Origin of the sequence: Romboutsia faecis (assembly GCF_014323405.1) — a bacterium.
Classification (GTDB): domain Bacteria; phylum Bacillota; class Clostridia; order Peptostreptococcales; family Peptostreptococcaceae; genus Romboutsia_E; species Romboutsia_E faecis.
On the sequence record NZ_JACRWE010000001.1, the window covers coordinates 634,387 to 692,057 of the forward strand.

The 57,671-nt window shown below is 27.7% G+C and carries 55 protein-coding genes and 1 other RNA gene (2 of these 56 only partly in view); 9 read left to right on the top strand and 47 right to left on the bottom strand.

Going from position 1 to position 57,671, the window contains the following annotated elements; genetic code table 11:
- The 6 genes from H8923_RS03055 to H8923_RS03080 form a co-directional block, all read right to left on the bottom strand.
- Window positions 1-653, bottom strand: partial view of an iron ABC transporter ATP-binding protein gene (locus H8923_RS03055; protein ID WP_153925791.1) — the 5' portion only. It extends 103 nt beyond the left edge of the window; the window shows 653 of its 756 coding nt (coding positions 1-653); the start codon lies at window positions 651-653; its stop codon lies off the left edge, out of view.
- The gene (locus H8923_RS03060) at window positions 654-1,658 is read right to left on the bottom strand and encodes an iron chelate uptake ABC transporter family permease subunit (protein ID WP_330596606.1); all 1,005 of its coding nucleotides are present in this window, start codon (window positions 1,656-1,658) and stop codon (window positions 654-656) included.
- Window positions 1,648-2,601: an ABC transporter permease gene (locus H8923_RS03065; RefSeq protein WP_153925793.1), complete on the bottom strand. Its 954-nt coding sequence runs from the start codon at window positions 2,599-2,601 to the stop codon at window positions 1,648-1,650. The genes H8923_RS03060 and H8923_RS03065 overlap by 11 nt, the downstream gene beginning before the upstream one ends.
- Window positions 2,602-2,904: 303 nt before the next feature.
- Complete coding sequence (mobB, locus tag H8923_RS03070; protein WP_153925795.1) at window positions 2,905-3,435, bottom strand: molybdopterin-guanine dinucleotide biosynthesis protein B; 531 nt, start codon at window positions 3,433-3,435, stop codon at window positions 2,905-2,907.
- Between the two features lie 27 nt (window positions 3,436-3,462).
- The gene (locus H8923_RS03075) at window positions 3,463-4,647 is read right to left on the bottom strand and encodes a molybdopterin molybdotransferase MoeA (RefSeq protein ID WP_153925797.1); all 1,185 of its coding nucleotides are present in this window, start codon (window positions 4,645-4,647) and stop codon (window positions 3,463-3,465) included.
- Window positions 4,648-4,733: 86 nt separating this feature from the next.
- Window positions 4,734-5,471, bottom strand: coding sequence for a hypothetical protein (locus H8923_RS03080; protein WP_153925799.1), 738 nt, complete (start codon window positions 5,469-5,471; stop codon window positions 4,734-4,736).
- A 200-nt stretch (window positions 5,472-5,671) separates the two neighbouring features.
- Between H8923_RS03080 and H8923_RS03085 the strand changes: the two genes are divergently transcribed.
- A complete protein-coding gene (locus H8923_RS03085; protein ID WP_153925801.1) occupies window positions 5,672-6,577 on the top strand; it encodes a selenium metabolism-associated LysR family transcriptional regulator in 906 nt (301 codons plus the stop codon).
- Between the two features lie 53 nt (window positions 6,578-6,630).
- Here H8923_RS03085 and H8923_RS03090 read toward each other — a convergent pair whose 3' ends face one another.
- The 3 genes from H8923_RS03090 to pdxR are packed head-to-tail and all read right to left on the bottom strand — an operon-like array spanning window position 6,631 to window position 9,711.
- A complete protein-coding gene (locus H8923_RS03090; protein WP_153925803.1) occupies window positions 6,631-8,022 on the bottom strand; it encodes an aminopeptidase in 1,392 nt (463 codons plus the stop codon).
- A gap of 39 nt (window positions 8,023-8,061) precedes the next feature.
- Window positions 8,062-8,271 (bottom strand): DUF896 domain-containing protein, encoded by a 210-nt coding sequence (locus H8923_RS03095; RefSeq protein ID WP_147541601.1) that lies wholly within the window; start codon window positions 8,269-8,271, stop codon window positions 8,062-8,064.
- 24 nt (window positions 8,272-8,295) lie between these two features.
- Window positions 8,296-9,711 carry a MocR-like pyridoxine biosynthesis transcription factor PdxR gene (gene pdxR, locus H8923_RS03100; protein ID WP_153925805.1) on the bottom strand — a complete coding sequence of 472 codons (1,416 nt, stop codon included), beginning with the start codon at window positions 9,709-9,711 and terminating at the stop codon, window positions 8,296-8,298.
- 169 nt (window positions 9,712-9,880) lie between these two features.
- Here pdxR and H8923_RS03105 point away from each other — a divergent pair, with 169 nt between their 5' ends.
- Together H8923_RS03105 and H8923_RS03110 are read left to right on the top strand one after the other, a co-directional pair.
- Window positions 9,881-11,218, top strand: a complete 1,338-nt coding sequence (locus H8923_RS03105; protein ID WP_153925807.1) for a polysaccharide biosynthesis protein — start codon at window positions 9,881-9,883, stop codon at window positions 11,216-11,218.
- Window positions 11,215-11,874: a hypothetical protein gene (locus H8923_RS03110; protein ID WP_153925809.1), complete on the top strand. Its 660-nt coding sequence runs from the start codon at window positions 11,215-11,217 to the stop codon at window positions 11,872-11,874. Before H8923_RS03105 ends, H8923_RS03110 begins: the two co-directional genes overlap by 4 nt.
- Before the next feature lie 76 nt (window positions 11,875-11,950).
- Here the strand turns inward: H8923_RS03110 and H8923_RS03115 are convergent, their stop codons facing one another.
- Window positions 11,951-13,186 (bottom strand): exosporium morphogenetic protein CdeC, encoded by a 1,236-nt coding sequence (locus tag H8923_RS03115; RefSeq protein WP_243139905.1) that lies wholly within the window; start codon window positions 13,184-13,186, stop codon window positions 11,951-11,953.
- A gap of 183 nt (window positions 13,187-13,369) precedes the next feature.
- On the opposite strand from H8923_RS03115, the gene H8923_RS03120 reads away from it, so the two are divergent.
- Window positions 13,370-14,383, top strand: coding sequence for a hypothetical protein (locus tag H8923_RS03120; RefSeq protein WP_153925811.1), 1,014 nt, complete (start codon window positions 13,370-13,372; stop codon window positions 14,381-14,383).
- Between the two features lie 50 nt (window positions 14,384-14,433).
- Here the strand turns inward: H8923_RS03120 and ssrS are convergent.
- Together ssrS and H8923_RS03130 are read right to left on the bottom strand one after the other, a co-directional pair.
- Window positions 14,434-14,617: non-coding RNA, 6S RNA (gene ssrS, locus H8923_RS03125), on the bottom strand.
- A gap of 134 nt (window positions 14,618-14,751) precedes the next feature.
- On the bottom strand, window positions 14,752-15,612 hold the full coding sequence (locus H8923_RS03130; protein WP_153925813.1) for a hypothetical protein: 861 nt from the start codon (window positions 15,610-15,612) through the stop codon (window positions 14,752-14,754).
- A gap of 213 nt (window positions 15,613-15,825) precedes the next feature.
- Between H8923_RS03130 and H8923_RS03135 the strand changes: the two genes are divergently transcribed.
- Window positions 15,826-16,245, top strand: coding sequence for a hypothetical protein (locus H8923_RS03135; RefSeq protein WP_153925815.1), 420 nt, complete (start codon window positions 15,826-15,828; stop codon window positions 16,243-16,245).
- Window positions 16,246-16,316: 71 nt separating this feature from the next.
- Here H8923_RS03135 and H8923_RS03140 read toward each other — a convergent pair whose 3' ends face one another.
- The 12 genes from H8923_RS03140 to H8923_RS03195 form a co-directional block, all read right to left on the bottom strand.
- Window positions 16,317-16,961, bottom strand: coding sequence for a cyclodeaminase/cyclohydrolase family protein (locus H8923_RS03140; RefSeq protein WP_153925817.1), 645 nt, complete (start codon window positions 16,959-16,961; stop codon window positions 16,317-16,319).
- Between the two features lie 41 nt (window positions 16,962-17,002).
- Window positions 17,003-18,268, bottom strand: a complete 1,266-nt coding sequence (hutI, locus tag H8923_RS03145; protein ID WP_153925819.1) for an imidazolonepropionase — start codon at window positions 18,266-18,268, stop codon at window positions 17,003-17,005.
- Window positions 18,269-18,272: 4 nt separating this feature from the next.
- On the bottom strand, window positions 18,273-19,166 hold the full coding sequence (ftcD, locus tag H8923_RS03150) for a glutamate formimidoyltransferase (RefSeq protein ID WP_153925821.1): 894 nt from the start codon (window positions 19,164-19,166) through the stop codon (window positions 18,273-18,275).
- A gap of 2 nt (window positions 19,167-19,168) precedes the next feature.
- A complete protein-coding gene (locus tag H8923_RS03155) occupies window positions 19,169-21,199 on the bottom strand; it encodes a urocanate hydratase (RefSeq protein ID WP_153925908.1) in 2,031 nt (676 codons plus the stop codon).
- A 67-nt stretch (window positions 21,200-21,266) separates the two neighbouring features.
- On the bottom strand, window positions 21,267-22,817 hold the full coding sequence (gene hutH / locus H8923_RS03160) for a histidine ammonia-lyase (RefSeq protein ID WP_153925823.1): 1,551 nt from the start codon (window positions 22,815-22,817) through the stop codon (window positions 21,267-21,269).
- A 233-nt stretch (window positions 22,818-23,050) separates the two neighbouring features.
- Window positions 23,051-24,064 carry a LacI family DNA-binding transcriptional regulator gene (locus H8923_RS03165; protein WP_153925825.1) on the bottom strand — a complete coding sequence of 338 codons (1,014 nt, stop codon included), beginning with the start codon at window positions 24,062-24,064 and terminating at the stop codon, window positions 23,051-23,053.
- 224 nt (window positions 24,065-24,288) lie between these two features.
- On the bottom strand, window positions 24,289-24,480 hold the full coding sequence (locus tag H8923_RS03170) for a hypothetical protein (RefSeq protein WP_147541585.1): 192 nt from the start codon (window positions 24,478-24,480) through the stop codon (window positions 24,289-24,291).
- A 113-nt stretch (window positions 24,481-24,593) separates the two neighbouring features.
- Window positions 24,594-24,770 carry a hypothetical protein gene (locus tag H8923_RS03175; RefSeq protein ID WP_153925827.1) on the bottom strand — a complete coding sequence of 59 codons (177 nt, stop codon included), beginning with the start codon at window positions 24,768-24,770 and terminating at the stop codon, window positions 24,594-24,596.
- A gap of 239 nt (window positions 24,771-25,009) precedes the next feature.
- The gene (locus H8923_RS03180) at window positions 25,010-25,234 is read right to left on the bottom strand and encodes a hypothetical protein (RefSeq protein ID WP_147541581.1); all 225 of its coding nucleotides are present in this window, start codon (window positions 25,232-25,234) and stop codon (window positions 25,010-25,012) included.
- Window positions 25,235-25,421: 187 nt separating this feature from the next.
- Complete coding sequence (locus tag H8923_RS03185) at window positions 25,422-25,640, bottom strand: hypothetical protein (protein WP_153925829.1); 219 nt, start codon at window positions 25,638-25,640, stop codon at window positions 25,422-25,424.
- A 172-nt stretch (window positions 25,641-25,812) separates the two neighbouring features.
- Window positions 25,813-26,019 (bottom strand): hypothetical protein, encoded by a 207-nt coding sequence (locus H8923_RS03190; protein ID WP_147541578.1) that lies wholly within the window; start codon window positions 26,017-26,019, stop codon window positions 25,813-25,815.
- Window positions 26,020-26,064: 45 nt separating this feature from the next.
- Entirely contained in the window at window positions 26,065-26,496 is a 432-nt protein-coding gene (locus H8923_RS03195; protein WP_153925831.1) for a hypothetical protein, read from the bottom strand.
- A gap of 142 nt (window positions 26,497-26,638) precedes the next feature.
- On the opposite strand from H8923_RS03195, the gene acpP reads away from it, so the two are divergent.
- Complete coding sequence (acpP, locus tag H8923_RS03200) at window positions 26,639-26,866, top strand: acyl carrier protein (RefSeq protein WP_147541575.1); 228 nt, start codon at window positions 26,639-26,641, stop codon at window positions 26,864-26,866.
- Between the two features lie 156 nt (window positions 26,867-27,022).
- Here acpP and H8923_RS03205 read toward each other — a convergent pair whose 3' ends face one another.
- The 17 genes from H8923_RS03205 to H8923_RS03285 all read right to left on the bottom strand — a co-directional run bounded on the left by H8923_RS03205 (window position 27,023) and on the right by H8923_RS03285 (window position 43,698).
- Window positions 27,023-28,435, bottom strand: coding sequence for an MFS transporter (locus H8923_RS03205; protein WP_153925833.1), 1,413 nt, complete (start codon window positions 28,433-28,435; stop codon window positions 27,023-27,025).
- Window positions 28,436-28,691: 256 nt separating this feature from the next.
- Window positions 28,692-30,092, bottom strand: a complete 1,401-nt coding sequence (gene uxaC, locus H8923_RS03210; protein WP_153925835.1) for a glucuronate isomerase — start codon at window positions 30,090-30,092, stop codon at window positions 28,692-28,694.
- A gap of 92 nt (window positions 30,093-30,184) precedes the next feature.
- On the bottom strand, window positions 30,185-31,231 hold the full coding sequence (gene uxuA, locus H8923_RS03215) for a mannonate dehydratase (protein ID WP_153925837.1): 1,047 nt from the start codon (window positions 31,229-31,231) through the stop codon (window positions 30,185-30,187).
- A gap of 15 nt (window positions 31,232-31,246) precedes the next feature.
- Entirely contained in the window at window positions 31,247-32,272 is a 1,026-nt protein-coding gene (locus H8923_RS03220; protein WP_187127819.1) for a sugar kinase, read from the bottom strand.
- The gene (gene eda / locus H8923_RS03225) at window positions 32,253-32,876 is read right to left on the bottom strand and encodes a bifunctional 4-hydroxy-2-oxoglutarate aldolase/2-dehydro-3-deoxy-phosphogluconate aldolase (RefSeq protein ID WP_153925839.1); all 624 of its coding nucleotides are present in this window, start codon (window positions 32,874-32,876) and stop codon (window positions 32,253-32,255) included. The genes H8923_RS03220 and eda overlap by 20 nt, the downstream gene beginning before the upstream one ends.
- Window positions 32,877-32,896: 20 nt before the next feature.
- A complete protein-coding gene (locus H8923_RS03230) occupies window positions 32,897-33,748 on the bottom strand; it encodes an SDR family oxidoreductase (RefSeq protein ID WP_153925842.1) in 852 nt (283 codons plus the stop codon).
- A 151-nt stretch (window positions 33,749-33,899) separates the two neighbouring features.
- On the bottom strand, window positions 33,900-34,595 hold the full coding sequence (locus H8923_RS03235) for a GntR family transcriptional regulator (protein ID WP_187127820.1): 696 nt from the start codon (window positions 34,593-34,595) through the stop codon (window positions 33,900-33,902).
- Window positions 34,596-34,941: 346 nt separating this feature from the next.
- The gene (locus H8923_RS03240) at window positions 34,942-35,160 is read right to left on the bottom strand and encodes a hypothetical protein (RefSeq protein ID WP_153925844.1); all 219 of its coding nucleotides are present in this window, start codon (window positions 35,158-35,160) and stop codon (window positions 34,942-34,944) included.
- A 182-nt stretch (window positions 35,161-35,342) separates the two neighbouring features.
- The gene (locus H8923_RS03245) at window positions 35,343-36,347 is read right to left on the bottom strand and encodes a nucleoid-associated protein (RefSeq protein ID WP_153925846.1); all 1,005 of its coding nucleotides are present in this window, start codon (window positions 36,345-36,347) and stop codon (window positions 35,343-35,345) included.
- Window positions 36,348-36,365: 18 nt separating this feature from the next.
- A complete protein-coding gene (locus H8923_RS03250; RefSeq protein ID WP_153925848.1) occupies window positions 36,366-37,268 on the bottom strand; it encodes an RluA family pseudouridine synthase in 903 nt (300 codons plus the stop codon).
- 197 nt (window positions 37,269-37,465) lie between these two features.
- Entirely contained in the window at window positions 37,466-38,626 is a 1,161-nt protein-coding gene (locus tag H8923_RS03255) for an MFS transporter (protein WP_153925850.1), read from the bottom strand.
- Window positions 38,627-38,828: 202 nt separating this feature from the next.
- Window positions 38,829-39,272 (bottom strand): helix-turn-helix domain-containing protein, encoded by a 444-nt coding sequence (locus tag H8923_RS03260; RefSeq protein WP_153925852.1) that lies wholly within the window; start codon window positions 39,270-39,272, stop codon window positions 38,829-38,831.
- Window positions 39,273-39,382: 110 nt separating this feature from the next.
- Complete coding sequence (locus H8923_RS03265) at window positions 39,383-39,859, bottom strand: YbaK/EbsC family protein (RefSeq protein ID WP_153925854.1); 477 nt, start codon at window positions 39,857-39,859, stop codon at window positions 39,383-39,385.
- A gap of 136 nt (window positions 39,860-39,995) precedes the next feature.
- Window positions 39,996-41,243 carry an ABC-2 transporter permease gene (locus tag H8923_RS03270; protein WP_153925856.1) on the bottom strand — a complete coding sequence of 416 codons (1,248 nt, stop codon included), beginning with the start codon at window positions 41,241-41,243 and terminating at the stop codon, window positions 39,996-39,998.
- 1 nt (window position 41,244) lies between these two features.
- Window positions 41,245-42,447: an ABC-2 transporter permease gene (locus H8923_RS03275; protein WP_153925857.1), complete on the bottom strand. Its 1,203-nt coding sequence runs from the start codon at window positions 42,445-42,447 to the stop codon at window positions 41,245-41,247.
- A 20-nt stretch (window positions 42,448-42,467) separates the two neighbouring features.
- On the bottom strand, window positions 42,468-43,322 hold the full coding sequence (locus H8923_RS03280) for an ABC transporter ATP-binding protein (protein ID WP_153925860.1): 855 nt from the start codon (window positions 43,320-43,322) through the stop codon (window positions 42,468-42,470).
- Window positions 43,323-43,326: 4 nt separating this feature from the next.
- Window positions 43,327-43,698: a GntR family transcriptional regulator gene (locus H8923_RS03285; protein ID WP_153925862.1), complete on the bottom strand. Its 372-nt coding sequence runs from the start codon at window positions 43,696-43,698 to the stop codon at window positions 43,327-43,329.
- Between the two features lie 161 nt (window positions 43,699-43,859).
- Here H8923_RS03285 and H8923_RS03290 point away from each other — a divergent pair, with 161 nt between their 5' ends.
- Together H8923_RS03290 and yfcE are read left to right on the top strand one after the other, a co-directional pair.
- Window positions 43,860-44,660 carry an NAD(+)/NADH kinase gene (locus H8923_RS03290; RefSeq protein ID WP_153925864.1) on the top strand — a complete coding sequence of 267 codons (801 nt, stop codon included), beginning with the start codon at window positions 43,860-43,862 and terminating at the stop codon, window positions 44,658-44,660.
- A 20-nt stretch (window positions 44,661-44,680) separates the two neighbouring features.
- The gene (gene yfcE / locus H8923_RS03295) at window positions 44,681-45,244 is read left to right on the top strand and encodes a phosphodiesterase (RefSeq protein WP_153925866.1); all 564 of its coding nucleotides are present in this window, start codon (window positions 44,681-44,683) and stop codon (window positions 45,242-45,244) included.
- 65 nt (window positions 45,245-45,309) lie between these two features.
- Here the strand turns inward: yfcE and pepT are convergent, their stop codons facing one another.
- The 3 genes from pepT to H8923_RS03310 all read right to left on the bottom strand — a co-directional run bounded on the left by pepT (window position 45,310) and on the right by H8923_RS03310 (window position 48,987).
- Window positions 45,310-46,533: a peptidase T gene (gene pepT / locus H8923_RS03300; RefSeq protein ID WP_153925868.1), complete on the bottom strand. Its 1,224-nt coding sequence runs from the start codon at window positions 46,531-46,533 to the stop codon at window positions 45,310-45,312.
- A 64-nt stretch (window positions 46,534-46,597) separates the two neighbouring features.
- Complete coding sequence (ytvI, locus tag H8923_RS03305) at window positions 46,598-47,650, bottom strand: sporulation integral membrane protein YtvI (protein ID WP_187127821.1); 1,053 nt, start codon at window positions 47,648-47,650, stop codon at window positions 46,598-46,600.
- A gap of 80 nt (window positions 47,651-47,730) precedes the next feature.
- The gene (locus tag H8923_RS03310) at window positions 47,731-48,987 is read right to left on the bottom strand and encodes an HlyC/CorC family transporter (RefSeq protein WP_263457694.1); all 1,257 of its coding nucleotides are present in this window, start codon (window positions 48,985-48,987) and stop codon (window positions 47,731-47,733) included.
- A gap of 289 nt (window positions 48,988-49,276) precedes the next feature.
- Here H8923_RS03310 and H8923_RS03315 point away from each other — a divergent pair, with 289 nt between their 5' ends.
- A complete protein-coding gene (locus H8923_RS03315) occupies window positions 49,277-49,951 on the top strand; it encodes a nitrite/sulfite reductase domain-containing protein (RefSeq protein WP_153925870.1) in 675 nt (224 codons plus the stop codon).
- Between the two features lie 364 nt (window positions 49,952-50,315).
- Here the strand turns inward: H8923_RS03315 and H8923_RS03320 are convergent, their stop codons facing one another.
- The 3 genes in view from H8923_RS03320 to addA are tightly spaced (at most 25 nt apart) and all read right to left on the bottom strand, a layout consistent with a single transcriptional unit that may run on beyond the window.
- Complete coding sequence (locus H8923_RS03320) at window positions 50,316-53,846, bottom strand: AAA family ATPase (RefSeq protein WP_153925872.1); 3,531 nt, start codon at window positions 53,844-53,846, stop codon at window positions 50,316-50,318.
- On the bottom strand, window positions 53,833-55,047 hold the full coding sequence (locus H8923_RS03325) for an exonuclease SbcCD subunit D (RefSeq protein WP_153925874.1): 1,215 nt from the start codon (window positions 55,045-55,047) through the stop codon (window positions 53,833-53,835). The genes H8923_RS03320 and H8923_RS03325 overlap by 14 nt, the downstream gene beginning before the upstream one ends.
- Window positions 55,048-55,072: 25 nt before the next feature.
- Window positions 55,073-57,671 carry the 3' portion of a helicase-exonuclease AddAB subunit AddA gene (addA, locus tag H8923_RS03330; protein WP_153925876.1) on the bottom strand. Its footprint extends 1,409 nt past the window's final position, so the window shows 2,599 of its 4,008 coding nt (coding positions 1,410-4,008); the start codon falls outside the window, past its right edge; the stop codon is at window positions 55,073-55,075.

Genomic DNA, 57,671 nt, shown 5'->3' on the forward strand with positions numbered 1-57,671 from the left:
CCTACTTTCTCTATCTTACCATTTTTCAGAGCAACTATATTATCAGAATAACAAGATGCAAAGTTTATATCATGCATAACTAATACAATTGTCTTACCTAAATCATCACAAAGATTTCTAAGAACCTTCATCATCTGAACTGAATGAGACATATCTAAATTATTTAAAGGTTCGTCAAGCAATATGTATTCCGTATTTTGAGCTATAACCATAGCTATATAAGCTCTTTGTCTTTGACCTCCACTTAATTCATCTAAGTATTTATCTTGTATATCTGTTAATTTCATATATTCTATAGCTTCATTAATATATTTTTCATCTTCTGAGTTTAAATTACCTTCACTGTGTGGGAATCGTCCAAATCCAACTAATTCTCTAATTGTAAGCTTTAAGCTTATATTATTTGATTGTTTAAGTATTGCTATTTTTTTTGCTAAGTCCTTAGTATGATAATCACTTAGATTCTTACCTTCAATAACTACATCTCCACCATCTCCAGATATAAGTCTAGTAACTATTCCTAAAACTGTACTTTTACCAGCTCCATTAGGACCTATAAATGAAGTTATTTTACCTTTTTCTATATTGAAAGAAACATTGTCTACAACATTTCTGTCTTTATACTTTTTAAAAATATTCTTTATTTCTATCATCTATTTGCTCTCCTTTAATAAAAGCTGTATAAAGTAAATACCACCTATAAAGTTTATTATTACACTTAAAGTTGTATTAAAACTAAATATATGTTGTACAAAGAATTGACCACCTACAAGAGTTATCAAGCTTATTAAAGTTGCTCCTGTAATTAAATACTTATGCTTATATGTCTTAAGACCTTCCCTTGCAACGTTAGCTACTATTAATCCTAAGAATGTCATTGGTCCTATAAGTGCTGTAGATATTGATACTAATACTGAAATCACTATTATCATTTTTTTAACTAATTTATCGTAGTCAACACCTAAGTTTATTGCTTGTTCTCTACCTAGAGATAATACATCCAAATACTTTATATCATCATATATAAAAGGTATCATAGCAATAATAATTACCATAGATATCATAAGTACATCTGTGTTAATATTATTTAAACTAGCTATCATGCTACTTTGCAAAGCTAAAAACTCATTTGGATCAATTACCATTTGCATAAATGATGATCCACTTTTAAATAATGTTCCAAATATCATTCCTACTAATAGTAAGAAGAATATATCATTTTTTCCTTTTTCAAATAATACTTTGTATAAAAGTATTGATGCACCAACCATTATACCTACATTTATTATAAAGTTATAACTTGCATTAACTATAAATATACTTGTTGATCCAAATACAAATACTATAACAGTTTGTACTAAAACATATAGTGAATCTAAACCTAATACACTAGGTGTTAGTATTTGATTATTTGTTATAGTTTGGAAGACTACTGTTGTAAATGCTATACAACCTCCACCTAAAATCATAGCTAAAATTTTAGGTATTCTTTGAGATATAGCATAATCAAAATGTTTCATGTCTATTCCATAGAATAAAAACAGTGTTGTAAATATTAATACTAAAGCTCCCATTATGTATAAGTTTTTATTTAAATCCATATTAAATCTATTAATTTTATTTTTGTTTACTTTTTTATTTATACTATTAAGCTGCACTTACATTCCTCCTTAATAAAAGGTAAAGGAATATTATACTTCCCATAACACCTACTGTTAATCCTATTGTTATTTCATACGGATATATAACTAATCTTCCAAATATATCACATGCTAAAACAAAAACTGCACCAAATAATCCTGTATGCCATATATTTTCCTTTATATTATCTCCTCTATATAATGACACTATATTAGGAACTATAAGACCTATATATGGTATACTTCCTGCTGTTACAACTACACATACAGTTACTAATGCAACTATTACTAATCCTAAATTTACTACTTTTTTATAGTTAAGGCCTAAGTTTGTAGCAAAATCCTCTCCCATACCAGCAATAGTAAATCTATTAGCATAGATATAAGCTATTATTATCATTGGTATTGTTATATAAAGTATTTCATAGTTACCTTTTAATATCATTGAGAAATCTCCTTGCATCCATGCACCTACATTTTGTGTAAGATTATGTTTGTAAGCTATAAAATCTGTAATAGAACCTATTATATTTCCAAACATAATACCTACTAATGGAACAAAAATTACATTTTTAAATTGAATCTTTCCAAGTATTTTCATAAACATAAATGTTCCTATTAGCGAGAATATAAATGCCACAACTGTCTTAGAGAACATTGATGCCTTTGGCATAAACAACATACATATTACTATACCCAATTGTGCTGCATCTATTGTAGCTCCTGTTGTTGGAGATACAAATTTATTTTTACTTATCTGTTGCATTATAAGACCTGCTATACTCATTCCCATACCTGCAACTAGTATACTAATTAATCTAGGTATCCTACTTATCATAAATACCATAAGTTTATCCTGGTCTTTAGTAAATATATCTATTAATGTTATATCTTTGGCCCCTAAAAATAAGGATATATAAGATAAAGCAATCAATACTAAAATTAAATATCTTTTTTTCATTCTTTTCTCCCCAAGTAATAGTTATATTATTGAATATCACACTTATATTATATTGATAATTATTATCAATATACTTATGCAATAATATTATCAATAATAATTCTCATTGTCAATACTTTTTAAACTTTTTAACTATATTTTTATTTTTATAATATTTTTAGATTTTCATAATCAAATTTATCTCTTTTTTTATATACCAAAATTTACATCAATTAATCATACTTTTCAAATAAAAATAGTATTCAAAGTGAAATATATCTATTAACTATATATTTACCTTAAATACTATCCTACCTATTGTTTTTATTTAATAATAAAATCTAATCTATCTTCATTTATAAGTAATATATCATTATCTATACATTCTTCTATAAAGTTTGATATATTTATATATTCATCTAAATTAAATTTAACTATATCCATTTGATAATTCAAATCACTTATAATACCTATTAAGTCTTCTTTATCTGAAATTATCTCATTATATTTATCTGATCTAATTATTTCTAACTTTTTAAATTTATACTTTTTATATCCTTCGATTATAATTAGGTCCATATCATTATATAACTTAATGATATCTTTTAAATTTCTTTCTTCCCTTCTCTCTTCAATAAAACTAACTCTATTTTTAGAAACTACACAAACCTTACTTGCTCCTGCTTTTCTATGCTTATAGCTATCCTTACCTTCTTGGTCTATATCAATGTCATGGCAAGTGTGTTTTATAGTTCCAATCTTATATCCTCTGTCAGTTAGTATTTTTACTATATTTTCAATTAATGTAGTCTTACCTACACTAGAGTAAGAAGTTACAGATAATATATTGTACATTAATAATCCCCTCTAAAATTAATTTTCTTATATGATAACAACTTCGACTAATTGATCATCTTCTAAAATACTTCCTTTTTTTACTTTAATCATGCAATTACTATTTAATGTTGCCCATAGCCTTGCTTTAGCATCTTTTTTGTCTGTCATCTCTACATATAACTTTGCATCTTCTGTATATAATCTTCCATTTAAATATCTATCTATTTTTGCTTTCTTATTAAAATTTCCTTTAAATATTGCTTTTATTGTATTGTAACTATCCTTATGACTCATGTATTCAATCACTGGTACTAATATATTTTCATATACTACTCCTGATGCATGAGGACTACCAGAAAGTCCAAATAGTAGCTTTTCATCTAGTACCGAAGCACAGCAGGCTCCACCTGGCTTAGCCTTTACTTTCCAAAATAACTCTTTTCCACCTAGATTTTTAAAAGCTTTCGGTACTAAATCTTTATCTCCTACGGACACTCCTCCTGTAGTTATTAATATATCTACATTTTTTAAAATATTTTTTATTTTACTTTCTAATTCTTCTATTTCATCTTCAACCTTGTCAATTATGACAGGCTCTATATTTCTTTTTAAAAGTCTTGAATGAAGTATATATCTATTGCTATCAAAGATTTTCCCATCTTCTAATATCTCATCTAATTCCTGTATTTCTGTTCCTGTATTTAAAATTCCAATTTTTAAATTATCATATACACTTATTTCTTTAATACCCAAGCTAGCTAAAATTCCTATAGATTCATAGGATATAATATCGCCCTTTCTTATTATTAATTGATTTTTAGGTATATCTTCTCCTTTAAAAATATAATTATCATACATTTTTAAATTTTTATTGACTATTATTTTGTTTTCATTAATTACACTAACATCTTCTTTTTTTATTACACAGTTTGCTCCATTAGGAATCTTAGCACCTGTCATTATTTTTACAGATTCATTTCTATGTAAAACGCCTTTAAAGATCTCTCCTGCATAAATTTCCCCTACTACAGTTAGCTCATTTCTATTGATATTAGCATCATAGGCATAACCATCATAAGGCGATCTATCAAATGGAGGATTATCAATAGGTGAATATATATCTTGAGCACTTACCATATTTATTGAATTTATTATATCTATTGTCTTTGTGTCTTCTTTAGGCTTTAGATTAGACTTAATAACTTTAATAGCATCTTTTACTTCAATCATAATCTCACGTCCCCTACATAATCATATTTTTAATCAATACAAAAAAGATTATAGCTAATCTCTTTTATGATCGCCATAATCTTTTGTTAATTTAATAAATAGTCTTTAGCTATATCTAAAAGTACACTACTATTTATAATTTTTATATCATTAATTTTATTGTTATTGATAAATACAGTTAATACACTATTACTATTTTTTTTATTACTTTCACTATCTCTAAGCATATAAACTTCTATTGATTTAGATTTGCTGACCATATCATAAGCAGCTAAATTAGGATCAATACAGTTTAGCTTATTATATATATCATCTGTTGATTTACCTTTATATGTATCTAGCTTCATACTCTCTATATCTTGTAAATCTAACTTTGCATCATCACTATATTTGTCAATTATTAAAGCTACATTATCATCTTCTAGCTCTTCTTCATTATAACTACTGAATTCATAAGTTTGAACTTCAATTACTTTATTTTTATCCAACTCTATATACAAGGCACTACCTTCTAATTCATTATCCGCAGTATACTTAGGATATACTAATCCTACATTTACAGTGTGATTAAGTTCATCTATTGTTTTTGTATTGTTTATCTGATCTTTTTCTATCCAATAAGTTGTACTATAAGGAGTTCCCATATTTTTTAAAACATATTCATAGTCTTTACTCATTATCTCATTAACATCATTTTGAACTTTAGTCATAGTTTGTTGTTGTTTTGCTTTATCTGATACTACTTCTTTTCTATTTATGGTACTACAACCAGTAATAAATATACTTAGAGTAATAAAACTTACTAATAACTTTTTTAATTTCATATAATAGCCCTCCTTCATAACTTTTTATATAAAATTTATCCTTACTTATCAATTATATAACATTTACCTCACTTTAATAATATTTATTGTCAATCTGTAATATTTTTGTAACAAGATGCACTTTTATATTATTTTTAGTAGATTATTTGTTTTTACCTTATGTTATAATATATTCATATATAAAGTAAGGAGGTTTTCATATGGATTTTAAGCAACTTGAAGTGTTTGTGTCAGTTGTAAAACACGAAAGTTTCTCAAAAGCTGCTAGAGAATTATTTTTAACGCAGCCTACTGTCAGCTCCCATATTCAAAATTTAGAAAAAGAATTAAACACAGTTCTTTTAAATAGAAATAATAAAACTATTAAACTTACTCCTTCTGGTGAAATCCTTTATAAACATGCTATTTATATTCTTAATAACTGTAAGAAAGCAATTTTTGATATAAAAGAATATTCCGGAAAAATAGAGGGAATTATTGATATAGCTTGTAGTTCTATACCTGAAACCTATATATTACCTGAATTTTTAAAATCATTTTGTTCTAATTTTCCTGATGTAAGATTTAGTATCAATCACTATGATTCTCAATTTGCTATATCTGAAATATTAAATGAAAGAGTTAGTTTTGGATTTGTAGGTGTCAAGCCTAGTAACAATCAAATTAAACATCTACAAATAGCTAGTGACGAACTTGTATTAATTACATCTACTGATAATAATATAAAAAATGAAAATGGATATATCGATATAAATGAATTATCTAAACTTAATCTTATTATGAGAAAAGAAGGTTCTGGAACTAGAAGATTAATTTTAGATACATTAAATAAAAATAAATTTTCTATTAGTAACTTAAATATAGTTGCTCATGTTGAGTCTAATGAATCTATTAAGGAAATGGTTAGATTCGGTTTAGGTGTATCATTTATATCTTATATGTCTGCAGTTGATTATATTGATGATAATAAGGTTAAATTCTATAGAGTAAAAAATGTAGATTTTAATAGGAATTTTTACTTTATATATTCTAAGCAAAAAGTGCTTACACCTCTTGAGGATAGATTTATAATTGAGTTACGCAATTATTTTAATTTACAAAAATAAAAGCTATTAAAAGATTTATTATACTTAACTTAAATCTTTTAATAGCTTTTTTATTATAGTTTTATTTGATTAAAAAATGCTCTATAACCTTTATACATTTCATATAAATCAACTTTTGAAATTACCTCATATGGTGCATGCATGCTAAGAACTCCTACTCCACAATCTACTACCTCTGCTCCGTAGTTTGCTAACATATAAGCAATTGTTCCTCCTCCGCCTTGGTCAACCTTACCAAGTTCACCTGTTTGCCATACTACATTTTCATTATTAAATACATTTCTTACTTCTGCTAAGAATTCTGCATTAGCATCATTACATCCACTTTTACCTCTCGCACCAGTATACTTAATTAATACTACACCACTACCCATATATGCAGAGTTTCTTTTATCATATGCACTAGAAAAATTAGGATCATATCCAGCAGAAACATCTGCTGATAATACTTTAGATTTAGAAAGAGCTCTTTTTATTTTTAAATCGGAATAACTTCCTTCTAGTTCTATAAGTTCTGCAACTATATTTTCAAAGAATCTAGACTGCATACCTGTATTTCCATTTGAACCTACTTCTTCCTTATCTGCACATAAAGTAACTAATGTATAGTCTGACTCTTCTATATCAAAAATAGATGTTATTGCTGCATATGTACAAACCTTATCATCATGTCCATAAGCAAGTACCATAGATTTATCAAGACCCAAATCTCTAGGCTTTCCTGCAGGAACAACTTGGAGTTCAGCACTTAAAAAGTCTTCTTCTACCATGTTGTATTTTTCATTTAATATATTTAATACATTGTAAACTATACCATCTTTTTCTTCAGTTGGGATACTTCCTATTAATAAGTTTAAATCTTCACCTTTTATAGCCTCAGAGATTTTCTTTTGATTTTGATCTGACGCTAAGTGTGGAAGAATGTCAGTTATACAAAATACAGGATCAGTTTCATCTTCTCCTATACAAATATCTATCTTTCTGCCATCTTTTAAGATTACTACACCACTTAAAGCTAGAGGAAGTGATAACCATTGGTATTTTTTTATTCCACCATAGTAATGAGTTTTAAATAAGCCTAAATTTGCTTCTTCATATAAAGGGTTTGCTTTTAAATCAAGTCTCGGTGAATCTATATGACTACCTATTATTCTCATACCATTTTCAATAGTATTTTTACCTATTAAAAATAAACATACACCTTTATCTTTATTGTTAGCATATATTTTGTCCCCAGCTTTTATACTTCCCTTAGATATGGCTTCTTCTAAAGATATATATCCATTTTCTTTTGCTTGTTTTATGATTTCTTTTGCACAGCTTCTTTCTGTTTTTGACTTAAATAAAAAATCCATATATCCTTTTGAGTAGTTCATAACCTCTTTTACTGAGTTATTATCCATATGAATTTTCCATGCATTTTTTGCTTCATATTTTATCTCCATTTTACCCCTCCTGAGTTATTATATTTTTAATTATATAAATTAATTCTTTTTATTTTTCATGTGCTCTTCATATTCTTCTGGTGATACTACTTTTACACTTTCTAATCTTGATCTGAAGTGAGCTCTAAAGTTTGCTAAATATTCTTGTCTTAATATTTCTCTTTCTTTTTTTTCTTCTTCTGTTAATCCTTCATTTTTATTTTTTTTAGCTAATTCATTTATTCTATCTATTTTCTTTTGATCAAACATGTTTGCCTCCTAAATTACCTTGTTTTAATAAAATACTTTATTACTTCTTAACTCTATTTTGTTTTTGTACTCATAAAAAAACTCTTCTAAATTTTCACTTATTATAGATATTCCCTTTTCTAAGTCTGCTATACTTGCATTTGCTATATTTATCCTAAAAAATCTATCATCAACTAAATTATCAAAAAAATATGTTCCTGGAGTTATCGACACGCCTTTTCCTAAAATAAAGTCTGAAAAATCTTGCGATAAATATCCTCTAGGAAGCTCTAAAAAGAAATTTAAACCTCCATCAGAGTTCCTAATCTTTAATCTATCGCTCAAATTCTCACAAATCAACTCTTTAGCCAGTCTATACTTATCGCTATATATCTTATCTATTAGTTTTAAATAATCATTCCAATTAAAGTATTGCATATAATAATACATTGATTTTTGAATAAGTCCTGGTGTTGATATATCTGATGAGTATTTTGCCCAAAGTATTTGCCTTTGTAATTCATTAGGTATTTCAACTATACCAATCCTAAGGCCTGGCATAAGTATTTTTGAGAAACTTTTTATATATATAACTCTATTTTTATCATCATAACTTCTAAGAGTTCTATTATCATATGAGTCAAATTTAAAATCACTTATAAAATCATCTTCTAGTATATAAAAATCATACTTCTCAGCTAATTCTATTAACTTTTTCTTTTTATAAGTTGAATAAGATATTCCAGTTGGATTTTGAAAATTTGGCATTGTGTAAATTAGCTTTGGTTTTATTTTGTCTAACTTTAATTTTAGTATTCCAATATCTATACCATCATCTAACATTGGAATAGATATTATTTTGGCTCCTCTACTTTTAAAAACCTCTATAGCACCATTATATGTAGGTTCTTCAACAAAAACTACATCAGAATAATTTATTAGACCTTTACAGACTATATCTATTCCCTGTTGAGCACCAGATATTATTTGTATATTATCCTTACTAGTTTCTATAAACCTATCACTTAAGTATTTAACAATATTTTCTCTTAAATCTTCTGATCCTAAACCTTCATCATACTCAAATATTGATGAACCTTCATTTGATAAAGCCATATTTATAGCTTCTTTAAAATCATCTATTGGAAACATATCTGTTGATGGGTTCCCACTATCAAAGTGTATAATATTTTTTTCTTTTTTATGATTTTTCTTTACCTTTAAATTAGATGCAAATGTACCACTTCCAACTACTTTATATATATATCCTTCTTTTTCTAGAAGTTCATATACTTTAACTATAGTTGCATTATTAACGCCTATAAATTCAGATAATTTTCTTATTGGTGGTAGTTTCTCATATTCTTTTATATTCTTATTTATTATAAGCTTTTTTATATGATTGTAAATTTGCAGGTATTTGCTAGAAGTTTTATTTATATCTAAAATGTATTTTTCCATATCCTCACCACTTACTTTACTTAAATTAAAGGTGTAATTTTATTTTCAATTATGTAGTATGTATATATAATACCAAAGTTTATTAAAAAATGGTAAAAGTAAATTTTATAAAGATTAATTATTTTTTAATTCTCTCTTGAATATATTTAAATATAAGGGAGGTGATTTATTGAGAATACCTAACCTTTTGTTATCGACAATTATTTTGTTTATATCAAATTTTATAGTAAGGGTTCTTGGTTTTTTATATAAAATATTTTTGTCTAAGGTAATCGGTGATACTGGATTAGGTATATATCATATGATTTTTAACTTTTTAATGATATGCCTAGCTCTAACTACTACAGGAATACCAACAGCCCTTAGTTGTCTTGTAGCAAAACGGAAAGCTTTAAACGATAAACATAATACTAATACTATTTTTATTTCTACCTTATACCTAGCATTTTTCATATCTTTTATAATATCTTTAAGTATATCTTTTAGTAGTAATTATTTATCTTTAAAGCTTTTAAAAAATGAAAATTTAAACCTATTTGTACTCTCAATTTGTCCTGCAATTGTAATAATAACTATTTCAAATATAATTAGAAGCTATTTTTATGGTATAAAAAAAGTAACAATCCCTGCTTTAGGTCAAATTTTAGAACAGTTAAGTAAAATATTATTTGTTTTTTTATTATGTATGTATATCAAAGATAGAGCATTAACTTGTTATATTGCCTTATTAGGTATTTCTATAGGTGAAGCTACTAATGTACTATTTATGACTATTTATTTGTATAAAGATAATGATTTAATTAATAAGTATACAGTTAATATCAAAGACTTTTATATTTCTTCTGTAGAAACTATAAAAATGTCCTTACCAATAACTTGTAATCGTATGTCTAATGTCTTATTACAATCTATTAGTTCAATGATGGTTCCTTCAAGGTTGGCTTTATCCGGAGTAGCATATACCAAAGCATTAAGTATGTACGGCATTATGAGTGGTATGGTAATGCCTTTTGTATTTCTTCCATTTACAGTAGGTTCTGCCTTAGTAGTAAATTTAATACCTAGTATCTCTCAAGAAATGGCATTAAATAAATATAATAATGTATTAAAAAAAATAAATTACTCTTTACTACTCACTACTGGCGTTGGAATTTTATCCTCATTACTTTTTTATTTCTTCGGTAAAGATATTTGTGTAATAGTTTTTAAAAATGAATTAGCAGGAGATTATTTAAAAGCTATGTGCTTAGCTCCTCTGTTTTTGTCATTAAATCAGACATTGTCAGGTATCTTACATGCTATTAGGAGAGAATTTGAATCTAGTGTGAATACTATAGCAGGTATGATTATTCAATTAGTCGCTCTATACTTTTTACTTCCAATTCCTGATTTAAACATTTACGCATATATATACACAATGACTATTGTATCTATATTAACTTGTTTATTACATATTATAGTTTTAATCAAAGCTATAAAAAATCTTAAAGTTAGGAGGATAAGATGAATAAAAATAGTTCGGACATAAAACCTTTTTATATATATACAAACAAAGATAAACTCTATATCAAAAATATTAATGAACATACAGAAAAGCTAGCAAATAATATATTCGCTTACTGCGCTAATATTGATGATAATAAAAGAATTCATATTTGTTCTATAGATTCAACTGGTAAATTAATTCATTTTTTCAATAAAAATAAAGGTTATTGGAAAAAAAATGTAGTCTGTAAAGCATTTAATAGTATAAAAAATATTAAAGATATGAGATTATGTATAATTAATAATTATTTAAATATTTTTATAGTTGAAGATAGTTCTATAGATGAAAATATCTATAAAGTTACACACTTTAATTTCACACCTGGATCTCCTAAAGTGTATAAACATGATATTAGTAATATTATCAAAGACAAAGAGCATATTTATAAGTTGAATATAGATGAATTATCTAATATTATTTTTGAGTATAAGACATCTTACAACTGCAACCGCGGTGAGTCTAAGAATAATACAATTGTCTTTAATAGTAAATCTAGAATGTGGTTAATACCAAATACTTTGCTTAGAAATATTAATTATAGTAGCTCTAATGAAATTAAAAGTAATATACATGATGATATATTTGAATACTGCTACAGCATCGTCTATAAAATGTAAAAAAAGGCTACTAATATAAATTTATATTAGTAGCCTTTTTCTTACTAATTATCTATAATATTAAGCTCTTTTTTAATTATCTTTTACAAGAATTTGAAGTATTACAACTATTGCAATTATTTGAAGTATTATTTGATTGTGTAGTATCTTCGCTACATTGTGTAAAATCACAAACATTAGCAAAAGTATCAACTACTCTTGGTTGAATAGCTGTTGGAGAAGCTAACACTACTATTTGTTCGCTTCTTAATATGCTAACTACTTCTTGTAAGCAAAGAATTACATCTATTCCATTTGGTATATCTAAGTTAAAGAAGCATTCACAATCTGAATGATCCACTACACTTAATAATGCTTTACCTATGCAATCTACACTTAAATTAACATCATATTCTTGTCTTAAAGTTACAGTTCTTCCACTCGCTGGTAAGCAAAGTGATGCTGCTAAAGTATTGAATGGGAACTGAACTTCATCAATTCTCTTCAAGCATCCACCAGATGTTCTAACTGCAGGGAATGCCAATGCAACTATTTCTGTACATCCACATTTACCTCTTAGTTCTAATACTAAGTCTCTTACTGTTACCACTAATCCTTTTTGTTTATAAGCTACAGATTGACCTCTTCTTTGTTCACAACAAATTGCACTTCTATCTCCACATACTAAAAATTCAAAAGTAGTGTCACATACGCCATCATCTTTTGGATTTATTCTTACAACATTAAAGTCTTCTAACATTGGATCATCTGATTCTATTTCTATTTCATTAAAATTCATACAAACTTTTTCGATTGTTACATTTACTGGACCTGTTCTTGGAACTGGACCACACACTTCAACAACTTCAATATCAAACACTAGTGATCTACCATCTGAAGATGTTGTTTGTGGAGCTCTAGCATCTGTAAATGTCTGGAATACTACACTATCAAATACTCTATTAGTTTCTATTGCAACAGGAACACTATTGTTTGTTGAAAATCTTGGTGGAGTAATAGGAGTACAGCATGTGTCACGACAAGGATTATCTACACATACATCTGACTCTACTTCACATGGTTCACATTTATCATGGTCATGATGGTGATCACATCCACAGTCATCATGATGATGGTGATCACACTTACAATCATCATGGTGATGATTATCACACTCATTATGACAAGTATTGTTACAACAATCATTTGTATTATTGTGTTTTGGTCTATAAACTCTCTCTAATTCTTCACTCATATCTTCTGTTTTAGGACTATTTGTTACATTCATAGGTTTATTTGTCATTTTTCTTTTATTCTTTCTAAGATCTTGCATATCTCATTGTCCTCCCCTTAAATGAATTCTATGCCTCGGCTTTATTAGCCTAATTAATATTATGCATTTTAACTATCTTTTGTGACTTGCCCTGCCTTAACTTAGCGATTAAGTAGAATAAAATTTTTTTTTGTAAATATATATGTAGTGTGGATATTTTCTTATAATGTACAGGAGGTATATATGAGTTTTATTAATAAGTGCTCTACAATAATTAGACGTTCTTCTAAAGATATGCTTTATATTCATTTAGATAAAGGCATTTCTTACAACTACTATGATAAAAATAATGAACTAGTATTTTCTAAAAAATTAATAAAAGATGATTCTATTGATTTTACAAATTGTTTTTTTACCCTAAGTAATCTTGATAATATATATGGCATTTACAATGATGGCTCTTTAAAAATGCTTACTGCTTTAAGTAATTCATCAACATTCACTCAAACAGAGATACTTAAATATAATTCTAAAAAGTTTGGTATTTGCTTTCCATATATAAATGTTATTAATAATGATATACATATTCTATACTATGTTTATAATAATAATTCAGCTAATACATGTGCTCTCTTCCATCACATTAAACATAACAATATATGGACTGAAAATAAGATAGACTTTATTAATCATATTGTTCTAGATAATTTTACAGTTATTTGGAGTCAAGATTCTCCTATTGTATTTTATTTTAATTTAGTAGATGGTATTGAAGAAATATTTTTATCTAAATTTAATATAAGCACTTTGACATGGTCAAATCCTGTTCAGATTACCAACTCTGGAAAAAATAAGATTTATTTGAATATATTAAAAGATAGTATGAATTTTTATCATATAACTTTCTGTGAGAGTTTAGAAACTGGTTATGCCGTTAAATACTTGAATGGTTATTTAAATGATACTACCTTTGAAGTTGATATATCTACTTATATAACCGGACCTTCGACTTGCATGTATCCTACTTTTTTAAAAAAAGACTCAACTTTATATCTAATGTGGGTAAATTACGGAAAGCTATATACTACTTATTCTACTAATTTAGGTAGAAACTGGAGTACACATGAAATTGATGATTTTAGTGTTGAAGATAAATTTATAAGAGCTTATTTTTATTCAAATTTTAAAAATGATATTCCTTATAATGTAAATACAGTATTTACAAGCTTAGATGATATTGGAATCTTAGGTTTCTAAATTAAAAATTTATAAAGTAAAAAAGTGTTGCCATAATGGCAACACTTTTTTAATACCCCAAAACACCGGTGGCCCCATAAATTCAGACCCGAGATACTCCCAGGTGGGTGACCTGCTAGTTGCCTCTAATTTCCCTAAAATTTTTAGGGCATATTATCAGTACCTAGACTCAGTCTCCCGTTTAACATTTGTCGGTTGAATTTAAGAAAGCCTTATCGTATGTCTCAGGATTTATATACTTATTATATAATAAAAATTAATATTTTAAAAGTGGTTTTGTATAGTAATTTTTATAAAATTGTGAATTAGTTACAATTTTTACCTTTCATCCTTTGATTATGTAGTCCTATACTTATATTTTATGTCATTTATCTACTATCATCATATTCATCAACATCTATATACTCATATTCTTCTGTCTCAATATATTCATATTCATCATTGTTACTTTCATACTCTTCAAATTCTTCATAATTATCATACTCACCGTCATCATAATCATCATCTTCATAATCATCATCTTCATATGATAAATCTGAATCATCACCTCTTAACAAGCTTCCTAATAATTTTAAATTATTTATGCTACCTAAGTTATTTATATCTGCTAAAGAACTTAAACTAAATCCGCCCTCTCCAAAATCATCCGGTAAAAACAATTCTGCAAACAAGTCAATTTTTTTCTTTATATCAATTGCCTTTTCAACTGATTCTTTTCTCTTTTCAGGAAATACATCAATTATTTCTTTTATCATCATATTTTTCTTATCTTCTTCATCCATACTTCTAAAAAAGTTACTTTCTTCCATATCTTCAGAAATATCCATAGTACTTAATTTTTTTATACCTTTTACTAAATCTAATAAACTCTCTATTTTTATTAAAACTTTTTTTTCATCTCTGGACATATACTTTTTGGTTCTTGTAATAATCTCCATTCCTCTATCTAAATCTTCATCACTTAATTCCATTAACTTTAACCCCTTACTTATATCATTCATATTAAATTTAAATAAATCGTCATTATTGCTGGTGGAATTACTTCCATTTGATTTTCTTCTTCTTTTAACTTTAGTATCTGAATTTTTACTAGTTCTCTTTTTAACCTTAGGAGCCCTATTCCCCGATGTATTTTCCGTTGATTTTTTTGATTTATTTTTACTATCAAATAATGATACGTTACCATTACTTAATGCTAATATTCCAAGTATTAATAGTAGATTATTCAATACAAGTCACCCCTTAAACTATACTACTCCCTCATATATAAACTATGTTTTATTTGATCTTATTGTTACTTTTTTTTATCTAGCTTGCATATATATTATCTATAAGAGATTTTATTTATTATAGATCAAAATATTACTCACCACTTAATGATTATTTCTATATATAAATAATATGAGTACTAGACAATATATATTATTGAAAGGAGCATTTTTATGAAAAAAGTAGATCCTAAAGCATTAGAACAAATGGCTAAAGAAAAAAATATAGATAAAGATAAAATTGAAAAAATAGCTAATAACTATAAAGGTAAATCTGAAAATGAACTTATGGATGAACTTATTAAAATTGGAAAAACATTAGAAGGAAAAGAAGAAGTTGTATCTAAATTTAAAACTTTTTTAGATGAAAATCAACGTAAGAAGTTAGATTCTATTATGAATAAAATCTCAGAAGCAGAACTTCAAGACAAAATTGAAAGCAAGAAAACAAAGTCTAAAAAAACTAATGGAGCTAAACCTGCACCATCTAAATCATCTCCAAAAGAATCATCAAATAAAGGAAATCAAAAAAGTAAAGCTACAAAAAAAGTAAAAAAAGTGGTTAAGAAAACAAAAAAATCACCTTCTAAGTAATTTATATCAAAAAACTGGCGTACTCTAAAACATATTTTAAAGCACGCCAGTTTTTTATAATTCTTTTATCTTTAATTATCTAGTGTAGAATGTATGTCTTTGATTATTTTATTTTTTATTTCTTTAGCCTCTATTAATATCTTTTTCACTTCTTTTGTATAAATTAATTTCAATTCTTCATTATTTAATCCCTTTAAATTTACCTTTACATTTAATATTGCACCCTCTAATCCTGCATACATCATTAATATTCCTACAGCCATATCTGTTATAGCATTTTTATTTCCATATGTAGAAATATAATCTATAGATTCTAAAGCTTCAAGAGATAGTTTTGCTGTTTTTAAAGGTACATCTATTGAGAATAGTTTCGCATCTTCAATAGCCATTTTTCTATCTTTTATTTGCTCTTCAGTTTCTTTAGGCATTTTTATAGCTTTCATATATTCTGTAAATGATTCTGTATCTCTATCTATCATTTCATTTATTTCTTGCTTTAAATCCCCTAATTTATTAAATTTATCTATAAACTCTCTTCTTATGCTTTCATCTAAATCTTCATAAGAATTTTTCCCAAAACTTAGATAAGCCATCATTCTAGTAAGAGCAATACCTATACTAGAAGCTAAAGCTGAAACAGAACCACCTCCTGGTGCTGAAGAATTCGAATCTATTTCATCTATAAACTCGGATACAGTCATATCTATAAGTTTCATTTTTATCCCCCTTAATTATTAATAGTAGATTCTAAATTATTTTAATGCTGTATAGACTTATTCTTAACTACTAATTTACCATTTTTATAAACTCTATCTATATGATTTATTCCAAAGTGATACATTATATACTCAATATTTGGTGCATCAAATATTGCAAAATCTGCTTTTTTACCTACTTCTATAGACCCTATATCATTTTGTCTATCTATTGCACATGCTGCATTTATAGTTACAGCTGTTAAAACCTCATTAGGAGTCATATTTAAATGCAAACACCCTAACTGCATTATAAATTGTAAATTTTCGCTAGGGCAGCTTCCAGGATTGTAATCACTAGATAAGCTTACAGGTACATTTAAATCTATTATTTTTCTGGCATCTGCATATCCTTTATTTAAATTAAAAGATGTTCCAGGAAGTAAATTTGCAACTATCTTATTTTCTGCAAGTTTTTTTAATCCTACTTCGCTAGCTTTCATAAGGTGGTCTGCAGATATGCATCCCATCTTACAAGCCAATTCTGTTCCTCCTAAATGTACTATCTCATCTGCATGTATCTTAAGCTTAAATCCCATTTTTTTAGCAGCTTTCAATATATGTTCACTTTCCTCTATATTGAATACTCCCTCCTCACAAAATACATCACAAAATTCAGCTAAGCCCATAGACTTAACTCTTGGCATTATATCATTTACCATCTTTTCTATATAATTTATTTTATTATTTTTATATTCTTTTGGTATTGCATGAGCACCTAAAAATGTATGTACTAGGTCTATAGGATGGTTATTGTTTAATTCCCTACCTACTTCTAATTGCTTTAGTTCTGTATTCAAATCCAAACCATATCCACTCTTTGACTCTACAGTTGTAACACCAAACTCTAACATTCTATCTAAACTTTTCTTTCCTTTTTCATATAACTCTTCAAAACTTGATCTTCTAGTTGACTCAACAGTACTTAATATTCCCCCTCCGTTATTTAAAATTTCTATATAAGGAACTCCAGATAACTTTTTATAAAATTCATTTTCCCTTGATCCTCCATGAACTAGGTGTGTATGAGAATCTATTAGACCTGGAGTCATCAAAAGACCCAATGCATCGTCTATCCTTGTAGAGTCATCAACTATATCTCTGTACTTATTACCAAGTCCGATTTCATAAATTTTGCCATCTTTTACTGCTATATATGCATTTTCAATTATATCTATGTCATTCATTTGTTCTTTTATTCTAGGATAATTATTTCCTTTCATAGTAATAAGCTTACCAATATTTTTTATAATTAAATCTACACCCATATCTCTACTCCATTAAGTTTGTTTCTAATATCTTTTTTAAAGAAAAGCCTTCTAAACCTAAATAGTAACTTGCTACATCTATTAAAGCTTCCATTGGACAAAGTCCCACAATTTCACTTCCAATTATATTTACTCCAAATCTTTTTGCCTCAAATTTAACAGCTTCAAAAGCTCTATACATACTTGTGTGAGTATAATCAGTTAAGTTCATTGTTACTTGAGTTATTTTTTTCTCTGGTATTTCTACTGAACCTGCTTTTATATATCTATAACCTCCACTTGAGTATCTTATTGCTTTAGCTATCTTCGACGTAATTTCTATATTATCTGTATCTAGATTTATATTGTAAGCAATAAGAGCTTTTCTAGCTCCTATAACTATAGCACCTGCTGTAGGATGTTTTTTATTTTCTCCAAAATCTGGTTTCCATTCATAATTCTTTAACTTCTCATCAAGACCTTCATATTCACCCTGTCTTATTGTTGCTAAATTTCTTCTTTCTTCCTTTGTTGCAGATTCTTCATATAAAAATACAGGTATTTTATACTTGTCATTAACTTCTCGTCCTAATTCTTTCGTTAATTCTACTACGTCTTCCATAGATATATCTCTAATTGGTATAAACGGACAAACATCTATCGCTCCTACTCTAGGATGTTGCCCTTTATGTTCATTCATATTTATTATATCTTTTGCAACTCCAATACTCTCAAATACTGCATTTTTTACTTCTTGAGGTTTTCCAATAATAGTTACAACAAGCCTATTATAATTTTCATCTGCTTCATAATTTAATAACTTTACATCTTTTTTATTTCTAAATGCATTAACTATTTTTTCTATTTTCTCTAAATCTCTGCCTTCACTGAAATTAGGAACACACTCTACTATAGACATATTCATTTCTCCTCATTGCTTGTTTTTATTACTTCTTCTATAAGATCATCATCAACTAAATAAGGTAATGTTATATGATCCCTTCCCTCACAAATTTTGTTATATTCTATTGCAGTAACTATAGAATTCTCATTTCTAGCCCAAGCACGTCTAGCAACTCCATTCATAACATCCCAAGGCATTGCACTTCTTAATATATCATCTACTCTTTGTGAACCATCTAAAACCATTCCGAATCCTCCATTTATAGATCTCCCAATTCCTACTCCACCTCCATTATGTAAAGTTACTAAGCTCATTCCTCTTGCACAATTTCCTGCAAAGCACTGAGTAGCCATGTCAGCCATAATATTACTACCATCTTTTATATTTGATGTTTCTCTAAATGGAGAATCTGTTCCCGATACATCATGATGATCTCTTCCAAGCATAACAGGACCAATTTCACCCTTTCTAACCATATCATTAAATTTAAGAGCAATCTTAGTTCTTCCTAAAGCATCTTGATAAAGAATTCTAGCTTTTGTACCCACTACAAGATTATTCTTCTTTGCATCTCTTATCCAAGCCCAGTTATCTCTATCTTGATATCTTCTATCAGGATCTATACAATCCATAGCTGCCTTATCAGTTTTTACTAAATCCTCTTCTTTTTCGCTTAAACACACCCATCTAAATGGACCATATCCATAGTCAAATAACTGAGGTCCTAATATATCTTCAACATAAGATGGAAATATAAATCCATCTTTTTTATCAATTTTATTTTTAGAAATATCTATACACCCTGAATCAAATACTGATGCCATAAAACTATTTCCATAATCAAAGAAATACACACCTCTGTTATGAAGTTCTTTTATAAGCTCAAAGTGTGTCTTAAGACTTTTATTTACTAAGCTTATAAATTTATCTTTATCTTCTTCTAATAATTTAGTTCTTTCTTCAAAAGTAACTCCCTCTGGACAATAACCTCCATCGTATACAGCGTGACAAGAAGTCTGATCCGAAAGTAAATCTATATGTATATTTTCATCTAGTGCATATTTAAGTAAGTCTACAATATTACCATAATAAGCTATGGCACAAGGCTGCTCTTTTGCTATATACTCTTTAGCAATAGAAAAAGATTCTTCACAAGTTCTTGCTATTTTACTTACCCATCCTTGATTATACCTAGTTTCAATCCTAGAATAATCTACTTCCGCTATTATTCCGACTCCACCTGCAATTTCAATAGCCTTTCCTTGAGCTCCACTCATTCCTCCAAGACCTGAGCTTACAAATAATTTGCCTGATAGATTCTTATCTTTTCCTAAACCTAATATTAATCTTCCTGCATTTAATAATGTTGAATAAGTACCATGAACTATTCCCTGTGGACCTATATACATCCAACCTCCGGCTGTCATTTGACCATAGTTAGATACTCCTAATGCTGCTGATCTTTTCCATTCCTCTTGATTATCAAATATACCAACCATTAATCCATTGGTAATTATTACTCTAGGAGAATCTGGTTTTGACTTAAATAGTCCTAGGGGGTGTCCAGAATGTATGACTAATGTTTGGTCTTCTGTCAATTCTTCTAAATATCTTTTAACTAATCTATACTGCATCCAATTTTGAAATACTTGACCTGTTTCTCCATAGGTTACTAGTTCATATGGATAAAGGGCTACATCAAAATCTAGATTATTATCTATCATAACTTGAAAAGCTTTACCTTCAATACACTTACCTTTATATTCATCTATCGGTCTTCCAACTATTTTGTCTTCTGGTCTAAATCTATATCCATAAATTCTACCTCGGGTTTCTAACTCTTCTAAAAACTCTGGAGCTAATTTTTCATGATATTTTTCTGGAATATATCTTAGTGCATTTTTTAATGCTAGTTTTATATCTGAATTTGATAATTTGCTATCTCTTCTTGGTGCCCTTCTAATATTAGCTTCAAACTTAGGAATTTTCTCTGGTATAAATTCTAATTTTATTTTCATGGAATTTTCAATTTCATCATTTGATATCATCAAAACTTCATCTAAGGTACTCACTAAAACTTCCCCTTCCTTAAATTAATATATTAGACCTATATATTTAAATATCTTCGTTTACTAATAATTTTTCATCTAAAGCTTTTTCTACTGATAAAACCAATTTATTTTCTTTCACTAACTCCTCACATATATTTATTTCCTTATACATAATTCTATCGTTATCTATAAAATCAATATAATTTCTTACTAATTTATAGGCAGCATTAGTCCCTATCCCAAGACTTCTTTTACCTTTTAGATCTATAGCTTGAACTGCTGCTAATATTTCCATTGATAATATTTTCCTTGTATTTTCCATTATTTCTTTTGCTTTTCTAGCTGCGATTGTTCCCATTGATACATGGTCTTCTTGATTTGCTGATGATGGTATCGAATCTACACTTGCTGGATGTGATAATATTTTATTTTCTGATACTAATGATGCCGCACTATACTGAACTATCATAAATCCTGAATTTAATCCTCCTCTATTTATTAAAAAGGCAGGTAAACCATGATTTAATGCTGGATTAACCATTTTTTCTAATCTTCTTTCTGATATATTACCTAGCTCTGATAAAGCTATCCCTAAAAAATCAAAACTTAAAGCCATAGGCTCTCCATGAAAGTTACCACCTGATATAACTTCCTCTTCATTAGGAAATATAATTGGGTTGTCTGTTACTGAATTTATTTCTATAATTACTTTTTCTCTTACATATTCAATTGCATCTTTTATCGCTCCATGAACCTGCGGAGTACATCTTAAAGAGTATGCATCTTGGACCCTTTTTTCGCCCTGCCTACTTGTCATTTCGCTTCCACTTAATATTTTCATAACATTTTTAGCTGTATTAACTTGACCTTTATGAGGTCTTAGTTTATGTATTCTTTCATCCATAGCGCAGGTTATTCCTTCTAATCCTTCCATAGTCAAAGAAAATGCTATATCTGCAGTTTTTATTAAGTTTATGGAATCCTGTAATGTTAATAATCCTACAGCGGTCATAACCTGTGTTCCATTTATTAAAGCTAATCCTTCTTTAGCTGATAAATGCTCTATTACTCTTATATTTGCTTTATTCATAGCTTCCTTCGATGACATTTTTTTACCTTGATATATAGATTCACCTTCTCCTAACATAGTTAATACCATATGTGATAAAGGAGCTAAGTCCCCTGATGCACCTAAGGATCCTTTTTGTGGAATTACAGGATGCACCCCTTTATTCAACATTTCTATCAAAGTTTCTAATACATATAACCTTAATCCAGAATTACCTTTTGCTAAAGCATTTATTCTAAGTAGCATAATCGCCCTTATTACATCTATCTCAAAAGGCTCTCCAACTCCGCAAGAGTGGCTAATTATTAAGTTTTTTTGTAGCTTTTCAGAATCCTCTTTAGATATTACAACATCTGAGAATTTACCAAACCCAGTAGTTATTCCATAAGAAACTCTCTCTTTTTCAATAAACTTATCAACTAAGTCTCTTGCTCTATTTATTCTTCTAACTGCATCTTGGCTTAACTCAACCTTATAATTATTCCGAGCTACATTAACTACATCCTCTATAGTTAAATTACACCCACTAACAACTATATTATTCATAAAAAACTCCTCCTTATCCTGACACAATGTAAATCAATAATAAGTGAATATACTTAATAATTCTACGCACTTATATACATCCCTTTACAAATTTATTTCAGATAAGTTTTATCACATATATTTCTCATTATTCCATTTCAAAAATAAAAAAGGCATGTCTCAAGTAAATATAACCTAAGGGGCCTTTTGTACTTAGCCCCCATCCCATGTATATTTACAAAGACAGCCTTTAATTATCTTCTTTCTATAACACTTTCTCTTTCTTCTATTCTATATGGTAATTCTATTTTCTTATCTTCTAAAATTTCTTTATTTATCATTTTTATTACCATTCTTATAGCAACTGCTCCCATATCATATAACGGTTGGTGAACAGTTGTTAACTTAGGTCTATACATCTTAGCTATTTTAACATCATTAAAACCTGCTACTGATATATCTTCTGGAACTCTGTATCCAGAGTCACAAATAGCATTTATTGCTCCTATAGCAGCCTCATCACCTGTTACAAAAGCTGCATGAGGTACAACACCTTGATCTAGCATTTCTTTCATACTATTGTATCCACCTTCATAAGTAGTTGTTCCATGCTTAATTAAGTTTTCATCTAAACTAATATTTCTTTCAGTAAGTGCTTTTTCATACCCTGCTAATCTTTCTCTTTCAAGTATAGTATCATCTTGGCTTGTCATTACAAATGCAATTTTTTCATGACCTTTATCTAAAAGATATTTAGTCATATCATAAGTAGCATCAACATTACTTGTACTTACAGTGTATATATCATAATCTCTAGCTGTTTTACTTATGTAAGATGCAGGTATTCCACATTTTTGCATGTATTCTACATGCTCTTCTTCTACTATCCAGGATATCATAACTATACCTTCAACTTGTTTAGCTCTTAATAAGTTTATACTCTTTAATTCTTGCTCTTTATCTGAATACGTATTAGCTAAAAGAATTTCGTAATCATACATTTTAGCGATTTCTTCCACACCATTTAATATTTCATTTACAAAAGAGTCTGAAACTTCTGGAACTATAACTCCTATTAATTGACTTTTTTTAGTTACTAAACTCCTTGCTAATGGATTTGGTATATATCCAGTTTCTTTTATTACATCTAAAACTTTTTGTTTAACTTCATCTGTGACTGGCTTTGAATCATTTATAACTCTTGATACCGTTGATATTGACACGCCAGCTTTTTTCGCTACATCTTTAATTGTTATATTACTTTTCATATAAAGCCTCCTGCCTTAAATTTATTTAAATTTAGATATACAAATTCAAAATTAAAAATTCACTAGTTAACTACTAATTGTACCATAAATTTTTTTTTTTATAAATATGTTTATATCTATATTTTTACATATAATAAATTTAATTATGTAATATTTATTATAATAGATTGCAAAATAAAAGTGTTGGTATAATATACCAACACCCCTGTATTAATTAATTCTTACTAACAGCATCCTCCATCGTCAAAGAATCCGCCGCATGAACAAGTTATTAATAATAATATTAAGAATGGAATCCAAGCAATTATGTCTATATCTTCCCAGCAGTCACCAAAAGCTAAGAATAAGAAGAATAATACTATTATCCACCAAGCTCCTGAAAAACATCCGCCTTCCCCAAAGAATCTATCTAGCATAATAAAGTCCTCCTAAATGAAAATTTTTAAAACTATAAGTTTTATTTGCTGGCTAGTAGTATATTTACTTAACCATCTATATTACATAATATGAAGTTACTTTAATTTTGTTACTATAATATACCACCACAACTACAAAGTATTAATAGAACTATTAAGAAAGGTATCCAAGCCATTATATCAAAGTCTACCCAACTATCACCAAAAGCTAAGAATAAGAAGAATAATATTATTATCCACCAAGCTCCTGCTCCAAAGAATCCATCTTCTCCAAAAAATCTATCTAACATTGTTAAGTTACCTCCTGTTGATATTATTGAGCTTTCGCTCTTAACATATAATATGCAGGTTGTATTATTTGTGATAGTATTTCATATTATTTTCTTAAATACTTATTCATAAAATTTTTGGAACATTTTTTAATATAAAAAAGGATATCTAAAATATTGCTAATAATAAGATAAATCGGGGCCATTGGCCCCTAATTATCTATAATTAAAGCTTAATCTTAGATATCCCCCTAATGTCATTAACAGTTGCAATCAAAATTGCTATTATCAAAGCATCCACAATCATCATCAAAGCCCATTGAACATGAACAAACAATTAATAGTAAAATTAAAAATGGAATCCAATCAGTTATACAAATATCAACCCAACAATCTTGGAATGCTAAGAATAGGAAGAATAATATTATTATCCACCATCCTCCACCTCCAAATGTTTCAAATACTCTACTTAATTTATTTGTCATACAACCTCCCCCTTACTTATAAATTATTACTCTGTAAGTCCCCAGTTGTCGTTATAATACTTCTCCTTTTATATACTATGCTTTAATTAAAAAAGTGTTATTATTTTCTCATAATATCTTCTAACATTAACTTATGTATTTAATACACACGAAAAAGAGGCCCTATTTAAAGACCCCCTTATTAACACTAACAGCAACCTCCATCAAAATCTAGATTTGTTAATACTAAAATTATTAATATTATCCAAATCAATGCATTATCTTCACAGAATATGAACTCTAGTAAATCATCTCCTAATAGAAGTATTACCCCTAATATTATTAATATCATTAAACCTCCATTACCAAAGAAACTATTACCACAGCAACCTCCAAAAAAACGAGATAAACTTTGTTCATTAGACATCTTCATACCCCCTATGATTTTTTAATAGGATATTTATTACCTATTTAATGAATAATATGTTATCAGGTATAAAATTGTTCCATTTTGTCTAAAAATATTTTTTATTTTTATTTAATTTTTTAGATACAGATTTTTTGCAAAAAAAAAGAAATCAATTTAGATTCCTTTAAAATTAACAACAACTATCATCAAAATTAAATAATAGTAATATTATTAAAATTATCCATATCCATACACTATCATCATCAAAAAAATCATCTAGTAGGTCTGTTCCTATTAATAAAAATACTATGACTATTATTAATAATACCCCTCCACTACTAAAAAGGCCATTATTGCCTCCAAAAAATCTAGATAAAGTATCTTCAAGTTTTGCCATGACCTTTCCCTCCTTAAAATAAGTAAAAGGTAAAAAATCTCCTAACTAAATATATGTTTTAGCAGATAAATAGGTTACTTCCATAAAATCCTTATTTATTAATTTATTTAGTTCTTCTTCACTCAGTTTGTTATATTTTTCTACCTCACTTAAATATATTTCTTTATCATTTGGGTAAGAAATCATATATATCAAATTGTCTATTGATTTTACTTTATAATCCTTATAATCTTTTACTAAAAAGGAAGTCTTAGAATTTTTTATTCCTTTCTTTAAACTAATTAACCTTGATATGTATTCATCTTTTTTTTCATTCACTAATTCTTCTTTTTCAATAGTATCAGATAATATTCTATTACATTCAACTATGTAGTTCTTCATCCTTTGCATATCTAATGTTATAGAGTTATAGTATAAATTTGCTAATACGATTATAAAAATACATACAGATGATAATACTAGTCCTATATACTTCATAACAATTCCTCCTATGTTCTATTTATATAATTTATATTCAGCTTTTAAAACTTTATTACTTTTTATTGATTGTGTATTGAAATATTTTTAATATTATATTAAACTACAATTAAAATTAAGAAACCGTTTAGGAGGTCTAATCATGTTTGAAAAAATAAAAACAATAATTGCTGATCAATTGGGTATAGATAATGCAGACGAATTAACTCTAGAAACTTCTTTAAAAGAAGATTTAGATGCAGACTCTTTAGATGCTGTAGAGGTTATAATGGCTCTTGAAGACGAGTTTGGTATAGAAATACCTGATGAAGATGCAGAAAACATGAAAACTATAGGTGATATATGCCACTATATAGAGGAAAACAAGTAATGTACATAAAAGAATCTCTTTTAATTAATATTAATTAAAAGAGATTCTTTTTATTTTAATTAAATTATATAATTACATTATAATTTACGTAGTAAAAAAGTTAGATTTCTTACAGAAAACGTATGCCTAATAGGCATACGTTTTTATTTAATTTATTTAATTAGATCTTCTTGAGTTTAATTCGTCATTTACTTCTTCTAATCTTGATTTAGTTAAGTTATATATAAATATCATAGCTAAAAGTCCTATTATAACACCAAAGAAAGGAACTGCAGTTATTACATTTTTTACTCCATTAGCAACCTCTGCTGTTTGTTGAGTTACACCTGATTGATATCCTATTATACCTAAAGCAAATCCACTTATACCACCAACTACAGCTTGGCTAAGCTTTCTAACTAATGAATAAGCAGCATAAACTATACCTTCTTCTCTTTTTCCTGTTATATATTCTTGATAATCTATTGCGTCTCCAACTAAAGCCCATACTAATAAGTTTATTAAGCCTGTTCCTATACCTGCAAGGCAGTTTATTGCTATGAATATATATGGGTTAGTTATTGGTAAGAAGAATAATAATCCATATCCTATAGTCGCTATTACAAATCCAGCTGCAGTAACTTCTTTTTTACCGTACTTAGCAACTAGCTTTCCACCAAAAGGTATAACTAAGAATGATGGAATCATAGTTATTAATGATGCTGTACCTACTAAATTTGCATTTCCAAAATAGTCTTTATATAAATAAGGATTTAATGATTGAGGTAAGAACATTGCTATTAATAACCCAAATGATGCAACCATTATACCTATTAAAGCTCTATTTTTAAATAGCATAGAAACTGATTTACCTAAGCTTATCTTTTCTTTAGATTCATCGTTTACATTATGTTGTATTCTTTCTGTAGTCATCTTAAATGCAAAGAAATAACATATATTAGATATAACTGCAAATATTACTGCTGCTTTTAAGAATCCTTGAGCACTTGCTGATCCATCTGCTGCGAATACTAACATTGGTGCAACTGTCATTAAAATTAAGTTTGCAAGTATAGCACCTACTGATCTAAATGTTGATAGAGATGTTCTTTCTACTGGATCTGAAGTCATTACTGAAGCTAGTGATCCATAAGGTATATTTATTGCAGTATATGCCATACCAAATCCTATATAAGTTATATATGCATATGGCAATTTAAAACTTTCTGACATACCTGGTATTGCTGTAAAACATAATATTGCCATTAAACCAACTGGTATTCCTGCGCATAGTAAGTATGGTCTAAATTTACCATTTTTGTTTGGCTTGCTTTTATCAACTAATACACCCATCATTGGGTCATTTATAGCATCCCAAATTCTTGCTACAACCATTAATGTTCCTACAGCTGCTGCACCTATACCTAACACATCTGTGTAGAAAACTAATAAATAACTTCCTATTAAGTTAAATAATAAGCTATTACCTAAGTCTCCTAACATATAACCATAACGGTCACTATTTCCGAAAGGTTTTACGTTTTCCCCTCCTGCATTATTAATCCCTAAATCAAATTTTTTAGCGTCCATATGAACCTCCCTAATATGATATTTGTTTAAAATTTGACATATTAATATATAATTACCCTTCTTATACATTTTTTGTAAAAATATTCTAAAATACTTGTATACATGTTTATTGTAAAAAAAATACAATATATGCACTAAAAAGGATAATCTTCCCTTATCTATACATATATTGTATCATATTAGATATTACTCTTCAATATAATAATCTATTTTTTAACATTTTTTTATATTATTATATCTTTTCTAATTATTATGTTTATACATTAAAGTATTTAACTGCATTATTGTAGCAAATATTTTCTATAATTTCCCCTAAGAATTCCATATCATCTGGATATTCCCCATTCTCAACTAATCCACCTATATAGTTACATAATATTCTTCTGAAATATTCATGTCTAGTATACGATAAGAAACTACGAGAATCTGTAAGCATTCCTACAAATTGACTGATAAGACCTAATTGAGATAAAGCCATCATTTGTCTTTCCATTCCGTCTTTTTGATCGTTGAACCACCAACCAGAACCGAATTGTATTTTGCCAGCAATACCTCCACCTTGGAAATTACCTATCATTGTTCCTAAAACTTCATTATCTTTTGGATTTAAACAGTATAATATTGTCTTTGGTAACATATCTTCAGTAGCTAAAGAATCTAATAATCTAGATAATGGCATAGCAACTTCTGCATCATCTATACTATCAAACCCTACATCAGCTCCTAACTTTTTAAACATTCTAGTATTATTATTTCTAAGAGCTCCTATGTGTAATTGCATAACTATATCATGCTTATGATACATTTTACCTAAGTTAACCATAGTTAAAGTTGAGTACTTTTCTATTTCTTCTTGAGTTAAAACTTCTCCATTTAATGCTTTTTTAAGTATTACATCTACCTCTTCTTCTGTTGCAGCTCTAAAGTAGATTCTATCTAATCCATGGTCTGTTATTTTACATCCATTTTCTACGAAGAATGCAACTCTCTTTTCTAATACATCTATAAGCTCTTTATAGCTAGTTATTTCTGTATTTTCAGTTGTACCTAATACTTTTATGTACTCAGCAAATCCTTCATTTCCTATCTTAACTGCTTTATCAGGTCTAAAACTTGGACCAACTTGGCAATCAAAGTTCTCATCTTTAGATATTGCAATATGCCATTTTAAATCATCTGCTGGGTCATCTGTAGTTCCGATATATTTAACATTTGATTTTTCTATCATAGTTCTAGCAGAAAAATCAGGACTTTGTATTATTTCATTACATCTATTCCATATTTCTTCAGCATTTTTTTCACTTAAAGTTTCTTCTATTCCAAAGTATTCTTTTAACTCTAAATGAGACCAATGATATATTGGGTTACCTATTAAATAAGGCATAGCTTTTGCAAATGCTTTAAACTTTTCAAAATCACTAGCATTTCCAGTTATATATTCTTCATCTATTCCAAAACTTCTCATGGCTCTCCACTTGTAGTGGTCTCCACCTAACCATATTTCAGTTATATTATTATATCTTTTATTTTCTGCTATTTCCTGAGGATTTAAGTGACAGTGATAATCACATATAGGCATTTTAGATGCATGATTGTGATATAAGTATTTTGCAGTTTCTGTTTGTAATAAGAAATCTTTATCCATGAATTTTTTCATAATACCCTCCATTTACATTTAGCCATTGCTATAAGAAAACTTTCTTATAGCAATGGCTTTTATTTTAACAATATTTATAATTTAATATTAAATTATCTACTTTTTAATATAGCTTCTTTAAGTCCATTTAAATAAGTAGCACCTAAAGCTCTATCATATAATCCGTATCCTGGTCTTCCAGTTTCTCCCCATATCATTCTACCGTGGTCTGGTCTGTATGGTCCATCAAAGTCATAATCACAGTAAGCCTTCATTATTTCATAGAAATCTAGTGATCCTGCTTCTGATAAGTGAGCAACTTCATTGAAGCTACTTTCTCCAGTTATTAATACATTTCTTAAGTGAGCAAAGTGTATTCTGTTCTTCTCTCCACCGAAGTATTTAACCATTTTAACTACATCGTTAGTTGTTGTACATCCTAAAGATCCAGTACATAAAGTTACTCCATTGTAGTGGCTATCATATAAGTTTAAGAATCTTTCTAAATTTTCGAAGTTAGTTATTATTCTTGGAAGTCCAAATATTCCCCATGGTGGATCATCTGGATGTATAGCCATTTTAACTTCTTCTTCTTCAGCAACTGGCATTATACCTTTTATAAAGTATTCTAAGTTTGCCCATAATTTTTCTTCATCTATATCTTTATATTTATCAAGTAATGCTCCAAGTCCACCTTCACCATATGAAGTATCCCAACCTGGTAATTCTAATTCTCCTAATTTCGGATCCATCTTAGCAACTTGTGCTTCATCATATATTAAACAAGTCGAACCATCTTCTAATTCAAATTCTAAATCAGAACGAGTCCAGTCAAATACTGGCATAAAGTTATAACATATAGTTTTTATTCCAGCTTTGCTTAAGTTTCTTATTGTTTGCTTATAGTTTTCTATATATTGATCTCTAGTTGGTAAACCTAATTTTATATCTTCGTGAACTGGTACACTTTCTATAACGCTAAGCTCTAAACCAGCATCTTCTACTGTTTTCTTTAATTCTAATATTCTATCTAAAGGCCAAACCTCTCCTACCGGTATATCATATATTGCGGTTACTATACCTTTCATTCCTGGTATTTGACGTATGTATTCTATTTTAACAGGATCATCTTGTCCATACCATCTAAATGTCATTTGCATAACAATTTCCTCCATTTATCTTTTTATATTTTGTAAACCGTTCTTCATTAATGAAACAACAGTGTCTTCGTCTACTATATTTATATCCCCTAATATCGAGTGCTTAAGTGAACTTGCACAAATTCCAAATTCAATAATTTCTTCATGCTTCATATCTTTGAATATTCCATGTAGTACTCCCGCAGTAAAGGCATCTCCTCCACCTACTCTGTCTAAAATATCAAAAGTATATTCATTTGAAATTATAAGTTCTTCTCCATCATATAAATAACCCCTTAAGCTATTATTATTGATTGAATTTACTGTCCTTTTAGTACATGCTGCATATTTTAAGTTTGGATATTTCTCAAATAATCTACCATAAAGATCTTTAAGATTTTCGTTAAACTCTAAGCCTTTATCTTCAAACTGTAATATATTTATCATGTCTAAATGTCCTAGAAAAGCTATATCAATAAGAGGCATTACCTCTGTTAATACTTCTCTTGCTTCTTCTAAAGACCATAATTTTGCTCTAAAGTTAGAATCGTACGATACTAGTATACCTCTTTCTTTACAAGCTTTTATAAAATCTATAGTGAATTCACGTAAACTTTTACTTAATGCTGGTGTTATCCCTGACATATGAACGAATCCAACACCATCAAGAATTTTATCTATATCAAATTCACTTTTATCTGCCATAGATATAGCAGAATATTTTCTATCATATATAACTTCTGTACTTCTTAATCCATGACCAATTTCTGAGAAGTATATCCCTAATCTACCTTTCCCAGTAACTACATCACTTATATCTACATTATAACCCCTAAATTTACTTAATACTTTTTGACCTAAATGATTATCTGGAAGCTTTGTAACAAATTTAGTATCATGGCCAAACATAGCAAGGCTTGCTATTACATTAGCTTCTCCTCCTGAATATACCGCTTCAAAAGAATTAGATTGTAATATCTTTTGATTATTAGGAGGAGTAAGCCTTAACATTATTTCGCCAAATCCTAATATTTTTTTATTATTAAGCTCTAACTTGTTCACAGTCTCTTATTTTAGCTATCTTTGCTACAAATTCTGCAGCTAGCTTTTCTATATCTTCTAAGCTACCTTTTATTAGCGAGCTTCCTACTCCTACGCAAGAAACCCCCATTTTAAACCACTCTTCAACGTTATCTATGTTTACTCCGCCAGTTGGCATTATTTCAACATGTGGTATAGGTGCTTTAACAGCTTTTACGTATTTAGGTCCAAATACATCTCCAGGGAATACTTTTACCATTTTATTTCCTTTTTCTAACGCATTCATTATTTCAGTAACAGTCATACATCCAGGGAAATAAGTAACTCCCATTTCATGACATACTGTATTTACTTCTTCATTATATCCTGGACTTACTACATATTTAGCTCCAGCAAGTATTGAATCCTTTGCCATTTGTCCATTTAATACACTACCAACACCTATTATGGCATCTTCATGATCTTTATACTCTGCTATTAATTCATTTACATTAGGTATTGAGTAAGTAAGTTCTAAAGCTTTAACTCCACCTTTTAAACAAGCATTTATATATCCTCTTGCTTCTTCGTGACTTTTAGCTCTAAGTACTGCTACAATACCTTCTTTTTTTATAGTTTCTAACATTTTTGTTTTCCCCCTATTTATTATACTCCTGAATAAGCTGAGAATGCTCCATCTACTGGTATAACAACTCCATTTACAAATCCTGATGCTTCTTCACTTACTAAGTATAGTAATGTACCTAATAATTCATCTGCTTCACCAAATCTATCCATTGGAGTACTATTTAATATTTTCGCAGTTCTTGCAGTTGGTGTTCCATCTTCGTTAAATAATAACTTTTCATTTTGAGCAGTTACGAAGAATCCTGGAGCTATTGCATTAACTCTTATTCCAACTTTAGACATATGAACAGCTAACCATTGAGTAAAGTTACTTACAGCAGCTTTTGCTCCTGAGTAAGCAGGTATCTTAGTTAATGGTGTGAAAGCGTTCATTGAAGATATATTTATTATTGAACAACCTTTTCTATTTATCATATCCTTAGCAAATTCTTGAGATGGTAATAATGTTCCTAAGTAGTTTAAGTTAAATACAAATTCTACACCTTTTTGATCTAGGTCAAAGAATGTTGTTAACTCATCATTATTTAAATCTTCTTCGAATAAGTATTCATTTGTAGTTGTTCCTTTTGGATGGTTTCCACCAGCTCCATTTATTAATATGTCACATGGACCAAATTCTTTTAATACTATTTCATGAGCTCTTTTTAAGCTTTCTTTATCTAAAACATTAGCATCTATTCCTATTGCTTGTCCCCCATTAGCAATTACTTCTTGAGCTTTTCTATCACAAGATTCTTGCCCTAATGAAAGTATAGCTACTTTTGCTCCACAAGCTGCTAAAGCATCTACCATAGCACCGCAAAGCACTCCTGCTCCACCTGTTACTACACAAACTTTATCTTTTAAGTCAATACTAAATGGTAATTTCATTTTTTACTCCTCCTGAGAACTTTTTTATTATACTTGTATACTAGCACACCAAAAAAAAATTTTCAATACTTTTTAGGAAATCTTTTTCATTTTTTATAAAAAAATCTCTTTATCTTAAAGATATAAAATTCTAAGATAAAGAGACTTTAATTTACTTCTTATTTTTTATATATGACTTAAGATCTTCTCTTTCTTCAATCATTATATGCCATTCTTTTAAGGGCGATTTTATATGCCTCTCTATAACTTTCTCTATCCCATCTTTTGATTTGTTTTTTATCATATCTAAATATATCTTATGTTGTTCAACTATTTGTTCTTTATTAGATTTCATCTCTGATAATAATCTCATTCTATTATAATGAGTACTTAGACTTGTTATACTATCCCAAATATGAACTTTATTTGTACCTAAAAATAATAATTTATGAAATTCTTTATCTAATCTATGGAACTCTATATCATTATCTTCTTTATTTACAATTAAACTTTGAGCAAATATATTCTTTTCTAATTCCATTAATAAATTCTCGGGAAATCCATCACAAGCTTCCTTTAATACTTCTTTTTCTAAAGTATATCTCATAAACACAGCTTCTTCTATTAAATTCCAATCTATTAAGGATATATATGTACCTGATTGAGGTTTAACTTCTATAAGATGTTCTGATTTTAATTTCATTAAAACCTCTCTTATTGGAGTTCTTGATATATTTAATTTTTGAGATAAGTCTGATTCACTTAATAAATCCCCTGGTTTTAATTGAATAGACATTATGTTATCTTTTAACACCCTATATGCGTAATCTTTTCCCGTTTCCTTATACTTCTTTTCGTACAGTCTCACAATAATCTCTCCATACCTTTAAATTTAGGATTTTCTCCCATTAATATTATCTAATTTGTTTTTTGACAATAGTTTAATTATATCATAAATCTTAATATTATACTTTACTTACTTTATATATTGAAATAACTCATATTGATTTATTATTTTATCCCCATTATGATAATTATTTATTTAACATAGTAGTATCCTATCATATAATAGCGTTTTTTTCAATATTTTTACAAAATACATATTGCAAAATTATTTTGTAAAAAAAAAGATTTATACAGCATTAGGATAAAAGTATTAAATACTTTTTAACCTAAATATTATATAAATCAATTATTCTAAAATATATTCATTTTTAACAGCATCCACAGTCATCATCGCAATTATTATTTAATAAAAATAAAATAAATATAATTAATACAATCCAAATTAAGGAATTATTTTGTTCAAAAAAACCACAGCCACTATTTCCGCTAAGCGCTAAGAAAATTACAAAACCAAATATTAAAAAAAGAATCATTGGATTATCGTCAATAAAATCAAATCCTCTAACAAAATCACTTAATTGGCTCATATATTCCCCCCTAAAGTATGTATTAGTTCTCTAATATTAATATATGATTATGTTTTACTTAAGTGCTTGTCTTATATAATTACTAACTCTTTAAATCTAAGATCTTTAAGTTTTATATTTTTCATTGTTTATATAAATATTATAATGATGACGTTAAACTGAAATTAAGTTTTTAGACAGTTTTATTTTTCTTCATAGAAATTTACATTTTTTATTACAATATCTATTGATCCATTTTCATTTTGTCTTACGCTATATTTCATTGGGTCTTCAAAATCTGATAAGTTACCTTTTATATCAAATCCGTTATCCGTTCTTATGCTTCTTTTCTTAAGCTTTTTCTCAACCCACTTTTTATCTATATTAAAGCTTTCTTCTAAGCCTTTATCTTCCATATGCTCTTTGAAACTTTCTTTTAGCTCTTCATCTTTTATGTTATTTTCTACAAAGTCTTTTACATTAATTTCTTGCTTTTCTTTTAGTGTATAGTTTAATATACTTCTTACATCTTCTGCTTTCTTTATATCACTACTTAATGCATTAGTAATCCAATTTTCAGCTGTATTTTTAAATACTTTTGTTTTATATTTATCATCATCTATCTTTTCCGCATGTAAAAATTCAGATACAAATTTAGATTCACTACCTTCTTTTTCTGCATCTTTATCTAATACCTTTAAATGATATTCATCATTTATACCATTTGCTCCTACTATTGCTGCTTGCTTCTGTCTTCCTGTTTCAGGTATTCCTATTTCATTACTTACCATTTGTATATTGAACTTTTCATCTAAGAGCTCAATTGAATGAGTATACAATCTTTTGTAATCTAACTTAACTATACCAACATATTTTTCATCCTTTACAGTATATAAGCAAATTGCTAAATCACAAGATTCTATTTCTGCATTTATTTTCATTACTTCAAATAGATATGCTGCAATTTCTTTAGAGTTTTGTAAAAATGTATCTTCATCATATATTATTTGTTCACAACAATTTTTAATTAAATTGTCATTATAATTTTTAAAAGCAGCTTTTCTTAAATCATCATCTTTTGCTACTCTGTTCATTACTTTTTGGAAAAACTTATCTACTTCTGGACTAACTCTTCCTTCATAATCATTTAATATTGGAGTTTCATTTTCTTTATCTAGAACGTGTATTATAAACTTATGTATTACCATACTCTCACCTCTATTTTATTATCTTAATTTTTCTATTAACTTTCTCATATCTTCTGGAATATCAGCCTTAAATTCTAAATTTTCCTTAGTTCTTGGCTGCATGAATTCTAAACTATACGCATGTAATGCTTGTCTATCTATTAGATTTTCGTCTACATATCCATAAAGCTCATCTCCAATTATACCATGACCTATAAAGTTCATATGTACTCTTATTTGATGAGTTCTTCCAGTTTCTAACTTTACTTCTAAAACTGTTGCGTCATTTAACCTCTCTAAAACTTTATAATGAGTTACGGATGGTTGTCCTTTTTCATCAACTATCCTTTTTACACTATCCTCTGTAGGCCTATAGATAGGTTGATTGATAGTTCCTTCATCATCCTTTACTATACCCTTTACTATAGTTATGTATTTTTTAACAAATTTATCATCACTCATATCCTTGGATAATACATGATGTGCATAAGCATTTTTAGCTACTATTACAAGTCCAGATGTATTCATATCTAGTCTATTTACAAATCTTACTTTCACCTTTTCATCTTTTTTAATTATATAGTCAGTTACCCCATTTGCAATTGTTTTATCATAGTGACTTTTAGTTGGGTGCACTACCATAAAAGGAGGTTTATTTACCATAATTATATCAAAATCATCATATATTATATCTAAATTTAAATTTTGTGGCTCAAAATTAGCCATATCTTCATCTATTTTAACCTCTATCAAATCGCCCTTTACTACCTTTACACTAGGCTTTTTAAATTCTCCATTTACCAATACAGTTTTTTCTCTTTTCATTTTTGATAAAGATCTAACTGAAAAATTCAACTTATCTAATAAAACTTCCTTTAAAGTTAAATCTTCTTCATTTGTATATGATATAAGATTATACTTTTGTACTTCTTTTTTAAACAAATCTGCACCTACTCTCAAATTTTATAACATTATATATTTTACACTATTTTATTATTTTAGATAATACATTTTCAAATTTATTTATTCAATAACCTGTATTAAGCTTCACTATATTAAATAACAATTAAAAATGTATATAAGTATATATGTACCTCCTAGGAAATAAATAAAAGATAGATTAAAAAACAATCTATCTTTTATTTATTACTTAATTTTATTTTTGAAGCTATCCAAAAAGCTATTAATGAACTAATACCACCAATAATAAATGGTAACTTATTTCCATAGTCAAATATAAACCCTGAAATTAATGACCCACTTACCATGCCTAAAGCTTTAAACGAACCTTGAATTCCCATAACCTCGCCATAATTGTCCCTAGCTAACTTTGAAACTATACTTTGTTGTATCGGAGTAACTATAGCACTTGAAGCTATAAATATAGCTAAAAATAATAATGCTATATAACTATTATCAATTAAGCTAAATAAAATTATAGAAACACCAGTAAAACCTAAAGCTACTACCATTGTTTTTCTTTCTTCAAAATGTTTACTCAAATATGGATTGATTACTACATTCATAAATAATGCTATAACTCCAGCTACTGCCATAACAATTCCATTTACACTAGTTGGTACGCTTGCAACATCCTCTAAGAAATAGTTTATCGTTGAACTATAAGAAGTTGTAGCAATAGTAATTAAAACCATTACAATCATCATTATCCCTATAGAAGATTTTAAATCTATTAAGCTTTTATTTAGCTTCAAATGTCCTAAGTAAACTTTATATTTATCATTTTTTTCTGTTATAGTTTCTTTAATAAACACTGCTACTATCAATGCAATCAACATTGATGCTAAAAATTGAGTTAAAAATGCATATTTATATCCACTCATCCCTACAAATCCTCCGACTAAAGCTCCAAATGAAGCTCCTATAGAGTTTGCAGCCGTATTATAAGAAAGGTATTTTATTCTATCTTCTTTAGTAGATACATCACTTATGTATGCTGTTGATACTGTAATATACCCTACAGATAAACCACCTGCTAAAATTCTAAATAAAAGAATTATAACCTCATTGGATGAAAATCCAAATCCTAACTGACTTATACCATACCCTATCATGCCAACTATAAGTATTTTCTTTCTACCTTGAGCATCAGATATAGATCCCCAAATTGGAGACATAATAAACTGAGCTATAGCCATAGATGAATAAAATACTCCAAATGTATATGTAGGCAAACCTAGTGAATTTATAAGTGTTGGTGTAACTGGATGGGATATATTAAAAGTAGCCATAGTCAAAAAATTCAAAAATAATATTTTTATGATTCTCTTGTTGTCCATACTTTCTCCTTTTATTGTTATTTAATTTATTTTTAATATACCCTAAATTCCTATTATATACTTTAGATAAATATAAAAATTCGCTTCTCTAATGTCGACAACGACTTCATCTGTTGCTTAAGTTTAATAGTCGATATTATAAAATAGTGTAGTTATCTAAATTACATATAATTTGATAAACTACACTACTATACTATAAATATTATTTTTTAACACTACTTTTTAAATACTTACCTATAGGCTCTATTATAAATCCAAACCCTAAACCTATAAAGCCTGCCATTGACCACATATAGTTACCAGTTATAGTACCCAGTATCATTCCTATTATCGTACAACCAATCATTAAATCAACCGACAAGTCATCTTTTTCCGCATTGTTTCCTTTACAGTAATTTATTTCATCAGTATTTGAATAATTTACTTCTATTTTATTATCATCTACTTTATCCTCTCTCAATACTAGATCGTCTATGGTCGTATTAAATATATTTCTAAGTAATATAAGATTATCTATATCTGGATACGCTTTACCCGACTCCCATTTAGATATAGCTTGACGAGATATATTTAGTTTATCAGCTAGTTGTTCTTGAGATAAATTATTTTCTTTTCTAAGTTTTTTTAAGTTTTCTCCTAAATTCAATATACGCACCTCTTTTCAATAAAAATTATATATTGTCATGAAAATTTAATATATAATGTAATAGTTGCTTTTTGTAAACTTATAGTTGCATATACTGATATTACTTTGTTTTATAATGTATTATATCCTTTACAAACATCTACCCACTTCTCACAATTTGAATATCTATTTAATTCATCGCAAGTAAGTTCGATAGATGAATTACTGCTTCCTGCTGCAGGAAATACTGTTTCAAATCTTTTCATAGATTTATCTAAGTATACTTTAACATCTGTTTTTAATGCAAATGGGCAAACACCACCTACAGCATGGCCAGTAAATTCCAAAGCTTCTTCTGGAGTTAGTATTTTTGCCTTACATCCAAATTCTTTTTTAAACTTTTGATTATCTATTTTCGCATCTCCTGATGTAACTATTAAAATAGCTCCATCATTTATTTTAAAAGAAAGAGTTTTTGCTATTCTAGCAGGAATAACCCCAACTGCTTGTGCTGCTAATTCAACAGTTGCACTAGACTTCTCATGTTCCACTATATCACTATCTCTATTAAATTGTTTGAAATACTCTCTTACTTCTTCTATTGCCAAGTTTAAACATCCCCTTTAAAACTAATTTAGTACTTTTAATTATTCTTAATTTTATCAACACTTATACAATAGCTATATTAATAAATCCCAAAATACTTTCTATAACCATTTTTTTAATCTCCTTATTATTGATATTTTATTCATAATTATTTGTATTTAAATTACCAAAATTATAACTTCCACCACCACTACTTACTGATGTAAACTTGTTTATTATAGGTAAATCAACTACAAATTTATAAGAATACTCTATATTAACATTATTTAAATCAAAAGATTCTTTTCCTAATTTAAGTCCTTTTGGCATTAAAAATGTTATACATTTTTCTCCAAAAGGTTCTATACCATCTTGCATTAATTTATTATTATTTAGATCAGATTTATAGTAATCTAAACTAACAAATGAAGCAAATGTATAGCTATTATCCTCAAGCATTATTTCTTTTCCAAAGTCTAAATTTACCTTTTCTAATATAAATCGGTATTTACTTCTATTTATAATTTTAAATCTTACAAGGGTACCTTCTTCAACTTCTTGGTATCCATCTAAATTAATATCAGCATTTATTTCATTATTATCATCATAATCTTGCATATATACTATATTTCCATACATTTTTTTATTTACTAAAATATGTATATTAAATATAATTACAATAATTATAGCTACTATAAAGAATTTCTTAAAATTTATAATATTTTTATCCTTAATGATTCTAATAGATAAAATCATTGATAATATAAATATCAAACTAGATGCAAAGGCTATGCTATATAAATTTACGTATTTAGTGTTCATATCATATATTATATACTCAAATATCTTACTTAAAGGACCTCCAAATGAATAAAACACATCTATCGAATTAAAATCATTGTAAATTTTATCTGTTATTAAAGATAAAATTCCAAATCCAACAAATCCTAAAATTATTGAAACTCCATTTATATAAACTTTAGACTTTCTATATCCAAATTTAAATATTATTGGTAGTATTATAGAAATTATAGTTAAGAAAATAATATTTGAAATTAAAACATCGTTTAGCACTGAACCTCTATAGAAAACCCCACCTAATATCCAAGTAATTATTGAATTCATTACAGTGGTTATAATTATTAAACTAAATCCAAATATATACTTAGAGTAGACCAAATTTTCTTTATTTACTGGCATACTTAATATAAAGTTTTCTGAATTATTTTCATAATCTTGTTTAAAACTGCTAATTAAGATTAAATAACTTATGATAATATTTACAGTGAAGTAAGATATCGGATTCAAAAACGTATAAAAAAATAACAATATAAATAAATACTGTAGATTAGATTTTTTATTTGATATAATTGTTGTTATTATATCCTTTTTTATTAATTCGAACATCTTACTCTCCCCTTAGCCTTTCAATTATTTTTTCTCCTAAATCCTTAATGAGAATCTCTTTTTCCTCCCAAGTAATAGTTGTATATGCACCATCACCAATTGGTAGATCTTTCGAAAAAGTTCCATTATACTTTAAACTAGTGGAATCTAAATCAAAGAATTTATCATTAATTTTAATACCTTTAGGATATAAAAACTCTATGTATCCTTCTTTTTTAGGTTCTATACCTGTCCAAGTAATATCATTTTCTTCTCCAAATTTTATTGGGAGAATATTTAATTTAAAAGCTTCTCTAGAGTCTATGATTTTATTATCATCACTTCTTTTACATGAAAAAAATGTAATACTTGCATTTTCTAGTCTATAGGTATATCCACTGTTATTTTTTATTTTCATCTTAATTAGCACACCATTATCAGTTTCTTCATATCTATCAACACTAATATCAGTATTTATATCATCTATCTTCTTATAATCTTCTACACTAATTCTCTCATTAAATATATGCTTATTAACTCCTATAAAAAATAAAATCACAATTATTGTATAAGCACTTACTTTAGCAAATTTATTCATATTTTTACCCCCTTTATCGCATTTAATAATTTGTAGGGATAAAAACATTGAAAGTATAAAAATTACTATAGCTCCAAAACTTATACTATATAAATTAATTGATGATGTATAATTATTTAATGTATGGTCTACTACTGACATTAAAAATGCTCCCACCTGAAAAAGTATAAATACTAACGCTATAAATCCAAAAATAAATTTTACTTTTTTATCTTTAAACTTAAAATGTATAGGTAATACAACTGATACTATAAGTAAATATAGTATTAAGGATACTAATACATCATTTAATACTGCTCCCCTATGTATTTTTATACTAAGAATTTCAAAAATAATATTATTTATAATAGTCGTAGTAAATATCAATGCTATGCTTAATATGTATTTCGAATAAACTAAATTATCTTTATTAATGGGCATACTCATTATAAATTTATAAGCATTATCTTCATAATCATAAGCAAAGGTATTTATTAATATTACATAGCTCATAAATACATTGATAGCAAAATATGCAATTGGATTAAAAAATGTATAACATATTAATAAGGTTAGAATATACCTAAATAAAAGTTGCCTATCAGACTTTATAGTAACTAAAATATCTTTCTTTATTAAATCAAACATTTAATTCCCCTCATTCCCAGTTATAATCTTTTAGTATAGTAATACATAAATTCTTCTATATTCGGAATTTTTATATTATCTTCACCTACACTTTTAAGCATAGCTTTGTAGCTTTCCTCACTATCTATTTTTATTAAAGCCTCACTATAGTACTTTTTATGATTTACACTTATCATTGTACTTAACCCCTCTAAATCTTCTTTACTGCCTCTCACTATCCTATACTCTTCTTTTAAACTTTCCTTATCCTTGCTAAATACAATTTCACCTTTATTGATAAATGTTATATAATCTGCTATTCTATCTAAATCTTCTGTGTTATGAGTACATATAAGAACACTAGTGTTTTCTCCTTCTATAAATTCTTGCAGATACATAAGTACTTCTTTTCTAACGATTGGATCAAGTCCTGCTGTCGGCTCATCTAGTATTAGTAGCTTAGCATTATGACTTAATGCATTTGCAAGCATAAGTTTTGCAGATTGACCTTTTGATAAGTTTTCTATCTTTAATTTTTCATTTATATTAAATTTTGTTAAATACTCATCAAACTTAGACTTTTTAAAGTCTTTATAAAAATAATTTGATATATTTTTAAAATCTTTTACAGTTACATGAGGATAAAAATTTAAACTATCATATACAAATCCAATCTTATTTTTTATTTCCTCTGGAGAATCTTCCACATTTTTTCCAAATATTTTTATATCTCCAATATCATAGTCTACTAAACCCATTATAAGTTTTATCAATGTTGTTTTTCCTGAACCATTAGGACCGATTAACCCCATGATATATCCTTCTGGTAGTTGTAGACTTATATTTTTCAATTTAAAGCTCCCTAAATCTTTATTTAAATTTTTAATCTTAAGCATATGTTCACCCCTCATATAAACAATTAAATATTTCGATAATCTCTTTTTTGGATACGTCTATAATCTTTGATATTTCAATAATTTCTTCTATTTTATTTTCTATTTCTTTAATTTTTTCTTCAAAAATTATTTCCTTATTAAATCCAGCAACAAAAGTACCTTTTCCAGGAACTATATCAATAAATCCTTGTTTTTGTAATTCTTCATAAGCTCTTTTCGTAGTAATTACGCTTATATTTAAATCCCTAGCTAAAGCTCTTATTGATGGCAGTAAATCACCTGGTTTTAGTTCATTTGAAATTATAGCTCCTTTAATTTGATTTGCAATTTGACCATATATTGTAGTATCCGATGAATTACTAATTATAATTTTCATAGCTACTCCTTTCTTAATTCAAAGCACTAACTGTATATATCCAGTATATACTGTATATACATATTAATCAATATAATTATCCTACAACATATGTTAATTTATTATCTTTTTTAAACCATAACCAAATTATGTTATAATACAAAGTATAAAGAGGTGGAAAGATGAAAAGAATTATAACTATAAACTCAAATCAAATAAATAAGTCAATTGAGACTAGGGATTTATTAAGAGAAAAGCTAATCAGTGCTGGATTTAATGTATGCTATGATTTTCATCCAAACACAGAACTTATTATATCAATTGGTGGAGATGGTTCTTTTTTAAAGACGGTTCATGATTTTGATTTTCCAGATGTACCTATTGTCGGAATAAATACTGGTCATCTTGGCTTCTTTCCTGAAATCTCACCCGAAGAGATAGACAAGTTTATAGAAGCTTACTTAAATAATGATTATATTGTTGAAGAAGTTCCTGTTATTCAGGCTAGCGTATGTACTAATAAAAGTTGCTGTGATGTTTTTGCTATTAATGAAGTTGTTGTAAAAGGAGATAAATCAAGAACTATACATCTTAATCTAAAGGTTAATGATCGACATATACAAAATTTTAGTGGTGACGGTATGATAGTATCTACTCCAACTGGATCTACAGCTTATAATTATGCTGCCGGTGGTAGTATTGTAGATACTAGTATAGAGCTAATGCAATTAACACCGCTTTACCCAATCAATACAAATGCATATAGATGTTTTACATCTAGTATTATATTTTCAATTGACTCTATTATAAAAATTGCACCAGAGTATAGATTTGAAGATTCTATACTAATTGTAGTTGATGGAGTTGAACACAGATTTAGACAAATCTCAGATATTCAGATTTTTTCATCTGATATGAAAATTAGTTTGCTTAGAATGGCTAACTATGAATTCTGGAGCAGGGTATCTGAGAAATTTTTATAAAATACATAGGAGATTTTACAATGAAAATAGGCGTAATGAGTGATACTCACGGAAGTTTAGAGTATTTTGAGAAGGCTATAAAAACGTTATCCGATTGTGATGTTCTACTTCATGGTGGAGATATACTTTACCATGGTCCTAGAAATGACTTACCTAAGGATTACAATCCTAAGGCTGTTATTGAAAAAATAAATAATTTAAATAATATACTTATAACTAAGGGGAACTGTGAAGCTGATGTAGACCAAATGGTAATAAAACATCCTATCCAAAGTCCTTATGTTATGAGTCAATTTGGAGAAATAAGAATATTACTAACTCATGGATATACTAGTTCTAAAGAAGACACTATAGAAAAAGCTAAGAGTATGGGAGCCGATATATTAATTCTTGGACATACTCATGTAAAAGAATTATTTTTTGATGAATCTTTGATAGTTTTAAATCCAGGAAGTACATCTATACCAAAAGATGGTACTCATTCTGTTGCTACAATTGAAATAATTGAATCAGACACTGAAGATGAGTTAGATTTAGACTTTAACTTTATAGATTTAAATACAGGTAAAATTATAGAATTGTAATTTTAATTCAAATAAAATAAGGAATCTTTAAATATATTTATATTATAAGACTCCTTATTTTTATTTTATCGTTCAGTATAATTTTCAGCTATTTTTATAATTAATTTTGAGCATCTCTCCATTGAATCTATTGATACACATTCATTTTTACTATGAAAGTTCATTCCTCCAGTAAATATATTTGGACAAGGTAATCCTTCATAAGATAACCTTGATCCATCAGTTCCTCCTCTTATAGGTATTATATTTGGAGTTATACCCACTTCTTCCATTGACTTTTTAGCTATATCAACAATAAACATAACTGGTTCTACTTTTTCTTTCATGTTATAATATTGATCTTTCAAGTCTAAAGTTATTCTTCCATCATATTTTTCATTTAACTTTTCTATAACATCTGTCATATAAGCTTTTCTAGCTTCAAACTTCTCTCTATCGTGATCTCTTATAATATAAATCATAGTCACTTCTTCTACACTTCCATTTATATCATTTAGATGATAGAAACCTTCATAGTTTTCTGTTGTTTCAGGCCTCTCGTTTGTTGGGAAAGATTGAGCTATTTCGCAGGCAATATGTAAAGCATTTATCATCTTATTCTTTGCTGAACCTGGATGAACATTTCTTCCTTGTATTTTTATTGTAGCTCCTGCGGCATTAAAATTCTCATATTCAAGTTCTCCCTCAACACCACCATCTATTGTATATGCATATTTTGCACCGAATTTTTTTACATTAAATAAGTCTGCACCTCTTCCAATTTCTTCATCAGGTGTAAATCCTATTTTTATATTCCCATGTTTAACTTCTGGGTGATTTCTTAAGTATTCTACTGCAGTCATAATAGCCGTTATTCCAGCTTTATCATCTGCCCCTAATAAAGTTGTTCCATCAGTTACAATTATATCATGACCTTTTAATTCACTTAATTCTGGATAATCTTTTATGTATGTTATAATATTTAGTTCCTCATTTAAAATTATGTCTTCTCCATTATAATTTTTTATAACTCTTGGTTTTACATCTTTTCCTGTAATATCTGGTGCTGTATCTAAATGAGATATAAATCCTATAGTATCTACACCCTCAGTATTACCTTTTAATGTAGCCATCACGTAGCTATTTTCATCTACATTAGCATCCTCTAACCCTAATTTCTTTAATTCCTCAACTAAGTAATTCGCAAATATTCTTTGTCCTTCTGTAGAAGGGCAAGCTGAGTTATTACTATCTGCTGTTGTATCAAATTTAACATAGTTTAAAAATCTTTCTGTAATTTTTTCCTTCATATAAGCTCCTTCTTTCTTATGTAATTAATTTTATATATACTTTATATTTATTGTTTGCTACTAATTAAAGAATTTCAACTTTTTTTAATATATCGTGCATAGCTACTAATCCTAAACAAAATATTATTCCAATTATCCCTTTAATCTGTACCCCTATAAAAATAGCAATAACTGTAGATAAAGGATTCAAACCAATATGTGCAGATACTAGTTTTGGCTCAAGTATTTGCCTTACTACTGATAATCCTAGAAATACAATACTTATTGATATCGAAATAAAGTAATTTTCAATAATAAGATTATAAACTATTATAGGAACAAAAATTACCACTATTCCTAGGAATGGAACTAAGTCTAGTAATCCTCCTATTATACCTAATATAAACCCATAGGGTACTCCAAATAATTCAAAACTACCCCAAATAACTAAAAAAGTAATACTCATAAGTATCACATATGCTTTTATATATCCTAAAATAGATATTCTAACTTCTTTTTTTATATTTTTAACCTTGCATTTTGCACTGTCTGTAAACATACTATAAAAGCTATCTTCAATTTTATCTAGATCTTGTGCAATAAAATAAGTAGATATAAATAAAGTTATTATTAGTATTACTATGTAAGGTATAGATGTTGCGAAATTTATTATATTACTTAAAAAGTTCTTAGATATTTCAATTAAATCTGTGCTATATTTTCCTATAACTTCTTCAACATTAAAACTTGATATCTCTTTAAAATTTTCTAAATATAAGTTTGCCTGTTTAAGTAATGTTTCAATCATATTATTAATATCACTATAGTTTGTGTCTATATGATTTAAGAAAGTCATTATCTGCCTAGTACCTGATATAACTAATATAGTAGCGGTAGTAATTGCTATTGCTACACCTAAAAAACTAAGTATTAATGTAGATATCCCTTTATTTATATGCAACTTGTCTTTAAGTTTTTGAGATATTGGATTTATAATTAATGCTATGACTAGTCCAATAAAAAAAGGTGCTATATACGGAAATGTTTTATATATAAATATAAAACATAAACTATATATAACAAAAAAAACAGCATTGTTTTTTAATTTTTTTAAAAATTCTTTGTTTAATACTGCCACTTACTCATCCCCTTTATTTAATTATATACCCAATTATATTATAGTATACAAATAAAACACTGCAGGTCGCAGTGTTTTATTTATGTGAATATTCTTATCTTCATTATTCTGTTTTTATCAAGACTTTCTATACACAACCTTATATTATCTACTTCAACAACTTCATTTTCTTCTGGAATACGTCCTAAATGACCTATTATAAAACCTCCTATAGAATCAAATTCTTCTGATTCTAATTTAGTTCCTATCATTTCATTTACATCAGTTATTTTAGTACTTCCTTCAACTATATATTCATCTTCTTTTATCACTTGTATTTCATCATCTTCTTCATCATACTCATCATCTATATCACCAACAATTACTTCAACTAAATCTTCTACTGTTATTAGACCTGCTGTAGCTCCATATTCGTCTACTACAATTGCCATTTGACATTTTTCTTTTTTCATTTCTTCTAATAGTTGAGTAATCTTCTTAAATTCATACGTGAAAAATGCTTCTCTTACATACTCTTTTATATTAAAGTTTTCAATTTCTTCATCTTCTAGGAATACTACATCCTTTATATTAAGAATACCTATTATATTATCTATAGATTCTTCATATACAGGTAATCTACTTAACTTTTCATTTTTAAATAAATCCATGATTTCTTCATAAGTATCTTCTGCATTTATAGCTACAATATCTAATCTTTGAATCATCGCCTCTTTGGCCTGCATATCACCAAATTGGAATACATTGTTGATTATTTCTCTTTCTTCAATTTCAAGTACTCCCTCTTCATGACTTACATTTACCATAGTTTTAAGCTCTTCTTCAGTTATATATGGTTGAATGCCTTTATCTTGAACTCCAAGAACCTTGAATATAACCCAAGTTATTATGTTAAACACCCATACTACAGGTTTTAAAAATACTATGGTAGCCTTAATTGGCTTAGAAACTATAAGCGCCACCTTTTCAGTATTGTTAGCTGCTATAGTTTTTGGAGTAATTTCTCCAAATATTAGTACTAATATTGTCATAACTGCAGTTGCTATAGGTACACCACTTTCTCCATATAAAGACATAAATAACGATGTTGATATAGATGTTGCTGCTATATTCACAACATTATTTCCTACCAATATAGATGTTAAAAGATTATTTGGGTTATCTATTAAAGAGCCTACTAATTTAGCACCTTTAACTCCTTCTTCTTTCATGTACCTTATTCTAATTTTGCTTAAAGACATTAAAGCAGTTTCTGATGCAGAGAAAAAACCTGAACCTACTAATAATATCCCTAATAATACTATTTGAATCAAATTACTACTACTGGTCGAATCCAACCTTTACCACACTCCTAATTTTTTGTTTTTTAATGTTCAGTATAATGTTAGTATTAATTATAACACAAGTATATATTTTTTGGAAACAGTACAATTCATATAAGTTTATCCCATAATATTATGCCCTCATATTAACAATAAATATTTATATCAATAAATTTAATACCCTTTTTTATTTTATAATTACATATATGTAATTTAAGTTTAAATTATTATTTTATTAATAAAATTTTCAATAACTACTAATAATAATTTGTATAAATTTAAATTTACATATGGAGGTAATTTAATGAAAGATTTACTAGATAAAGGTGCTGTTTTACAACGAGATAAAGAAACTTATGCTATTGCTCCTCATGTCCCTGCAGGATTAATAACATCTGATCAACTTAGAAAACTCGCTGATGTAGCCGATAAATATAATGTCAGCGCTATAAAAATTACAGCTGCACAACGTATAGCTTTGGTTGGATTAAAGGAAGATGATATTGATAGTGTATGGAATGATTTAGGTATGAAGCCCGGAGCTGCAATAGGTCTATGTGTAAGAAGTATTAAAACTTGCCCTGGAACTACTTTTTGTAAAAGAGGATTCAGAGACTCTGTAAAAATGGGATTAGCCTTAGATGATAGATATCATGGTATGAATCTTCCTAATAAATTAAAAATTGGAGTTAGTGGATGTCCAAATAGTTGCTCTGACAATCATACTCGAGATATCGGCTTAATGGGTATGCCTAAGGGTTGGACTATTTTTGCTGGTGGTAAGGGTGGTACAATGCCTAGACTTGGTAATAGATTAATAATGAATGTACCTGATGATAAAGTTTTAGAAATGGTTGATAAGATAGTTAAAGTATATGCTGAAAATGCAAGCGGAAAAGAAAGATTAGGAGCTTATATTGATAGAGTTGGATTAGATGAATTTAAATCCATATTAAATTTAGACAGCTTTCTACAATAATTAATTACTTTTTATTTTTTTTTACATTCTATGTCACATTTTTTAAATTCTGCATATAATATATCAAGAGAAAATTAAAAAAGATTTTCTCTTGAAATAAAATAGCATGAATATCAAAACTCCTGTTAATATTCTAAAATGAGCGGTTATTAAAAATTTCTTTCCCTAAAACTTAAGCCACCTATTCTCCCCCCCTTGTATAGGTGGCTTTTTTTATGCAAATATGTATATAAATTTATTATTTGTAAATACTTATATATGAGAGCGGAAATTATATATCTCTCCCCCTAATAAGTATATATAATATTGGCATCTACAACTCCCCCTTGTAGATGCCCCTTTTTTTTATAAAGCTTTTTAAAATTTAGCTATATTCAATTTTAATCTTAGAACCTGATCCTGCTTCACTTGATGTAACCAATAATTTAATTGGTACTCTATTTTTCAAATCTTCAACGTGGCTTATTATACCTACGCTTAATTTATCACTATGTAATCTCTCTAAAGATTCCATAACAATATCTAAAAGCTCAGCATCCAAAGATCCAAACCCTTCATCTAAGAAGAAGAATTCTAATGGTGCACTACCCTTTAATTGGATTTGAGATGATAATGCAAGAGCTAAAGATAATGAAGTCAAGAATGTTTCTCCTCCAGAGAGAGTATCTACACTTCTTCTTTCTCCACCATTAAAATTATCTCTCATAACAAAGTTTAGTTTTTGATCTATCTCTAGAGCATATCTTCCCCTTGTTATAGCTTCTAATCGTTTAGATGCCTCAAGTGCTATATATTTTAGCTGATTAGTTGCAACATATTCAACAAATCTATTACCTTGTATTATTTTATCTAAATCATCTAGTAAATCTACTTTATGTTGAACTCTTCTTATATCTTTAGTAAGCTCTTTTATTTTTTCTAAAGAATCTTTTAAACTATTTAATATATTTTCTTTTGCTCCAATTTCTTTAGAAATTTCTCCAATCTCTAATCTTAAAGTATAAATATTATTTTTTAATTCATCAAATTCTTCCTTATTAATTCTTCTTCCAGCTAACTTTTGTTTTAAATCTTCAATTTTATAATTTAATAATTTCTGATTTTCTTCGTATTCTAAAATCTCTTCATATAACCTTTTCTTGTGATCATATTCTAATAATGCTCTCTTTACCGCATAAATACTTTCAAATTTATTATCATTTAATAACTGATTCAAAGTTTCTTCTTGTATTTTATGATGATCTTTTGCAGTATTTAATCTACCTTCTATAATTTTTTTATCACCTAGACATTTTTCATACTCTATTCTTTGTGTTTCTAACTTATGTTTTAATTCATCTTCTGATTTTGTTATTTTTTCTGCATATGCTTCTAACTTAACTAATAGCTCCTTAGCAGATTCTCCTTTAGTTATAGATATAAAGTCTCTATATTTCTCATCTCTAAATCTACATTTTTCTGAATATAACTCTCTAGCTTTTATAAGCTCTAATTCCGTTTTATGTATCTTATCATCTAATGTCTTAATTTCTAAGTCAGACTTTTCTTTTATAGAGATTAATTCTGAGTACTCAGTATTTAAATTTTCTATAATTTTTTCATTTTGATTTATCTCATCCACTTTCGTACTTAAATTAGATACTTTTACTATAGCTCTTAATCCTAAGTACTCTTCCTTTAATTTTTTATATTTTGAATCTACTTCCTCTAAGGATAACTTTATTTCTTTTATAGATTTTTTATAACTATTTAATTCTTCTAATATCTTAATTTCATCTTTTTCAATTTTACTTTTATCTTCTTTAAATTTAATTATTTTTTGTTCTAAAGTTTCTTTTTCATTATTCCATTTTTGAACACTATTTTTTAATAACTCTAAAACCCTATTTTCTGATTCTAATTTAGATAAAATTTCATTAGATTTTAATTCCCCAATTTTACCATGAAGTTCGTTTAATTCCTTTACTTTTATTTTCTCAGCTGAGATATATTCACCATTTTTTAAGTTTAACTCTTCAAGATTTAAACGATAAAGTTTATCTACACCATTTAACTTTTCCAACTTACCTTTAAGAAAGTCTATCTCATCATCCTTACTTAAAATCTCAATTTTTTCATGATGTTTTGAACCACATACTGGACATGGGATATCTTCTTTTAATTCTCTTCTAAGTTCTGATGCTAAATTTAAATATCTTAATTTATCTATTTCTTTTTCTAAATCACTAATTTCTTTTTTATTAGTATCTAGCCTTTCACTTAATACTGCTACTTCTCTACTATTATTGTATTTTTTTTCTAGAATAATATTTACTTCATCCTGTAGAGTACTTATTTTAATTTCGCTTTCTTTTACTGAATTTAATTTACTTCTTAGTTCCGCAATATATTCTGTCTTAGATAATATTTCTTCATTAGTTCCAGGACACTTTTTCATTAATACTTCATGAGAATTAATTAAGTCCTCTAACTTTGAAGTGATACTTATTCTATCTCTCTCTATATATTTACTCTTTAAATTTAACTCATCAGTTTCTTTTGATAAATTATTTAATTTATCTAGTTTTTGAGACTTCTCCTCACCTAATTTTATATACTCTTTTTCATAGTCATAAGCTAAAAATATTTTTTGCTTATGATCTGCACTTATTTTTAACTTAATTAATTTTTCTTCTTTATCCTTTAGATTTTTAATTACTACATCTCTATTGCTTTCTATATCTTTTCTATAAATTTCGGATGTTTTCTTTTCTTTACTTAATTGAATACCTCTTTCTTTCATTTCTTTTATTTCTTCATTTATAACATTTAATTCTTCTTCTATTTTTAAAGCGTTATTAAGCTTTTCTTTATGCTCCATAAGTCTTGGCATTTTTTCATCCTTAATCTTATACGCTTCTTCGTATCTATTCTTAGTTAATATAAGCTCTTGATTTAAAATTCCTAACTTTCTTTCTAATTCTTCTACTTTTAAAGAATCATCTTGTATTTTTTTTTCTAGCTCTTGAACTACATATATATTAGGATTAACTCGTTCAGCATTTTCTGCATTTTCTAACTGAATTTTTTTATCTTTGATATCATTTTTCTTTAAATCTAATTCTCTTTTCTTAATTTCATATTTTTCTAACTTACTTTGCTCCTCAAAAACTTCTTTACTTTCTTCATATGTTTTTTGTGCCAAATCTAGCTTATCATGTTCTTCTTTTTCTCTTAATTTTAAGATATCTAATTCATTTGAAGTATTTTCATATACTTCTATACTAACACCTTCAAATTGATTTATTTTAACATTTAAATCTCTTAATTCAAGATTCTGTTCATTTTTTCTTTTTCTAACCTTTTCTATAAGTCCTCTTCCATATTTCTCAAGGCTAAATATTCTTTCTAGCATATCTCTTCTATCAGAACCTGTAAGTTTTAAAAATTCATTAAATTTACCTTGTGGTAAAACAACAGATCTTGTAAAATCATTTGCTGTTAAACCTACAACTTGAGTTATTTTGTCATTTACATCTTTAGCCTTATCAGCTAGTATAATTTCTGTTCCATCATTTTGCTTTTCTATTAATCTTGCATAAGTAGTTTTAGTTCCTCCAACCTTGCTTCGACCTATTATTCTACTTACTTCATATCTTCTCTTTGAATTTTTGCTTCCTATTTCAAATTCATAATTTACTACTGCTTCCTTACAAGCACTATTTATAAACTCTTTTGTATTTCTAGATATATTTCCATACATAGCTATAGTTATAGCATCTAAGATTGTAGATTTACCACTTCCTGTATTCCCAAATATACCAAATAATCCTCTTTCTATTAACTTGTCAAACTCTATTGTTTGCTCATCTATATAGCTATTTAATCCACTTACTGTTAGCTTAATTGGTCTCATCTTCTAAATCACCTTCTTCACTTATTATATCTAAGAATAAATCCATAAGTTCTCCACGAGGGTCAAGTCCTGTACTAAATTGATAAAACTCTTTAAATAATTCTCCCATAGATTTTTCATTTACATCTATTTCTTCTTCATTATATTCAGAAGTTATAATCGGCCTAATTTCTATAATATCATCTAGTAATTCCTTCATTTTTTTTATTTCTGATTGACTTATTACATGTTCTGTTTTTATTTCAAAATAAGACCATATATCTCTATCCTGATTATCCTCACAAATTTTAATAGCTTCTTCTATTCCATTGCATTTAAATACTTCTATTGGTTTGTAATTTTTAAAATATATGCTTTGTATTATTGGACTTTCTCCCGCTTTCAAATCAACTATATTTGCTCCCTTGGCATAGCTTCTCTCATCCTTACTGTACTGTAATGGTGAACCAGAGTAATAAGCATTCAGTCTATCTGATGCTTTTTGTGGTTTATGTAAATGACCTAATGCTATATACTGTGCTTTTGTAGGTAAATCTTTCTTTTCTACCAATAAACTACCTCCCAGTTGTATAGGCCTTTCTGAGTCTGTCCCCTCACCTCCTACAACAAAAATATGGGATACAGCTATGTTTATTGTATCTTCTTCAAAATTTTCTTCTAGTTCTCTAAATAATTCTCCGACTCTCTCAGAGTAAGTTTTTTGTGCCTCTTCGTTATTATTAGGATTACCAATTGCCTCATTTAGTCTTTTTTCACTTGGATAGGGAAGTGTGATTATAGTTGCCTTCTCACCTTTAATTTCTACTTTTAAACAACCTTCCTTTGCATCTAAAATTTCAAATCCTTCGTATTTAGCTTTTTCTGTAGAACTTAAAGGATATCCTAATACTATTATCCCTTGCTCATGTGCAAGGGGTGTAATTGCAGCAAGTCTTTCTGGATTGTCATGGTTTCCAGAAATAATTAGCACACATCTTTCACCATTATTTGCTAACCTTGATACAGTTTTGTAAAATAATTTTTCTGCTTGAGCAGGAGGATTAGATGTATCATATATATCTCCTGCTATTATAACCATATCTATATCATTATCATTTACTAGTTTTACAAAATCCTCACAAAACTTCTCCTGTTCTTCAAGCCTTGAGTGCCCCTCTAGACTTTTGCCTAGATGCCAATCTGATGTATGAATAAATTTCATGTTAACCCTCCTATAACTTTATACTCTAATAATATAAAGCTTCATCTATACCAAATAAGTAAATACATTTTTCTTTAACTTTTTTACCAGTAAGTCTTTCTAAAGCTTCTGAGTACAATTCTAATTGTTTTTTATATCTATTTACTACATCTTCTTTATTTTCTTCATTTACAAAGTCTGTTTTATAATCAACTAATATTATTTCTCCATCTTCCTCAAAATAAGTATCTATTATACCTCTTAACATTAATGTTTCTTTATCATAGATATTATTATCTTCATGCAATAAACCTTCGTATATGTATACATCTGCCATTCTTACTTGAGTATAAATAGCTTGTTCTCTTTTTATAAAATCAGAGTTAAGCATCCTTTGTCCTATACTTGATTTAAAGAACTTATATATCTTAAATGGATTTATAACTACTGACTGACTTTCTGTTATTATTCCTTTTTTTATAAATCCTTCTATTTGGTCTTTTATCTCATGTATATTATTTACCTTATTTAAATCTAGTACTTGCATTATTAAATGGACTATAGTTCCTCTCTCAGCTCCACTTATTTTATTTTTCTCTTGATTCTCTTGAATAAATAATGGTTTTTTTAATACTGTTCTTTGATTAAATAAACTTTGAGAAAAATCTTCTTCATGAGTATTTTGTATTTTCTTAATTTCTGTAACTGATATACTAGCTGGTTTAGTTACACTAAATTTGTATGGATACTCATAATCTAATCTTTCTTTTATTTCTTCATAATAGTCTGTACTAGCCTCATTTAAGTCTATATTTTCTAGTATTTCTTCAATACTATCTTCTTCAACGTCTTCATTTTTTTCTATAAGAATATCTTCCTTATACCAAAGCTTTGCATTCCACTTTGATGGATGATCTTCTATGTGTGATATATTTACATTAACACTATCCCTTACATTTTCTAAATCTCTGTGCTTTAATACAGAAGGCATTATCCAATCTAAGAAGTTCTTTCCTTTTAGTATGTCGTATTGAGATATTGTTTTTGAACCATCTAAGTTAGATGACCATTTCTTAACGCTATCCTCTATTTTTTTAGTTGAACCTGTTATTATTAACTTTTCTTTTGGTCTAGTAAAAGCAACATATAATACCCTCATCTCTTCTGATAAGTTTTCTATGTTTATTTTATTTTTTAACGCTTCTTTAGCTATACTAGGGAATGAAATTCGCCTTTCAAAATCTACAAGTTGGGGTCCATATCCTAATGAGTGATGATAAAGTATATTTTTCTTAAAATCTTGAGTGTTAAAGTTTTTACCCATACCACTACAGATAACTACAGGAAACTCTAGGCCTTTACTTTTGTGTATACTCATTATTCTGACTACATCAGCATTTTCACCAAGAGTTTTAGCACTTCCCATATCTGTATTAGACTTTTTTAATTTACTTATAAAGTTTATAAAATTAAATATTCCTTTGAAACTAGTTTCTTCAAATTGCTTTGCTCTTTCGAATAAGATTTTTAAGTTTGCTTGTCTTTGACTTCCTCCAGGCAATGCACCTACATATGCATAGTAACCCGTTTTGGTATATAAATACCATAAAAATTCATCTGTACTCATGTATAAAGACTTTTCCTTAAAATCTCTTAATTTTGCCAAGAACATCTGAGCTTTCCTTATATTACTGTCTTCTGACATAATAGAAGGGTTCATTCTATTATTAATATCCATTCCTTTACTAGAATTAGTGTAATTTATATCTTGATTTTCAGGTGCAATATTAATTTGTCTAAGCTCATTAAAATCACTAAATAAACTAAATTCATTAAACTCTCTAATAGAGTCTATATCTTCTAATTCTGAGTATGCTTGTCTTAATTCTGTATTCACTTCATTGTTATCTTCATCTTCACTTACTTCTAACACTCTTTCATAAGCAAAGTCCTCTAAAGTTTCATAAAGACTTTTATCTTTATCTTCTAGTCTTATATCTATAAGTTCTTCTGGAGTAAATCCAAACATAGGAGATTTTAATACTGCTAGCATCGGTATATCTTGAAGAGGATTGTCTATAATCTGAAGAAGTGACATTATAGTCTTTATTTCTATAGTATCAAAGTATCCTACTCCAATATCAGCGTAAGTAGGTATGTCCATATTCATAAGTTCATCAGCAAAAACTGGTGCCCATGCTGAAGTTGCTCTAAGAAGTATTACTATATCTTTAAATTGAACTTCTCTATAAGCATCTAGTTTTTTATCATAAACCATTTGAACTTTGCCATCTTCTTTTGGTGCCATCAAGTCCTTTATTATTTTCCCAACCATCCTTGCTTCAAGTTGAATATTATCAATTTCCTCTTCATCTTGTCTTTCTTCAGAATTTTCTTCTAAGTCTTCTACTTTACTTTTTTGAATTATGTGTATCTCAGTAGGCCCTCCCACTATAGCATTTTCATTATCATTTTCTTTAAAAGTAGCACCTAAGTTTAATCTTTCTTTTTCTGTATACTCTATTTCACCTATGTTTTTACTCATTATATTTTCGAAAATATAATTGGCAGAGTCTAATACCTCTGCTCTACTTCTAAAATTCTTATATAGCATTATTTTTCTATATAAACTACCTTCTCTTATT

What these genes read in the sequence shown, in the direction of transcription:
- H8923_RS03065 (WP_153925793.1), bottom strand. Translation starts at nt 2,601, where the DNA reads ATGAAAAAAAGATATTTAATTTTAGTATTGATTGCTTTATCTTATATA.
- mobB (WP_153925795.1), bottom strand. Translation starts at nt 3,435, where the DNA reads ATGTACAATATATTATCTGTAACTTCTTACTCTAGTGTAGGTAAGACT.
- H8923_RS03075 (WP_153925797.1), bottom strand. Translation starts at nt 4,647, where the DNA reads ATGATTGAAGTAAAAGATGCTATTAAAGTTATTAAGTCTAATCTAAAG.
- H8923_RS03080 (WP_153925799.1), bottom strand. Translation starts at nt 5,471, where the DNA reads ATGAAATTAAAAAAGTTATTAGTAAGTTTTATTACTCTAAGTATATTT.
- H8923_RS03085 (WP_153925801.1), top strand. Translation starts at nt 5,672, where the DNA reads ATGGATTTTAAGCAACTTGAAGTGTTTGTGTCAGTTGTAAAACACGAA.
- H8923_RS03090 (WP_153925803.1), bottom strand. Translation starts at nt 8,022, where the DNA reads ATGGAGATAAAATATGAAGCAAAAAATGCATGGAAAATTCATATGGAT.
- H8923_RS03095 (WP_147541601.1), bottom strand. Translation starts at nt 8,271, where the DNA reads ATGTTTGATCAAAAGAAAATAGATAGAATAAATGAATTAGCTAAAAAA.
- pdxR (WP_153925805.1), bottom strand. Translation starts at nt 9,711, where the DNA reads ATGGAAAAATACATTTTAGATATAAATAAAACTTCTAGCAAATACCTG.
- H8923_RS03110 (WP_153925809.1), top strand. Translation starts at nt 11,215, where the DNA reads ATGAATAAAAATAGTTCGGACATAAAACCTTTTTATATATATACAAAC.
- H8923_RS03115 (WP_243139905.1), bottom strand. Translation starts at nt 13,186, where the DNA reads ATGCAAGATCTTAGAAAGAATAAAAGAAAAATGACAAATAAACCTATG.
- H8923_RS03120 (WP_153925811.1), top strand. Translation starts at nt 13,370, where the DNA reads ATGAGTTTTATTAATAAGTGCTCTACAATAATTAGACGTTCTTCTAAA.
- H8923_RS03135 (WP_153925815.1), top strand. Translation starts at nt 15,826, where the DNA reads ATGAAAAAAGTAGATCCTAAAGCATTAGAACAAATGGCTAAAGAAAAA.
- H8923_RS03140 (WP_153925817.1), bottom strand. Translation starts at nt 16,961, where the DNA reads ATGAAACTTATAGATATGACTGTATCCGAGTTTATAGATGAAATAGAT.
- hutI (WP_153925819.1), bottom strand. Translation starts at nt 18,268, where the DNA reads ATGGGTGTAGATTTAATTATAAAAAATATTGGTAAGCTTATTACTATG.
- ftcD (WP_153925821.1), bottom strand. Translation starts at nt 19,166, where the DNA reads ATGTCTATAGTAGAGTGTGTTCCTAATTTCAGTGAAGGCAGAGATTTA.
- H8923_RS03155 (WP_153925908.1), bottom strand. Translation starts at nt 21,199, where the DNA reads ATGATATCAAATGATGAAATTGAAAATTCCATGAAAATAAAATTAGAA.
- hutH (WP_153925823.1), bottom strand. Translation starts at nt 22,817, where the DNA reads ATGAATAATATAGTTGTTAGTGGGTGTAATTTAACTATAGAGGATGTA.
- H8923_RS03165 (WP_153925825.1), bottom strand. Translation starts at nt 24,064, where the DNA reads ATGAAAAGTAATATAACAATTAAAGATGTAGCGAAAAAAGCTGGCGTG.
- H8923_RS03170 (WP_147541585.1), bottom strand. Translation starts at nt 24,480, where the DNA reads ATGCTAGATAGATTCTTTGGGGAAGGCGGATGTTTTTCAGGAGCTTGG.
- H8923_RS03175 (WP_153925827.1), bottom strand. Translation starts at nt 24,770, where the DNA reads ATGTTAGATAGATTTTTTGGAGAAGATGGATTCTTTGGAGCAGGAGCT.
- H8923_RS03180 (WP_147541581.1), bottom strand. Translation starts at nt 25,234, where the DNA reads ATGACAAATAAATTAAGTAGAGTATTTGAAACATTTGGAGGTGGAGGA.
- H8923_RS03185 (WP_153925829.1), bottom strand. Translation starts at nt 25,640, where the DNA reads ATGTCTAATGAACAAAGTTTATCTCGTTTTTTTGGAGGTTGCTGTGGT.
- H8923_RS03190 (WP_147541578.1), bottom strand. Translation starts at nt 26,019, where the DNA reads ATGGCAAAACTTGAAGATACTTTATCTAGATTTTTTGGAGGCAATAAT.
- H8923_RS03195 (WP_153925831.1), bottom strand. Translation starts at nt 26,496, where the DNA reads ATGAAGTATATAGGACTAGTATTATCATCTGTATGTATTTTTATAATC.
- acpP (WP_147541575.1), top strand. Translation starts at nt 26,639, where the DNA reads ATGTTTGAAAAAATAAAAACAATAATTGCTGATCAATTGGGTATAGAT.
- H8923_RS03205 (WP_153925833.1), bottom strand. Translation starts at nt 28,435, where the DNA reads ATGGACGCTAAAAAATTTGATTTAGGGATTAATAATGCAGGAGGGGAA.
- uxaC (WP_153925835.1), bottom strand. Translation starts at nt 30,092, where the DNA reads ATGAAAAAATTCATGGATAAAGATTTCTTATTACAAACAGAAACTGCA.
- uxuA (WP_153925837.1), bottom strand. Translation starts at nt 31,231, where the DNA reads ATGCAAATGACATTTAGATGGTATGGACAAGATGATCCTGTTAAAATA.
- eda (WP_153925839.1), bottom strand. Translation starts at nt 32,876, where the DNA reads ATGTTAGAAACTATAAAAAAAGAAGGTATTGTAGCAGTACTTAGAGCT.
- H8923_RS03230 (WP_153925842.1), bottom strand. Translation starts at nt 33,748, where the DNA reads ATGAAATTACCATTTAGTATTGACTTAAAAGATAAAGTTTGTGTAGTA.
- H8923_RS03240 (WP_153925844.1), bottom strand. Translation starts at nt 35,160, where the DNA reads ATGAGCCAATTAAGTGATTTTGTTAGAGGATTTGATTTTATTGACGAT.
- H8923_RS03245 (WP_153925846.1), bottom strand. Translation starts at nt 36,347, where the DNA reads ATGGTAATACATAAGTTTATAATACACGTTCTAGATAAAGAAAATGAA.
- H8923_RS03255 (WP_153925850.1), bottom strand. Translation starts at nt 38,626, where the DNA reads ATGGACAACAAGAGAATCATAAAAATATTATTTTTGAATTTTTTGACT.
- H8923_RS03270 (WP_153925856.1), bottom strand. Translation starts at nt 41,243, where the DNA reads ATGTTCGAATTAATAAAAAAGGATATAATAACAACAATTATATCAAAT.
- H8923_RS03275 (WP_153925857.1), bottom strand. Translation starts at nt 42,447, where the DNA reads ATGTTTGATTTAATAAAGAAAGATATTTTAGTTACTATAAAGTCTGAT.
- H8923_RS03280 (WP_153925860.1), bottom strand. Translation starts at nt 43,322, where the DNA reads ATGCTTAAGATTAAAAATTTAAATAAAGATTTAGGGAGCTTTAAATTG.
- H8923_RS03285 (WP_153925862.1), bottom strand. Translation starts at nt 43,698, where the DNA reads ATGAAAATTATAATTAGTAATTCATCGGATACTACAATATATGGTCAA.
- H8923_RS03290 (WP_153925864.1), top strand. Translation starts at nt 43,860, where the DNA reads ATGAAAAGAATTATAACTATAAACTCAAATCAAATAAATAAGTCAATT.
- yfcE (WP_153925866.1), top strand. Translation starts at nt 44,681, where the DNA reads ATGAAAATAGGCGTAATGAGTGATACTCACGGAAGTTTAGAGTATTTT.
- pepT (WP_153925868.1), bottom strand. Translation starts at nt 46,533, where the DNA reads ATGAAGGAAAAAATTACAGAAAGATTTTTAAACTATGTTAAATTTGAT.
- H8923_RS03315 (WP_153925870.1), top strand. Translation starts at nt 49,277, where the DNA reads ATGAAAGATTTACTAGATAAAGGTGCTGTTTTACAACGAGATAAAGAA.
- H8923_RS03320 (WP_153925872.1), bottom strand. Translation starts at nt 53,846, where the DNA reads ATGAGACCAATTAAGCTAACAGTAAGTGGATTAAATAGCTATATAGAT.
- H8923_RS03325 (WP_153925874.1), bottom strand. Translation starts at nt 55,047, where the DNA reads ATGAAATTTATTCATACATCAGATTGGCATCTAGGCAAAAGTCTAGAG.